Annotated in this window: 52 protein-coding genes (1 of these 52 only partly in view); 9 read left to right on the forward strand and 43 right to left on the reverse strand. The window is 44.3% G+C overall.

Features of this window, described 5'->3' with window-relative positions; all coding sequences use genetic code 11:
* A protein-coding gene (locus tag ACETMN_RS24430) for an amino acid adenylation domain-containing protein (protein WP_411736436.1) crosses the window boundary here: on the reverse strand, positions 1 to 6,098 show its start. It extends 10,681 nt beyond the left edge of the window; 6,098 of the gene's 16,779 nt are visible here — the first part of the coding sequence; it begins with the start codon at positions 6,096 to 6,098; its stop codon lies off the left edge, out of view.
* Positions 6,099 to 6,161: 63 nt separating this feature from the next.
* The gene (locus ACETMN_RS24435) at positions 6,162 to 6,638 is read right to left on the reverse strand and encodes a DUF6790 family protein (RefSeq protein ID WP_026080959.1); all 477 of its coding nucleotides are present in this window, start codon (positions 6,636 to 6,638) and stop codon (positions 6,162 to 6,164) included.
* A gap of 423 nt (positions 6,639 to 7,061) precedes the next feature.
* Here ACETMN_RS24435 and ACETMN_RS24440 point away from each other — a divergent pair, with 423 nt between their 5' ends.
* Together ACETMN_RS24440 and ACETMN_RS24445 are read left to right on the forward strand one after the other, a co-directional pair.
* On the forward strand, positions 7,062 to 7,487 hold the full coding sequence (locus ACETMN_RS24440) for an Rrf2 family transcriptional regulator (RefSeq protein ID WP_091013862.1): 426 nt from the start codon (positions 7,062 to 7,064) through the stop codon (positions 7,485 to 7,487).
* A gap of 110 nt (positions 7,488 to 7,597) precedes the next feature.
* Positions 7,598 to 8,455 (forward strand): SDR family oxidoreductase, encoded by an 858-nt coding sequence (locus tag ACETMN_RS24445; RefSeq protein WP_091013859.1) that lies wholly within the window; start codon positions 7,598 to 7,600, stop codon positions 8,453 to 8,455.
* A gap of 180 nt (positions 8,456 to 8,635) precedes the next feature.
* On the opposite strand, the gene ACETMN_RS24450 is transcribed toward ACETMN_RS24445, so the two are convergent.
* The 33 genes from ACETMN_RS24450 to ACETMN_RS24610 all read right to left on the reverse strand — a co-directional run bounded on the left by ACETMN_RS24450 (position 8,636) and on the right by ACETMN_RS24610 (position 41,217).
* Entirely contained in the window at positions 8,636 to 9,175 is a 540-nt protein-coding gene (locus ACETMN_RS24450; protein WP_091014382.1) for an RNA 2'-phosphotransferase, read from the reverse strand.
* 31 nt (positions 9,176 to 9,206) lie between these two features.
* Positions 9,207 to 9,647 carry an Imm48 family immunity protein gene (gene imm48, locus ACETMN_RS24455; protein WP_411735223.1) on the reverse strand — a complete coding sequence of 147 codons (441 nt, stop codon included), beginning with the start codon at positions 9,645 to 9,647 and terminating at the stop codon, positions 9,207 to 9,209.
* A 180-nt stretch (positions 9,648 to 9,827) separates the two neighbouring features.
* Positions 9,828 to 10,730, reverse strand: coding sequence for a nucleotidyl transferase AbiEii/AbiGii toxin family protein (locus ACETMN_RS24460; protein ID WP_411735224.1), 903 nt, complete (start codon positions 10,728 to 10,730; stop codon positions 9,828 to 9,830).
* Positions 10,731 to 10,766: 36 nt separating this feature from the next.
* Entirely contained in the window at positions 10,767 to 11,348 is a 582-nt protein-coding gene (locus tag ACETMN_RS24465) for a hypothetical protein (protein ID WP_411735225.1), read from the reverse strand.
* Between the two features lie 292 nt (positions 11,349 to 11,640).
* On the reverse strand, positions 11,641 to 12,138 hold the full coding sequence (locus ACETMN_RS24470; RefSeq protein WP_091013849.1) for a hypothetical protein: 498 nt from the start codon (positions 12,136 to 12,138) through the stop codon (positions 11,641 to 11,643).
* A 380-nt stretch (positions 12,139 to 12,518) separates the two neighbouring features.
* Positions 12,519 to 12,890 (reverse strand): immunity protein YezG family protein, encoded by a 372-nt coding sequence (locus ACETMN_RS24475; RefSeq protein WP_091013848.1) that lies wholly within the window; start codon positions 12,888 to 12,890, stop codon positions 12,519 to 12,521.
* 291 nt (positions 12,891 to 13,181) lie between these two features.
* The gene (locus ACETMN_RS24480; RefSeq protein WP_143786470.1) at positions 13,182 to 13,367 is read right to left on the reverse strand and encodes an Imm3 family immunity protein; all 186 of its coding nucleotides are present in this window, start codon (positions 13,365 to 13,367) and stop codon (positions 13,182 to 13,184) included.
* Between the two features lie 351 nt (positions 13,368 to 13,718).
* Positions 13,719 to 13,964 carry an SMI1/KNR4 family protein gene (locus ACETMN_RS24485; RefSeq protein WP_091013845.1) on the reverse strand — a complete coding sequence of 82 codons (246 nt, stop codon included), beginning with the start codon at positions 13,962 to 13,964 and terminating at the stop codon, positions 13,719 to 13,721.
* The gene (locus tag ACETMN_RS24490; RefSeq protein ID WP_091013841.1) at positions 13,961 to 14,356 is read right to left on the reverse strand and encodes an SMI1/KNR4 family protein; all 396 of its coding nucleotides are present in this window, start codon (positions 14,354 to 14,356) and stop codon (positions 13,961 to 13,963) included. Before ACETMN_RS24490 ends, ACETMN_RS24485 begins: the two co-directional genes overlap by 4 nt.
* A gap of 3 nt (positions 14,357 to 14,359) precedes the next feature.
* Positions 14,360 to 14,905, reverse strand: coding sequence for a T6SS immunity protein Tdi1 domain-containing protein (locus tag ACETMN_RS24495; protein ID WP_411735226.1), 546 nt, complete (start codon positions 14,903 to 14,905; stop codon positions 14,360 to 14,362).
* A 135-nt stretch (positions 14,906 to 15,040) separates the two neighbouring features.
* Positions 15,041 to 15,505, reverse strand: a complete 465-nt coding sequence (locus tag ACETMN_RS24500) for an SMI1/KNR4 family protein (protein WP_256975005.1) — start codon at positions 15,503 to 15,505, stop codon at positions 15,041 to 15,043.
* A gap of 19 nt (positions 15,506 to 15,524) precedes the next feature.
* Complete coding sequence (locus ACETMN_RS24505) at positions 15,525 to 15,650, reverse strand: HNH endonuclease (protein WP_411735227.1); 126 nt, start codon at positions 15,648 to 15,650, stop codon at positions 15,525 to 15,527.
* A gap of 452 nt (positions 15,651 to 16,102) precedes the next feature.
* Positions 16,103 to 16,627 (reverse strand): hypothetical protein, encoded by a 525-nt coding sequence (locus tag ACETMN_RS24510; RefSeq protein WP_091013835.1) that lies wholly within the window; start codon positions 16,625 to 16,627, stop codon positions 16,103 to 16,105.
* Positions 16,628 to 16,659: 32 nt separating this feature from the next.
* The gene (locus ACETMN_RS24515; protein ID WP_411735228.1) at positions 16,660 to 18,183 is read right to left on the reverse strand and encodes a hypothetical protein; all 1,524 of its coding nucleotides are present in this window, start codon (positions 18,181 to 18,183) and stop codon (positions 16,660 to 16,662) included.
* A gap of 410 nt (positions 18,184 to 18,593) precedes the next feature.
* Positions 18,594 to 19,544: a suppressor of fused domain protein gene (locus tag ACETMN_RS24520; RefSeq protein WP_091013831.1), complete on the reverse strand. Its 951-nt coding sequence runs from the start codon at positions 19,542 to 19,544 to the stop codon at positions 18,594 to 18,596.
* 453 nt (positions 19,545 to 19,997) lie between these two features.
* A complete protein-coding gene (locus ACETMN_RS24525; RefSeq protein ID WP_179198425.1) occupies positions 19,998 to 20,522 on the reverse strand; it encodes a hypothetical protein in 525 nt (174 codons plus the stop codon).
* Positions 20,506 to 24,252, reverse strand: a complete 3,747-nt coding sequence (locus ACETMN_RS24530; protein ID WP_411735229.1) for a hypothetical protein — start codon at positions 24,250 to 24,252, stop codon at positions 20,506 to 20,508. The genes ACETMN_RS24525 and ACETMN_RS24530 overlap by 17 nt, the downstream gene beginning before the upstream one ends.
* 1 nt (position 24,253) lies before the next feature.
* The gene (locus ACETMN_RS24535; protein ID WP_091013820.1) at positions 24,254 to 24,691 is read right to left on the reverse strand and encodes a DUF4280 domain-containing protein; all 438 of its coding nucleotides are present in this window, start codon (positions 24,689 to 24,691) and stop codon (positions 24,254 to 24,256) included.
* A 16-nt stretch (positions 24,692 to 24,707) separates the two neighbouring features.
* On the reverse strand, positions 24,708 to 25,238 hold the full coding sequence (locus ACETMN_RS24540; protein WP_091013817.1) for a hypothetical protein: 531 nt from the start codon (positions 25,236 to 25,238) through the stop codon (positions 24,708 to 24,710).
* Entirely contained in the window at positions 25,220 to 26,326 is a 1,107-nt protein-coding gene (locus ACETMN_RS24545; RefSeq protein WP_091013815.1) for a pentapeptide repeat-containing protein, read from the reverse strand. Before ACETMN_RS24545 ends, ACETMN_RS24540 begins: the two co-directional genes overlap by 19 nt.
* A gap of 20 nt (positions 26,327 to 26,346) precedes the next feature.
* Positions 26,347 to 27,762: a hypothetical protein gene (locus ACETMN_RS24550; protein WP_411735230.1), complete on the reverse strand. Its 1,416-nt coding sequence runs from the start codon at positions 27,760 to 27,762 to the stop codon at positions 26,347 to 26,349.
* A gap of 15 nt (positions 27,763 to 27,777) precedes the next feature.
* Positions 27,778 to 28,407 carry a hypothetical protein gene (locus ACETMN_RS24555; RefSeq protein WP_411735231.1) on the reverse strand — a complete coding sequence of 210 codons (630 nt, stop codon included), beginning with the start codon at positions 28,405 to 28,407 and terminating at the stop codon, positions 27,778 to 27,780.
* Positions 28,408 to 28,451: 44 nt separating this feature from the next.
* Positions 28,452 to 29,225 carry a DNA and RNA helicase gene (locus ACETMN_RS24560; RefSeq protein WP_411735232.1) on the reverse strand — a complete coding sequence of 258 codons (774 nt, stop codon included), beginning with the start codon at positions 29,223 to 29,225 and terminating at the stop codon, positions 28,452 to 28,454.
* A gap of 31 nt (positions 29,226 to 29,256) precedes the next feature.
* Entirely contained in the window at positions 29,257 to 31,908 is a 2,652-nt protein-coding gene (locus ACETMN_RS24565) for a molecular chaperone (RefSeq protein WP_411735233.1), read from the reverse strand.
* Positions 31,909 to 31,940: 32 nt separating this feature from the next.
* The gene (locus ACETMN_RS24570) at positions 31,941 to 32,630 is read right to left on the reverse strand and encodes an iron-dependent peroxidase (RefSeq protein WP_411735234.1); all 690 of its coding nucleotides are present in this window, start codon (positions 32,628 to 32,630) and stop codon (positions 31,941 to 31,943) included.
* Positions 32,631 to 32,637: 7 nt separating this feature from the next.
* Positions 32,638 to 33,930 (reverse strand): normocyte-binding protein, encoded by a 1,293-nt coding sequence (locus ACETMN_RS24575; RefSeq protein ID WP_411736437.1) that lies wholly within the window; start codon positions 33,928 to 33,930, stop codon positions 32,638 to 32,640.
* Positions 33,930 to 35,849 (reverse strand): serine/threonine protein phosphatase, encoded by a 1,920-nt coding sequence (locus tag ACETMN_RS24580; protein WP_411735235.1) that lies wholly within the window; start codon positions 35,847 to 35,849, stop codon positions 33,930 to 33,932. Before ACETMN_RS24580 ends, ACETMN_RS24575 begins: the two co-directional genes overlap by 1 nt.
* Complete coding sequence (locus ACETMN_RS24585) at positions 35,815 to 36,696, reverse strand: PP2C family protein-serine/threonine phosphatase (protein WP_256974972.1); 882 nt, start codon at positions 36,694 to 36,696, stop codon at positions 35,815 to 35,817. The genes ACETMN_RS24580 and ACETMN_RS24585 overlap by 35 nt, the downstream gene beginning before the upstream one ends.
* Positions 36,681 to 37,214 (reverse strand): FHA domain-containing protein, encoded by a 534-nt coding sequence (locus tag ACETMN_RS24590; protein WP_091013796.1) that lies wholly within the window; start codon positions 37,212 to 37,214, stop codon positions 36,681 to 36,683. Before ACETMN_RS24590 ends, ACETMN_RS24585 begins: the two co-directional genes overlap by 16 nt.
* A gap of 43 nt (positions 37,215 to 37,257) precedes the next feature.
* The gene (locus ACETMN_RS24595) at positions 37,258 to 37,809 is read right to left on the reverse strand and encodes an FHA domain-containing protein (protein ID WP_411735236.1); all 552 of its coding nucleotides are present in this window, start codon (positions 37,807 to 37,809) and stop codon (positions 37,258 to 37,260) included.
* A gap of 42 nt (positions 37,810 to 37,851) precedes the next feature.
* Complete coding sequence (locus ACETMN_RS24600) at positions 37,852 to 38,313, reverse strand: J domain-containing protein (RefSeq protein WP_091013790.1); 462 nt, start codon at positions 38,311 to 38,313, stop codon at positions 37,852 to 37,854.
* 126 nt (positions 38,314 to 38,439) lie between these two features.
* Positions 38,440 to 38,865: a hypothetical protein gene (locus tag ACETMN_RS24605; RefSeq protein WP_056695746.1), complete on the reverse strand. Its 426-nt coding sequence runs from the start codon at positions 38,863 to 38,865 to the stop codon at positions 38,440 to 38,442.
* Between the two features lie 183 nt (positions 38,866 to 39,048).
* Positions 39,049 to 41,217 (reverse strand): transcriptional regulator, encoded by a 2,169-nt coding sequence (locus tag ACETMN_RS24610; RefSeq protein ID WP_091013787.1) that lies wholly within the window; start codon positions 41,215 to 41,217, stop codon positions 39,049 to 39,051.
* Between the two features lie 575 nt (positions 41,218 to 41,792).
* Here ACETMN_RS24610 and ACETMN_RS24615 point away from each other — a divergent pair.
* Entirely contained in the window at positions 41,793 to 43,847 is a 2,055-nt protein-coding gene (locus tag ACETMN_RS24615) for a VWA domain-containing protein (RefSeq protein WP_091013784.1), read from the forward strand.
* 175 nt (positions 43,848 to 44,022) lie between these two features.
* Here the strand turns inward: ACETMN_RS24615 and ACETMN_RS24620 are convergent, their stop codons facing one another.
* The 4 genes from ACETMN_RS24620 to rnhA all read right to left on the reverse strand — a co-directional run bounded on the left by ACETMN_RS24620 (position 44,023) and on the right by rnhA (position 47,017).
* Positions 44,023 to 45,012, reverse strand: a complete 990-nt coding sequence (locus ACETMN_RS24620) for a serine/threonine protein kinase (protein ID WP_091013782.1) — start codon at positions 45,010 to 45,012, stop codon at positions 44,023 to 44,025.
* Between the two features lie 299 nt (positions 45,013 to 45,311).
* The gene (locus ACETMN_RS24625) at positions 45,312 to 45,593 is read right to left on the reverse strand and encodes an alpha/beta fold hydrolase (protein ID WP_411735237.1); all 282 of its coding nucleotides are present in this window, start codon (positions 45,591 to 45,593) and stop codon (positions 45,312 to 45,314) included.
* A gap of 62 nt (positions 45,594 to 45,655) precedes the next feature.
* The gene (locus tag ACETMN_RS24630; RefSeq protein WP_411735238.1) at positions 45,656 to 46,153 is read right to left on the reverse strand and encodes an alpha/beta fold hydrolase; all 498 of its coding nucleotides are present in this window, start codon (positions 46,151 to 46,153) and stop codon (positions 45,656 to 45,658) included.
* 210 nt (positions 46,154 to 46,363) lie between these two features.
* Positions 46,364 to 47,017: a ribonuclease H gene (rnhA, locus tag ACETMN_RS24635; protein WP_091013777.1), complete on the reverse strand. Its 654-nt coding sequence runs from the start codon at positions 47,015 to 47,017 to the stop codon at positions 46,364 to 46,366.
* Positions 47,018 to 47,171: 154 nt separating this feature from the next.
* Here rnhA and ACETMN_RS24640 point away from each other — a divergent pair, with 154 nt between their 5' ends.
* Positions 47,172 to 47,804, forward strand: coding sequence for a DUF421 domain-containing protein (locus ACETMN_RS24640; RefSeq protein ID WP_179198423.1), 633 nt, complete (start codon positions 47,172 to 47,174; stop codon positions 47,802 to 47,804).
* Between the two features lie 142 nt (positions 47,805 to 47,946).
* On the opposite strand, the gene ACETMN_RS24645 is transcribed toward ACETMN_RS24640, so the two are convergent.
* A complete protein-coding gene (locus tag ACETMN_RS24645) occupies positions 47,947 to 48,714 on the reverse strand; it encodes an ABC transporter ATP-binding protein (RefSeq protein WP_091013771.1) in 768 nt (255 codons plus the stop codon).
* A gap of 2 nt (positions 48,715 to 48,716) precedes the next feature.
* Complete coding sequence (locus ACETMN_RS24650; protein ID WP_218780896.1) at positions 48,717 to 49,793, reverse strand: FecCD family ABC transporter permease; 1,077 nt, start codon at positions 49,791 to 49,793, stop codon at positions 48,717 to 48,719.
* Positions 49,794 to 49,959: 166 nt separating this feature from the next.
* On the opposite strand from ACETMN_RS24650, the gene ACETMN_RS24655 reads away from it, so the two are divergent.
* From ACETMN_RS24655 to ACETMN_RS24670, 4 genes are all read left to right on the forward strand, one after another.
* A complete protein-coding gene (locus ACETMN_RS24655) occupies positions 49,960 to 51,024 on the forward strand; it encodes an ABC transporter substrate-binding protein (protein ID WP_091013765.1) in 1,065 nt (354 codons plus the stop codon).
* 116 nt (positions 51,025 to 51,140) lie between these two features.
* Complete coding sequence (locus ACETMN_RS24660) at positions 51,141 to 51,563, forward strand: MarR family transcriptional regulator (RefSeq protein ID WP_091014373.1); 423 nt, start codon at positions 51,141 to 51,143, stop codon at positions 51,561 to 51,563.
* Between the two features lie 56 nt (positions 51,564 to 51,619).
* Positions 51,620 to 52,483 carry an alpha/beta fold hydrolase gene (locus ACETMN_RS24665; RefSeq protein WP_091013762.1) on the forward strand — a complete coding sequence of 288 codons (864 nt, stop codon included), beginning with the start codon at positions 51,620 to 51,622 and terminating at the stop codon, positions 52,481 to 52,483.
* 125 nt (positions 52,484 to 52,608) lie between these two features.
* On the forward strand, positions 52,609 to 53,814 hold the full coding sequence (locus ACETMN_RS24670) for an MFS transporter (RefSeq protein ID WP_091013760.1): 1,206 nt from the start codon (positions 52,609 to 52,611) through the stop codon (positions 53,812 to 53,814).
* 112 nt (positions 53,815 to 53,926) lie between these two features.
* Here ACETMN_RS24670 and ACETMN_RS24675 read toward each other — a convergent pair whose 3' ends face one another.
* Positions 53,927 to 54,379 (reverse strand): Lrp/AsnC family transcriptional regulator, encoded by a 453-nt coding sequence (locus ACETMN_RS24675; protein ID WP_091013757.1) that lies wholly within the window; start codon positions 54,377 to 54,379, stop codon positions 53,927 to 53,929.
* A 170-nt stretch (positions 54,380 to 54,549) separates the two neighbouring features.
* Here ACETMN_RS24675 and ACETMN_RS24680 point away from each other — a divergent pair, with 170 nt between their 5' ends.
* Positions 54,550 to 55,734 (forward strand): serine hydrolase domain-containing protein, encoded by a 1,185-nt coding sequence (locus tag ACETMN_RS24680; RefSeq protein WP_091013754.1) that lies wholly within the window; start codon positions 54,550 to 54,552, stop codon positions 55,732 to 55,734.
* 56 nt (positions 55,735 to 55,790) lie between these two features.
* On the opposite strand, the gene ACETMN_RS24685 is transcribed toward ACETMN_RS24680, so the two are convergent.
* Positions 55,791 to 57,152 (reverse strand): amino acid permease, encoded by a 1,362-nt coding sequence (locus ACETMN_RS24685; RefSeq protein ID WP_091013752.1) that lies wholly within the window; start codon positions 57,150 to 57,152, stop codon positions 55,791 to 55,793.
* Positions 57,153 to 57,671: the final 519 nt, after the last annotated feature.

A 57,671-nucleotide genomic window follows, 5' to 3' on the forward strand; every position in this document is an offset into this window, starting at 1 on the left:
TCAGGCCGAATTCCTAAATGAGACCGGATCCATGCAGACAAGCTGACTGCTTTGAGAGAATCTCCTCCAACCGCAAAGAAATTAACCTCTTCATCTAGATCATCGATGCCAAAAATCGTTCGATATGCATCCAGGACAATCTGTTTCAGTTGGTCTGAACCACCAGTATAAACTGTCCCTTTTATTAGAGTAGAGCCACTTCCCTTACCCTGCTCTGCATGCTGCCTATCATCCCCGGTACCCATTCCTTCCGCTGCTGATGAGCCAGAAAGAGAAACACTGACAGGATAGGATTGTTTGTTGAAAACATAAGTAGGCAGAGAGCATTTGCGTCGTACCGTCTGCCCTTTGAGCACCTTCCAGTCCGGTTCAATGCCTTCGCACCATAACTCCGCAAGTCTGCGGTTCACATAGATACTGTCCTGCTCTGTTTCCCTTACGTGACGCAGCATATTCAGTACCGTCTGGGAATCTCTTGATTGACTGTGCTGTCTGGCAAAGGAACTTAGCGTTCGTCCTGCACCGACTTCAATTAATACAGCCCGCTCATCCTTCAACACTTCAGCCAGGTTTGATTCAAACAACACCGGCTGTAAAATATGACGGGACCAATAGTCAGGTTGTGTGATTTCATCTCCAAGCGCCCATGTTCCACTGGTGTTGGACAGTAATGGGATCTGTGGCGTATGAAGTGAATGCTCTGCTAGATAACGTCTAAATTCCTCGGCAGCCTGATTCATCATTGGCGTATGGAATGCATGGGAAGTCTTCACACGAATGCACTTCCAGCCCAGTCCTTCAGCCTTGGCTTCCATCCGTGAAATGGCTTCAGCTGTCCCACCAATCACACTGGAACCTGTAGTATTCACCAGGGCAAGCCACATGTCTTCCTCCAGTTGTGACTTCACCTGCTGTGCATCCGCCATAATGGCAAGCATGACCCCGGGTTGTTGTTGCTGCATCAGACGTCCGCGAAGCCGAACTAACTTGACAGCATCTCCGAGTTCGAACACACCCGCTACCGCAGCGGCAGCCAATTCACCAATGCTGTGTCCGATCATGCCATCTGGCTTGATGCCCAGATCCAGCAGCGACTTGGCCAGCGCATAACTGGTCATGAACAGTGCGAATTGGCTGTACTCCGTCTGGTTTATTCGCTCAGGCTGCTGATCCCCGTATACAACGGACAGCATATCTTCTCGTTCTTCCGCAGGCAGAAGGTCCAATATTTCCTGAATATAACTTCTGAAGATTGGAGCCAGGCCTGCTTGCTCTGTAGATCTGTATAGTTCTGCACCCATTCCCTGATACTGACTGCCCTGTCCGGGGAACATAAAGTATACGGGACGGGTGTCTTGAGCTGAATGGTATACGCGTGCTTTCCCCAGCTGCTGTATCAGCTTGTCCGGATTATCCTTCGATGTCTTATCCAGAATGAGTGCCTTACGATACGCAAAAACAGATCTACCTGACTGCAAGGTCCACGCTGCGTTCGACACAGATTGATCCGGATGTTGAGTCAGATGTTCCATAATCCGTTCAGCGGTGCGGTTCAGTGAGTACTCTGTTTTGGCGGAAAAAAGCAATATATTTACGTCATCATCCGGACTGCACTTCTCCATCTCGGGAGCCTCCTCCAATACCATGTGAGCATTCGTGCCCCCCACACCAAATGAATTGATTCCTGCGCGCATGACTCCAACATTGCCCTGTTTCCAGTCCACACCTTGTGCAATAACTTTAAAAGGCGTATTCAAAAAATCAATCTTGGGATTAGGCTGCTCATAATTCGCTGTTCCAGGGATATAACCTTGTCCAAGACTGAGCGCTACCTTGATTAAACCAACCACACCTGCGGCTGTATCCATATGTCCCACATTGCCCTTGACCGAACCCAGATAACAAAATTGCTTTTGGTCGGAAGCAAAGGCCCGAGTTAACGAGTTTACTTCAATTGGATCACCAAGCAACGTTCCCGTACCATGTGCTTCGATATAACTCACCGTTTCCGGGTCTACTCCGGCTACCTTATAAGCATCCTGAATGACTTCAGCCTGTCCGTTTACGCTTGGAGCAAGGAAACTGAGTTTCTCTTGTCCGTCATTGTTAATTGCTGAGCCTTTGATGACCCCGTAGATATGATCTCCGTCCCGCAGAGCATCGGTTACCCGCTTCAGCACCACAATTCCCATACCATTGGAGAAGACGGTTCCACTGGCTGCCGCATCAAATGGACGACAGTGTCCATCTGTGGAGAACATCATGCCATCCTCAAATATGTAACCCCCTTCATTGGGCAACTCCACGGTGACCCCACCAGCCACGGCCACATCACATTCTCCAACGATCAAAGATTGACATGCCAGATGAGGTGTAACCAATGAAGTAGAACATCCCGTCAGAGCGGTATAGGCCGGCCCTTTTAAGTTAAGCTTATAAGCCATTCGGGTAGCGAGAAAATGATTGGTGCTGAGGGTAAATGCTTCGTATTTACTGCTATAGTTAGCATCGTTAAAAAGCACTTGACGGTACCATTCGAAGTCATCGGACCCGCCAAGGAACACACCCACCTTACCCGACTCATCCGGTCTGCAGCCTGCATCCTCCAGCGCTTCCCATATTCCCTGATACAGAAGTCTGAATTGGGGAGACAACATTTTGGCTTCACCGGGAGTATAGTCAAAGAACCCTGCGTCAAACTCATCGATGCCGTTGGCACGTCCTTTTGCCTTGACGTAACGAGGTGAACGCAGCAGCGCTTCCTCCACACCAAGCTCCCTCAATTCATCATCACTATAAAAGTGAATGCTTTCCCGCCGTTCAACCAGGTTACTCCAGAACTCCCTTATATCCTCAGCGCCCGGCACATTCACCGCCATGCCCACAATTGCAATGTCCTCACGCATAATGCCGTCTTTTCTTTGAAACAATTGTTCCCTTTCAGTCGGTACCCGAACTGCCTCATCCTTCGGACCCAGCGCGGCAAATTGACGCAATGTCGGGCATTCAAAAAAACGAGGAACAGGGAACTCCACATCGGTATAATGTTTTAGTTTATTGTGAGCCTGAATGACAGAAAATGAATTTCCGCCCAATTCAAAGAAATGGTCATCGCGCCCTACTCTCTCAACACCGAGCACTTCGGCCCACACTTCGGCTATAACCTTCTCAAGTTCGGAAGACGGGGCGGTATAGAACGTACTGGAAGTGTGAGCATGCGTAATATCTGCCATGAGTGCCTTCCGGTCAATCTTCCCACTGCTATTCAATGGAAATTCGGATTTATGTACAAAAACGGATGGTATCATGTATGCCGGTAACGAACGAGACAGGTGCTCTCTCAATCCGACAGAAGGCAGCTCCTGCTCTGACAGATAGTAGGCATACAGCAAGCCGGACCTACCTTCAAATGATTTCATGACTACCACGGTCTGGATGACACCCGGATAGGATGACAGCGTATTCTCAATTTCGCCTGTCTCCAGTCTGGCTCCCTGAATTTTAACTTGGAAATCAATGCGTCCCAGATATTCGATCGTACCGCTTGGGAGTGAACGTACCAGATCCCCTGTGCGGTACATGTACCTGAAATGCGCTGCGTCCTGTCCTTCTTGAAAGAAAGGATTAGGGACAAATTTTTCTCGGGTCATCTGTTCCAGATTCAGATATCCACGTGCAAGCCCAACACCGCTAAGACAAAGCTCCCCTGGAATACCTAACGGCTGAAGCTCATCATGATTTCCGACGACATACCATCTGGACTCATTGAGCGGGTAGCCAATCGGTACATTGCCCAAGCCTTCGTAATGGCTTAATGGATAATGAGAAACCCATATGGTGCATTCGGTTGGACCATATACATTTTCAAGACTTGCTCTAATGCCTAACCTGTTAAACTTCTCAATGATGTCAGGCGTAACTGCCTCTCCGCCAACAAACATCCATTTCAGCGTTTCCAATGCTGACAGATCGGAGCGGAGCTCCATCGTTTCCAGAAAAAGACGGAATAACGTTGGAACAAAGTTGATGTGGGTCACCTTATGTGATGCCACCGTAGACAAAATACGAGAAGGGTCTTTTTCTGCTCCAGGCTCAAGAATACTTAGTGCGCCTTCACCCATGAACCAGCCGAAAAGTTCCGTGGCCGACACATCAAAGGTATATGCTGTTTTCAGCAAGTAAACATCCTGCGCCTGCATTGGAAAACGACGCTCCAGATCAAGCAGTGTATTGACTACGCTATGATTTTCAACCATGACTCCTTTTGGCTTGCCTGTTGATCCGGATGTGTACATGATATAGGCAAGGCTATGCGGATTCAGCGCCTCTTCGAGGTTTGAGACATCCCCCGTATAAGCCTGATCGCCCTCAACGTAGATGTACTGGACATCCAGAGTCTCGTCATCTTTTTCGGGCTGCATAGCCAGCACTATGGATATGTCTGCATCCGATATAATATAGGCCTTTCTGGACAAAGGATAGGAAGGGTCTACAGGCACAAAAGCACATCCGGCTTTTAATACAGCCAATAGGGCTATGACCATATCCGAGGAACGCGGCATCTGCACGCCAACTGCCGCGTTATCACTTTTTTTACTCGCAACGATCTGCCTAGCCAATTGATTCGCTTTTGCGTTGACCTGCGCATAGGTCTGATGCTGCTTCCCTTCCATAAGAGCTACCCGCTCCGGGAAACGTGCTACTTTATCGTGAAATATATCCATAATATGTTGTGGAGTGTAGGGAAAATAAGAAGTTTGATTGAATCGGTAAAGTAAGTTTTCTTTCTCATCTTGCATCAGGAGGCTGAACTCACTGATTTTTTGATCAGAATTGGTTACTAGTTGATTCAGCAAGTATAGAAATCGTTGGCCCATTCGCTCCATTGAATCTTCACGAAACAAGCTTGGTTTGTATTGCAGCTTCAACTGAGCACCTTGCGGTAAACGGCTCAACACCACCATTAGATCTCCTGGAAACGTAACCTTATCCTGATCCAGAATACGAGTTCCGAGCATATCTTCCTCATAGGAATCATAAACAAAGGAGATATCAAACAACGATGGTGATCCGGGTTGAGCCTGTAACATGCTGTCTCTGACAATGAGGTTATTGGGATATCCGATGTTCCTGTACGTATCCATCCAGGTTGTGGCTACTTGTTGCAGCAGAGGTTTTAGAGTTGATTCGAGGTCAATATGGAATCGCATGGGCAACATATGGACAAAACATCCAATCGCTTCTTCCAAGTCCATACCGGGACGATGAGAATATGGGGAGGCAAAGGTGATATCGTCTGTACCGACATATTTACTCATAAGAATGCCAAAGGCACCCATAAAGAACATAAAAACGGTTACTTCATTATCTTTGGACATCTGTGTAATATCAGCCATTAACGTTTCCGAAATATCAAATCGCAGTTCATGACCAATTCCTTCTTGTAAAGAACCTGCTGGAAAGTCGTGCTTTAGAGAAAGAGGTTCCGCTCCCTTCATTTTGTTTAACCAGTATTCCCGCTCTTTGGAGTACTTGTTTTCGTGCAGTTTCTTGTTCTCTGCCTCAACATAAGAGATGAATCCTTCATCCAGCTTGACATCCACAGGCTGATCTTCAAGAAGACACCTATATGACTGAATAAGTTTGTTTTTCATCAGTTCAAGCGACATGCCATCACATATTAAATGATGAATACATAAGGTCAGAATATATCGGCTTTTATCCATCTGAACAATCATTATACGGAACAGAGGACCTTTCTCCAGATCAAAAGGTGTCCCGATGCATTCATCCACCAGTGCTTCTAACTGTTGTTCATTTGGATTCTCCTGATTCTCGCTACTTAGGTCCCACAAGGTAAGTGAATAATCCATATCTTCAAGAACGGATAACACGGGTACATCATTTTGAATCTCAATCCGAGTACGCAGCACCACTTGCTCATACATAAGCAATTCGATGGCCCGGCGAAATATCTCCATTTGAAGATGATCAAATTGAATTGAAGCTGAGATGTTATACGAAGTGGGATCATTCACCTGACAATCAAAATAGATTCCCTTTTGTGTTTCGGAAAGTTCAACGGTTTTTTGTACCATCACGACCACACCTCATCGTTTAATTGAGATTCAAGCTGTGTAAGGCAAAAAATCAATTACAGCTTAGTGCATTACCCAGATTCCGCCAGCCAATACGGAGAGAACCGTGATAAACGTTTGATACACCACATCCATAATGAGATTCCCGATACTGTCTCCATCTGCCTTGCGATTTTTAATCATGACATAAGTATGTGACCAAAGACCACTTAACCCGTATATGTACATCGTTACCAATACACCAACCCAAAAGTTCCCCTGGAACCATATGGCCATAATCCCCATAACTCCAAGCCCTACCTGGGAAAAACCGTATTTAACCTGAAACGGTCCACCAGGCCATCCTAACATTTTGGCTGTCTGATCCGCTCTGGCAATGTTGACAACATAACCAATCACTCCAACCAATCCAAAGGTAACCACAAACTGATGAAGCAGCAATACTCTGCTAATCTCGCTCATTTCCCCGGGAAAACCTAACACATATAAGTGTACTCCCCCTGAAATTAGACCTAACAACCATAGAACCAAAAACCACATGCCTGTCCCACTCCCACCGTTTGTTATTTGGAATCATTTGTAACTAAATGTACAATCTTGTAGATACACACATTATATAATCGCTTTTACATTTGTCAATTCATACATAATTTTCTATTTTGTCGAAGCTTTTGTCATTTTTCTTCCACTGTACGCAAACAAGAAAACCATATAGTTCCATTTAACTTGAAAATAATAGGAATTTAGCCCTATTATTACATTAAAAGGTTTGAAACCTGCTTCTTTTTTAACGCTTCAAAAGAACCACAACTCATTTATTTGACATAGGTGATAATTCAATTATCATCTGTTTGATCATCTACGATTACAGGATAACAGCAACTATCAATTAACATATAATATAAAAGAATTGACAACCAATCACTTTGTAACTATTATAGTTACAACGGTGGTGATTATCCCATGAGACAAATCAGCAGTCGCTTTTCCATTGCGGTTCATACCCTGTCCCTGATCGCTGTTATGCCCAATGAATGCACCGGAGATATGATAGCGCAGAGTGTGAATACCAATCCCGTGATTATTCGGCGGATTATGTCCAAGCTGAAACAGGCTGGTCTAATTGACGTCAGACCCGGTGTGGGCGGTGCTTCCTTGTTGAAAGATCCGGCCGACATTACCCTTCTCGATGTATATCGAGCGCTAGAGGTCGTGGAGGATGGGGAATTGTTTAACTTTCACAAACATCCGAATCCGAAATGTCCGGTCGGCAACATGATTGAACACACCTTGCGTGCCGAACTCATTGAGGCTCAGACAGCCATGGAACAGCGCTTGAATCGTGTAACCATACAGCAGATGATGGATCAGATTCATGTCTCTGAATAAAAAAGCTCATAATGAGCTTTTTTTAACCCTTTCGTTGTAATCACACCTGTTATAACATTTTTGATTACAACCATATGCAAACAAAACACATATCCTAGGAGGAAAAGAAGATGAAAATTTTGGTCACTGGCGCAACAGGTCAATTGGGTTCACTGGTTGTAGAGGCATTGTTAAAAACGGATTCTGCCAAGGATGTGGCAGTAAGTGTACGTAATCCAGAGAAAGCGGAAGCACTCCGCACTCAAGGCGTTGACGTGCGTCACGGTGATTTCGATCAACCGGAGACGTTGGAGAAAGCTTTTGCCGGTGTAGACCGTCTGTTGCTCATCTCCACCGATGGTGACAATGAAACGCGAATTCGCCAACATCAGACTGCCGTGGACGCTGCCAAGAAAGCAGGCGTGGGTTTCATCGCTTATACAAGCGTTGTGAATGCAGAGAAAAATACCCTTTCTCTGGCGGAAGTCCACCGCGCTACAGAAAAAGCTATTCGTGAATCCGGCATTCCGTATTCTTTCCTGCGCAACAACTGGTACCTGGAAAATGAAGCAGGCAGTGTACAAGCAGCTACGCAAGGTGCACCTTGGGTTCATGCCACCAACAACAGCCAAGTAGGCTGGGCTACCCGCAGTGACTACGCCCATGCTGCAGCAGCTGTACTCGCAGGAGAAGGACATGAGAATACCGTGTATGAATTGTCTGGCAAACTACGCACGCAAGCTGAACTGGCTGCCATTGTTGGTGAAGTTCTTGGGCAGGAAATCAACGTGCAAAACGTGGACGATGCCGCTTACGCTGACATCATGAAAGGTGCAGGTCTACCAGACTTTGTCGTATCCATGCTTGTTGATATGCAAAGTGCTATCCGTGAAGGTGCATTGGCTGTAGAGAGTGATACATTAGAGAAATTGCTTGGCCGTCCGGCTCAGCCTCTTAGCGAAGGTATTAAAGCGATTGTAGGCAAGTAAGTTTTGGATATGAGAAAGGGACGCACCAACCAATGTTGGATGTGTCCCTTTTTGGTGTAGCTAACGATCAATACAACGATATCCCCGTTGAACGGATGACTGTACACTCACCCGTTGATTGCGACTGCTGCAATTCGAGATAGATATTTATGCTTTTCACAACAGTTCCTCACTCATTGGTTACTGTTCAAGAATATAACGTGCGGGAATGTGATCGGCCAGCCAGATATTTTCGTTTCCATGATAAAAGAGGATTCCATCTGTGGCCGCTTGAGCAGCATTGATTTTCAAAATGACAGGCAGATCATCCCGTCTTCGTCCCACCTGATTGGCCGTATCGATATCTGCGGACAGATGTACATATTGCCTTTGCCGCGGCTGTAAGCCATGTTCCATAATAGAATGCACTGCGCGTGCCGGCGTCCCATGGTACAGGGTTTCCGGTGGCTTAGCAGGTATCTTCGATATCTTATGAGGTGTCGAATGTCCATACAATGCCCGGATGCGGCCAGAACGGATTTCATGTCTCTTTTTCTCCGAGGCTTGAATCATCTGCTCCAGATCGGCTTGTGTGACTTCCTTCCACTGCGGACTTTCATGTAAAGCCACCAGCAATTGCGAGATTTCCACCCAACCCTCTTCGTCCAGTTCCAGCTCATACTCCCATGGTGCATGTCGCAGAGCGTATGAGAGTTCCTTGCTTAATTTCATCAGATCCAATGCAATCATCTCCCACATCTTATAAAACCGTCTAATTTTGCGATTGAACCGCGGTTAAAATCTCCTGAATGTTACGTTCCAATCCTTCGTCGTCTTCCTGATTGAATTGGCGGTGTCCATCAATCCCACGTTGGATAATCGTATTCATCACCGGATGAACCTCACGATCGGAAGCCACCCGGATCAGATCATCGGCAAAATCAACAGCCTGCTGCTCACTATAATTAAACGGTTTGATCAGCATCCGAATGCTCAAGGCATGGGCCTGTGGCTCTGCCAGCTGATCCCGATGAGTTATGCCATATACCGCGCCAAAACCAAAAGCAGCCATGACCTGACGCTCCAGTTCACTCGTTTGTTCCAAAGGGGTGCCAATCAGCTCACACATTTTGTCCACCATCTGCTCCAGTTCGTTTGCCGCAGCACCGAGAATTACATCATTAATATCATCAGCGTTGATAAATTCAGTCATATTGGTTTTCTCCATTTCTGCACCGTATTTGATCCATTCTCTCAGACTCTATGAGAACATTGTATCGGAGTTGGGGTGTTCGTTTCAAATTCCTCTGGAGATAAAAGGCGAAGCGTATGCTTCCGAAGTAGCCTTCTTTCAGAAAGCTATTAGCTCCTCTTCTTCAGTACATGAAAATCTCTATTTATGGTTAGTGCAGTTTGGTAAATGTTCATATGCGTCACTGTTAATCCCGGCATGATTCATCGTTTGGCGTAGCTCCGAAACAAACTCCATAAAATAGACTTCAGGACTGCGGCTTCCGGCATAATACTGCAGATCATAATCGTAATTAAACCTCGAATACACATCATGCAGATCGTCAACCAACACCTTTTTCATATCCTCTCTCGTAATAGCCGGGTCCATATTGCACTCATTGACTAGGGTCTGTAGTGTCTCCTGGAGAGCTTGCTGATCGTATGACGGGTTAGACAACAGATGCTGCAAATCATACAAGTCTTTAAACCTGGGCCTCACTATCGTTTGATGCAGCTTCCATGCAATTTGGATGGAGAGTGGTACAGTGTAAGGAACGACAAAAGCTTCACCAACCATGGGTTGGTAGGATAGAGCAACAGACTTCTCATTCAAGTCGAGGTTAAAGGATATATCCAGATGCAGCTCATCCTCATCTCCATACTCATTTTCGCTCCTTGGTTCACTATCAATATAAAAGGCAAGCTCCGTGTTCACCGTGGGAAAATCATCCGCCATCGCGTAGTCTATTCTGCGCCAAAAGGTATTCTCCCGAAAGCTTCGGAATACGATACCGTCATTCAGATCCATCTCAGTTACCCGAATCACCCAATCTGTAAAAATTTCATTGGCTTCATCCTCGGTCTCAATCCGACCTACATACAAAAAGTCAATATCATCAACATACCGAATACTTGGATTCTCCAAATACTGTCTGGTTAATAAGCTACCTTTTAATATAAATGGGCCATCTACTAGAGTGGCACGTTTCAATAAGGCTTCTAACACCACAATGAATCTCTCATCCTCATTTAAGAGGTGCATTTTTATGTTTTTTCCAGACAACCGTTCTCCTCCTCATTCATCGTACTCAACATCCGGCTAGATCCATCCACGATCCAATTCTTCCCGGCTATCGTAGATGCACAGTTCATATTGCTGTTTAAATAGTTCCATCTTGTTCATATGCAGAATGGCATGAATCTCTTCAACTCTACGATAAAAGTGTTCTGCACTTTCATATTCTCGGACCGTTACGAATCTAATTTTCCCATTCGCATTCAACGAGTTCCTTGAGATATGTCCGCCTGATCCGGCGCACAACTGCTTCAACCTGCCCACATCATCAACATACACTTTACCGTGCCATTCAAAATAAGGCTTGGACTGCATCACCATCGGCTGATCAAAATACGTCTCTTCCTTTGCCGGAATTTCCACCTTCGTCCGAACAACCGTGAATCCGTTATCCCGAAACTTCGCGGCAACCTCTTCAATAACGTTCTTCACTTCTTCATAATCCGCGCTATGTACAATGCCTGTGATCATCGGTTGATTAATATATTCACCTTGGTCCAAGACGATCAATACGGGCTTCACATGCTGTTCATTACAGATGTTGATAAAGGTCTCTGTCTCGTTCTGCTTCAGATCACGCATGGTTACATGATATTCAAATTCCATCAGGTCACTTCCTTACTGATTTTTGTCATCTCCATTGGCTAGGTACACCATCATTTACTAACTTACTACCTATGACTAGAGGGAGCTTACTCATAGCATATCAAAAAATCTGGGCCACTATTTGTGTTAAAGAAGAATGCTCTTCCGACTTCTCATGAAACCAAATAAAAGCTCATTCCTACTCATAATTCAAGTAAGAAAGATCTTCTGAGAAGCTTATCCTTTTGTTCATGTATTGTTCGATCTTGTATTAATATTGTAAGTTGTTTAATAGGCCGAATAAATCCATAAATTAATCAATATGCCCATTGTCAAGTGCTTCCAAGGTTTCATCACTTATATCAAGTGGTTCCCTTTTTACTCGATTTGCAAGCGAAAGAAAATGAGTAGCACCAGCTACATTCAAATAACCTGCCCTTATAAAAAAATGGCCACCTCTTTCATATAGCTTTACTGCTGGCTCAAGCAAATCTTTATTATCAATAGCAATTTGATTTCCTTCATCAATGAGTGCGTTTAACTCTAAATAACTGGTAGCAATTTCTCTAACATAACTATTGTCAATCTCCTTTAGTATCTGTAATTCATCAACACTTACTTGTGACTTAGTTATTGAACTTGAAATGATAATAAAAGGATACCTACATGGACCAGAATAATATTGAAAAAATATTGATGCTCTTCTTAAGTATTCTTTACTCAAATGAACATGTGATCTTGCTTGCTTGTTTCCAATACAACTCCAATCTATTGCAGCAATACGCTTAATTGCCTGATTAAAATTTCCCATCAATTATTTCGCTCCATCTTCTGTATTTTTATTGCCCAAGAACTTTTTTTAAATAATATTCATATGCTGCAGGGAGTTCAGATGAAGGTTGATCAGAGACTACATCATGTACACCAAGAGGATCGTTTAAATACCATTTTCACTTTATTCGAATTTAAATTTATTCCCCTCAATTGTTATTTGATTTCCTTACTCAATATTTACCTTCATATTAAAATTTGTGATTCATCTTTTTTTATACTTCCGATTGATTTAGGGTGTTACATCTACGACCAAATTTAATAAAAAGGCAAGAAAACAAAAAACAGCTCAATTATGCTGTTAAATAACTAAATTGGACCTATAACGTATAACACAATTACTTTAGCTTTTTTCTACAGCTATTTATTTTGACTATTTAAATAATTCTCTACAAACTGTTTATTCTTTTCTTTTTCAGGAAGCAAACCTAGATACTTATACTCAAAAATCATTTGTCTTTGAGTTGGGGTTACTGTTGAAGCTATTACATCTTCATAATCATAATGAATTTTCAACTTACCAGGATGCTTTAAAGTTAAGGTTAAATTTGTCCACGCCTCTTGATCATTGTCTATAAAAATTTGTCTTAATTCTTTAAATTTTGTTTGTAATTCTAATAATAAGTTATCATAAGTTTTTTCACTCAGTCTATATTTTTCAGGAATATCATGAGAGTATATGAACTCCTCATTCTCATAAGTGTTGAAATAGAAGTATACCTCTCTTGATATTGCTCCATTATTCCTCTAACCTCCAATTTGATTCTCTATTGTAATTTTCTTTGTCCTACTCCATCTATCGGGTACTCTACTATCAAACTATCATTGATTAAACACATTTACATAAAAATTCAAAATATGGAGATCGTTCTATCACTAATTCTAGTACTTGTTTTCTATTTTCCACTTTGAACAAAACCTTCGTTTACCAAAGATCAAAATTGCTGGGTTTGAATACCCATTTTCCTCCTTCATCCACAGTGCAATCACGAATAAAATGAAACAACAACATTACTGCCAATTCTAATCTAGTATAGTTGTTACAGTCTTCTGTTCAATATTCTCTAATATTACCTTTCTGCGTGTATTAAGATCATTAAATTGTTCAAAAGACAACTTATCCTTTAGTTGATGTAGACTCAAATTTTTCCATTCTTTTAACAAATACTCTTTAGATTTATGAAACCTGCCCAGTACTATTTCGGACATTCGTAAACATACTATGTCGTGGAACGGTGCGTGATCTTTCACGAGGAAATGACAATTTATTTAGAAGTCTTTTCTCACAAAAAGACCCATCCACCTGAATAATTCTGATGGAATAGGCCTTAAAATTTGCAACTTCTAATTTTTGAAATTATTCACGATTGTTCCTACGTCTGAGAAACAAATAAACTATCCAAAAGGTCAGTGAAACTTTTGGCGATCAGTCTGATATGTTCTTCCTCTAGAGGAAGTTTCTTTTCAATATAATTGTCATAATCCATATCAAAATGATATACTCTCCCTTTATTAGCTCCTTCTACTACAATACACACTAAATTATTCCTCGGTGTCTACCTATTGGATAATAATTTTCGATAAAATATTTGCTTCTGTGTACAGACGATACTTTTGTTCTGAATTATTATTTAAATTATGAGACAAAAGAAAAAACATCAAAATAGAAGACTCTATTTCACCTTCTTTTTGGTCATCATTTGTAGTAAATCTCCTTCTAGTACCAGTGTTTCCACCATTCTTTAACATTAAAAATTTCTTATAATCATCAGGGAAAGTCATATTATACTTTTTCTCGACTGTCAAAAACTGTTACATTCTTCTGTAATGGAGTCCTCACCAAATTCTTCATTGTTAAGAAAAACAACTGAAGGTGAATTTTCACTTTTTCGGTAATCAAAGCAAAGCTGATTGCCAAAAGGATCTGTTCCAAATGGAAATATCCCTTTTGGCATGAAATCACTTATAAATTCATAAACTACAACAATATTAGGCTCACTTGTAAAGCTTAGTAAATGGTCAAAAACTCCCTCTCCTCCATCATCATAGGAAAATATATTTGGTACAGGATGCCCACCATTATAGTTTTTAACACATTCTCTATAGTCAACAGGAAATTGTATACCATATTTTTTTTCAACCTTATTAATTATATCTTCACTAATATCTCCAACCGTGCGTTCCCAAATTATCCCCATTTTTTATTTTAATTCCATTGGTCCCATAAAATGATTGATTATATATATATGCTCAATAAATTTAACTTTTTTTAAATTCTTAACTTTCTCTGCTCCACCTAATCCTAAAAGAGGAACATAGCCAAAACATTCATCGTAAGCAGGCTCTCCATATTTTTCAAACGCTTCAAGATAGGGAGACCAGTCAAGAGCTTTATTCAAAAAATATTCATCACTTATGTCCCCAAAAAAGTACTTAAAATTTTTCCCTATAACATTTACTTCATGCTTTCTGAAGTTAAGCGCCATTAAGTATCCATCTTCCCAAATCAATATATCTCCCATTGCTGTTGTAAATAGAGGAATTGCTAATTTTGCTCGACTGTAGGTATCCTGTAATAATTCTAAATACTGATCAGGATTAATAATTTTCAGATATCCATTGGAAAGACTACCCATTCCATATTCCTTCCATACTTCAATTAGTTCAACAGGAATTCTCGATCTGTATTTCTCGATAATGCTTATAGGTATTTCTTTCTCAAAAACGAAATTCGGAATAGATGGCATACTTCTTTATACCTCCTTTAGCTCTTAAAACATTTCCTGTTTGAATCGTTTAGTGTTCTATCTGCTGGTTGTATTGTACGATCTGTTGTAAATATTTGTGTAACATTAACAGGCCTAAGTATATTGTTTTGTTTATTAAGTTAACAATGCCAAAAAATCTTTAAAACTTTCCGCCAAAAAATAACTCACTGGATCGAATTCACCAGAATTCGCGTGATCCCAGACACAAACATTAGGAGAATTTCTAGATTCACGAAAATCTAAGCATAGAAAGTCACCAGAAAATAGAACAGCTACTGGTAACAAGGCAACTCCTATTAAGTCCTCATCATCAATTAATCTCTCATCAAGTTGGGATTTTATAGCATCAATATCAAATATTCCAAATTCATTGCCGGTTGGATCTTCAAGAATGCACAAAAATCTAGTAATTAAGTAATTATGACTATTACAACTAAAAGAACATTTTTCTGGAATGCCTCCGTTGTTTATCTTAACAAATTCTTTATAGTCTGAAGGCAATACTACCCTCCAAAAACCTTCTTCTTTTGACAATACCTGATCAGTTGGTAATGGATAGATAATAGATTCTGCTCTCATTTCCACAAATTTCTCTCCCTTATCTCGGTGCATCTGCCCATATTCCGTTTGATCTACCACCATTATGAGTAGTAATGTTGTGTATACCAAAGGGAACTAATTGCATTTTCCCCGGTACTTCTGTGATGCCATGTATAAGGTCCATTGTTAACCGATTTCATTATGTCTTCCGGTAAATTTTATTCAACCAGTTAAACTGATCTGTGTCACCTTTTTTACACAAATCTTTTTGGAAGGTGCACTTCTACATCAGCCCCTCGAAATCAGCAAAGCCGAAACAAATACCTTCTACTTTCTTCACTTCAATTTTTGGTATAAGATTTAATTCCGCAGCTTTATTTCTATCTGTTTTCTTTGTTTACCTGTTAAATCTGCACCTCCCTGTATACTTTTTCGTAATTTATAAAGATCTATTACAAACAGATCGACCCCATTGACTCTTTGACCAGGATCGATCTGTTTTATTTATGCTTATATCTACTTTGCTTACATTTCTTTTTCCGATCCCACATATATACTGTCTTATCAGCGTATCCCGGACCCACTTCAAAAAATAATAACTTTTGAACTGATTAGCCTTCTAAAACCAATTTACGATTACTTTATTTTCTCATCCCAATTTTTGTCGAGTTTATCCAGACTATTTTCACTAATATCCATTGGTTCAACCGTGCTCATTTCTACAGAAACAATTCGAGAACGTGCAGCCCTTCCATAGGTTAACTCTCCATTATGGTATCTTATCCTCCCGCCTCTACTAAACAACTTTATAATTGGAGTATAGAGTCCTTGGAATTCGATTGCTATCGACTCGTTTTCACCAGATAAATATGCCCATTCCAAATAGCTTTTACAAACTGATTTGACTAACCACTCATTCTTAATTTCGTTTAATTCATCACAGTATTCATATATTTCAATTGGCAACTTTATACCACAAATATCTGCTGCACTAAACACTGCAAGTCTCTTGTTAGGTTCTTGATCTATAAAATCATAAAAATGAGAACCTCTCCTTAAAAACTCATATAATAATATTCCATGTGAAGGTTTGCTAGGTTCTTCATTTTCCCAATTAATGTTTCTTATAATGGTTCTGGCATCTTCAAATATCTGATTCAACTAGGTGTCCTCCTGAAATTAAATTATATTAATTATAAAATAGTCTCATCCGCTTTAAAATCCGGGAAATCTTTCGGTGGAGGAGGTGCAAGATCATGAGCCCCCTCGTTAGGTGGTTTTCCAGTCATACCTTCTATAGGATTCCATGATTCAATTTTACGATACGGTACTCCTTCTTGCATCATCTTACTTTCAGCTAGCTCATGGTCTGCTAGCTGTCTAAACCATACTTTTCCTGCAGGTGTTAATTCACCTTTAAGTGCCTTTTCCCAACCATAAGCGATATGCATATCAGGATGAAAATAACCACTATAATAATATTTACCAGTAATGGTATCTGGTAAATTAACATGCTCAGTTAAAATTAAATGTTTCTTCAAGTCAATCGTTTCCTGCAAACTTAGTCCAGTGTTTTTGGAGAACAGTTCAAGTTCATTCATATCTAGACCTGTCCCTCTTAACCTATCGTATGTCTGTTGAGCGATTTTCTCTTGCTTAATTAGAGGTTCAAATTTTATAGGCTCTCCTCGCGGTTCAATACGCTTAGTTGGGGGTAATACATCACCCGTCCCCTCAGCCTCTGATTCACTTTTTTGTCTGTCTTCCTCTTCCCTTTTACGTTTTTCCTCCTCTTTTTTCTTTTTATCATCTTTTCCTTTTTTCTTCGATGAATCTTGTTTCCACTGATTATGACTGTTGGGAATCTGATTATCTTTCTTGTTAGCGCTAGATGAGCTTGTTCCTTCACCCTCACTCGACTTTTTCCCTGTACCTGTATTTGATCCTGTAGTATCAGGTTCTCCGGATGTTTGGGTCTTCTTACTGGTATTCGGAGTTGGATCCTCTATCTTTCCACTACTTGATGGCCCTGTTTCTTCACCATCGCCAGGCTTCTTCCCTGTACCTGAACTTGAACCCGTACTATCCGTTTCACCCGATGATTTGGGCTTCTTACTAGTACTCGGTGTCTGACCCGTTTTCTTGCCACTGCTTGGTGAGTTTGTGCTTTCACCATCGCCAGACTTCTTCCCTGTACCTGGACTCGATGCAGTAGCATCAGTTTCACCCGATGATTGGGACTTCTTACCGCTGCTCGGGGTCTGATCTGTTTTCTTGCCACTGCTGGAGGAACTTGTTCCTGCCCCATCGCTTGACTTATTCCCAGCGTTCGAACTTGTTTTCCCTCCGGAACCCACTTCCCCGGCATTCCCCGACTCTTTGGGCTTGTTATTTCCCAAGTTGCCCCAAGGCTGAAAGCCGATCTTCTGTTTTTCTTTATAATAATCGCTGACGGCTTTAACAATCACATCTTTTGACTTTTTCACAAATGTCTTTGTTTTGCTTGTAGCCGGTTTATCTGTCGTCGTTGTTCCTTTAGAAGCAGCACTTGGAGAACCCGTTGTTCCTGGATGGTCCGAGGGTTCGGGTACACCTGAAGAACCCTTTTTCGTGCCTACTCTGCCCGTAAATCCATTGAACTCCCCGTCCAATCCTTTCATAGTCATCTCGTGTTGCTCGAATTCACCCATCAGGGTAGATAGTTCTTCTTCGCTCATGGGAGCCATAATTCGCCGGGCAAGATACTTCTTCTGTTCTACCGTCAGATTCTGTTTCTGCCAGTAATTATAGTCACCCATTTCTTCGGCGGTGATGTCTATTCTTCCGATATCTCGAGCAATGCCGTTATGATTGAAAAACAATTCATATTCAATATCATTCTGCTGCACCTTCCCATAATGCACGAGTGCTTCCTTCAACTCTTCGTCAACCTGTAGAAGCTAATTCTTCCAAAAATATAAAAGGAGATAACCAATTTTAGCTCCAGATTAAAAAGTTAATTAAAAAGAAACTACCTCTCCTCAATCCTGATTCTCTATTATCATTTATTCAAAAAAAGGAGTCATTCCACCTAAAAATTGGAATGACTCCTTTAATCAATCATTAGTCTCTTTTTAGCAGCAATCAGTTACATCACAGAACTTCTTCTTGTTGGACTATAATTAACATATCCTTTTTCAAACATTTTATCAGCTACAATATATATATCATCTTCTTTTTTTGCTATCTCCAGTTCCTCAGCCGTTACACCTAGTAATAAACTTATTCTACCGTATCCAGAAGAAACAGGTATAATTTCAGGTAAATCTATTGGTGGAGTAATTATGAAGCCACTTAAGTCTGTATTTGGAAGCCTACCTTCGCGATATTCTATAAATTGGCCAGGATAAATATGATTTTTTGTTTCTTCAATATATTTAGTCCAACTAACCAATTCATCTCTAAAAACACTTTCGTTAGGCTTTGCCGTTATCATCAATTCATACCCATATCCAGAAGTTTTTCCATTTTCAAACTCAATAAGGGATGGGGCATTATTCTCAGGATTAGTTAGCCCCGATGTGATGTATACATCCAGTCCATCAAAAGCATTTTCATATTTAAGGATTAACAAATCACTCTGCTCACTTCTCCACACGATCCTAGGTTCTATGCAATCAAACATCGACCAATATATTATTTCCATTCGATCTGACAATGGGAATTCTAAAGGTGGAATGAAAATTCTTTTTAGAATGGTTTCAACTTGAGGATAAATAAAATGACCCTTATTTATTGTGATTTTCATTTTCGATAAGGGAATTTCAGATGAAGCAAGATTAAATAACTCCTCTTCATCTAATTCTATCCACACATCCGGATTTGCTTCATCACGAGAATATAAAGTATTAATATCCACAATACCTATACTAGATAATCCTAGCAAGTCTACTAATGGAGATTTTTGTTTTCCAGCAAATAATACAAGTTCACATCCACTCGGAAAGCAGAAACCTATTGATTCAAGACATCTACATAAATATTCAAAATATGGGGATCGTTCTAACACCAATTCTAGTACTTGTTTTCTATTTTCCACTTTGAACAAAACCTCCGTTCACCAAGGATCAAACTCATTACTTCTTTAATTCAAATAGATAGATTTCTCTTCTTCTGTTAATTGTTCCACTACATCGTTTAAATCAAATTCTTCCAAATCATTCTTAAGTTCATAATCAGTATAGTCTTTTGCCTTGTTATCACGATTCAATCCACTATGTAATAAAATTCCTTTTTGTTTATACCTTCGATATTCACTTCTGAATATGCAAAATTCAGTTCATCTACAGTAGTGAGTAAATTTAAGAAACGCAAGAAAGCTAAGAAAGAAAAAAACAAGTCAGTTGCGGTAATATACTTGACTCGTTATTTCCTGCTCCTTAATTGGCCGTGCATGGTGCGCATGGATGTTGGAGGTACAAATCAAAAAAACGGTCAATCATGGTAATATCTGACCATAATTGACCCGTTCGAGGTACGATATAGAGATTAACTAAACATCATTATTATTAAGATCAATTCTCTCCAAATTAGAGTCACTTATATCGGTTTCTAGCCTACTGCTATGAAAATCAATCCAATTTTCAAGAACAAAAGCAGCACTACCACAACTCAAAGCCCTGTCGCTATCGAATCTTAGTTTCCCACCTCTTTCAAAAAACTTAATAATAGGTTCATAAATATTTGCTACTTTTAAGACTTCCGATAAGCCTTTTTCAACAACATATGCTGTTTCTAAATAATTTCTACATATTTTATAGTGTATAGGGTTGTTAATGTCAGGCAAACTTTCATCCACAATTCTATCAATTTCTAGCAGCAAATCATTGTTTTCAATATTTAGGACTCTAACTGGACTTCCTATTGGGCTTTGATTAGAAGTATAAGAACTTGTAAAGACAGCAATTCTTCTCAAGTATTCAGCTAACAGAGCTGAATGTGATTCTTTGGGCTTTTCTCCTGTATTCCAGTCTATTTCATTTATTTTTTGCACCGCACTACTAAAAGACAATCTCATATTCATCACCTTTTTTGATTTTATAAAATCTCGAACTTTCCTCCTTATATCCAGGAAATGTTCCAAATTCAGGTTGTGGTACAGCATTATCATGTGCACCAGGAGGCTTTGATTTCCAGGTTTTCGACTCGAAATCCCAAGAACCTGGATGCCTATAGTATTCTTCCCCAGAATCCATTCGGGCTTTTTCATCTAATTCATGTGCTTTTAACTGTTGAAACCATTTTTTCTGATCAGGAGTCAGTTCTCCATCCAGAACTTTGTGATAAGCATATATTACTTCTGGATCAGGTGTTAATCTAGTTTTATAAAAGTATAAACCTTTCTCATCGTAAGCTGGAAGATCATATTTATTAAGAAACAGATGTGATTTTAAATCAATTGCATCCTGTAACTCCAAACCTGTATTCTTAGCAAAATCCTCTATATCTTTCAATCCTCTACTTCTTATTTCTTCAGCTTTCTTTTCAGCAGCAATTTCAATCTTAAATTTAAATTCTTCCTCGGGAGGATCACCATACCTCTTCGTATCTTTTCCCGTCCCCTCAGTCTCTAAATCACTTTTTTGTCTTTCTTCCTCTTCCCTTTTACGTTTTTCCTCCTCTTTTTTCTTTTTATCATCTTTTCCTTTTCCTTTTTTCTTCGATGAATCTTGTTTCCACTGATTATGACTGTTAGGAATCTGATTATCTTTCTTGTTAGCGCTAGATGAGCTTGTTCCTTCACCCTCACTCAACTTTTTCCCTGTACCTGAATTTGATCCTGTAGTATCCGTTTCTCCGGATGTTTGGGTCTTCTTACTGGTATTCGGAGTTGAATCCTCTTTCTTGCCACTGCCTGATGGCCCTGTTTCTTCACCATCGCCAGGCTTCTTCCCTGTACCTGTACTCGAACCCGTACTGTCCGTTTCTCCGCTAGATTTGGACTTCTTACTAGTGCTTGGGGTCAAATCCGGTTTTTTGCCACTGTTGGATGAGCCTGTTCCTTCACTGTCGCCAGACTTCTTCCCTGTACCTGAACTCGATGCAGTAGCATCAGTTTCACCCGATGATTGAGACTTCTTACTGCTGCTCGGAGTCTGATTTGGTTTCTTGCCATTGCTGGAGGAACTTGTTCCTGCCCCGTCGCTTGACTTATTCCCAGCGTTCGAGCTTGTTTTCCCTCCGGAACCCACTTCCCCGGCACTCCCCGACTCTTTGGGCTTTTTGTTTCCCAAGTCGCCCCAAGGCTGAAACCGGATGACCTGGCTCTCTTTATAATAATCGCTGAAGGCTTTAACAATCACATCTTTTGACTTTTTCACAAATGTCTTTGTTTTGCTTGTAGCCGGTTTATCTGTCGTCGTTGTTCCTTTAGAAGCAACACTTGGAGAACCCGTTGTTCCTGGATGGTCCGAGGGTTCGGGTACACCTGAAGAACCCTTTTTTGCGCCTACTCTGCCCGTAAATCCATTGAACTCCCCGTCCAATCCTTTCATAGTCATCTCGTATTGCTCAAACTCTCCCATAAGCGTAGATAATTCTTCTTCGCTCATAGGAGCCATAATTCGCCGGGCAAGATACTTTTTCTGTTCGACTGTCAGATTCTGTTTCTGCCAGTAATTATAGTCACCAAGCTCCTCGGCAGTGATATCTATTCTTCCGATATCTCGAGCAATACCATTATGATAAGGGTTGAAAAACAGTTCATATTCAATGTCATTCTGCTGCACCTTCCCATAATGCACCAGCGCTTCCTTCAACTCTTGGTCAACCTGTTGATGAGCCCAATGCTCCCTCGTATAGCCTGGAATCTGATAATACATCTGGCTAATTTCCTTATCCTGCTGATGCAGTTTCTTCACAAAATCCAGAAAGGAAGTAGCCGTGCTTAACTCTCGTGCTGCTGAGACAACTTTACCGAATAACTGGCGCTTGTACGACTCCTCTTCCTCCAGCATACCTACAAAACCATCTTTCAGACGATTTAATAGTTGTAGGGCCGAAGGCTTAAAGGACCCGGTACTTGGGATACCCGAGATCAAGCCGATTGCTGCAGCGCCAACGGCAACGGCCTGTGCTGCAACAGCTGGTGCACCTCCCAGCATACCCAAGACGGGGATCATCCCCGCCATGGCGACCGCTGCACCAAACAGCGAGGCCTCCTTCATATTAACCACAGAAGGCTGCATAGCAGCTGCTTCGGCTGCAGCTGCTGCTTGAGCTGCCTCATATTGTTCAAGCGGAATAAGGGGCGGCTCCGGCTCTGGCGGCAAATCGGCTACCACGACGGGGGCCTTATGGCTGCCTTCCTGTTGCAGCAGTCCAGCACGGACATCAGCTTGTCCATCGAGAATAAAGCTGCTTCCTCCGCCAAGGAGCCAAATTGCTTCAGGGGCGGTCGCTTTAATCTGACCTGCTTTAAGCGATAGACTGCCACCCTGAATCGAGATGTTACCTGCACTCTGCATCGTTACACCCTGGTCATTCAGTGTGATGACCAATCCAGCTCCAGCCTGTACGGTCACCTCATCCGATGACATACCAATGGATGGTCCGTCAGGGTGGCCCCACATTTTGTGTTGCGTTCCACCGGAAACCGAACGCTTGCTTTCGGGCACTGCATGACGAATATAAGCCTTGGACTCGCGACTACCGGGAATGTACAGTTCCACCGTGTCACCAATCTCTGGCATCAGATAGAGTCCGCTGTGACCTTCGGCGACGTAAGCTGTCGATAAAGGATATGGACAGGAGGATTCTGCTTTAATCGGACCATCTTCGATATAAAGTTCCATCTGTACACGATCACCAATAATGCGGATTACTTCACCGTACAAGGAGAGGCCAATGAGATCCAGAAGATCGGACCGCGGAACCCGAATATGTTCTTCCAACATCATACGATATGTAGTCATGAGCAACCCGGATTCCAATCGGGATTCCGCTTGAGTTACCGTTAATTCTTTCCCGTCAGGCAGTTCGACTTTATCACCCAAAGCATAGGTTTCATAACACTCCATCGTATAGATGAGCGCCCCCTGTGTACCTTTGGGATCCTGCACCATATACCGATGCTGTTCATCCCCATGCCAATTCAGATGGCCCATTTCTTTCTTGACATGATATGGACGATCCAGAGGCCATTTCCACAACTTGCCCATGGGCAACCCGAAGAACAATTTCGGTGAAGCTGCGGTCACCTCAGGCACCAGTACGGTACCAAACCGGGAAGCCAAACGTCTCAGAAACATCCAGTCGGTTTCTCTATATTGTAAAACAAGTTCTCCCAATTGGGTATTCTCTGTGACATTATCAATTACATCCGAGTAGGTATACGCCTTCATCACGTATTTAACTAATTCGCCATAGGACATCGCCCTGTTCTGGAATGCTCGCTCGGATATTTCAATGTCCATCTGATATGTATTCGATATGGCCTCTAGCTCGAACCTGTATATGCCACCAACCAAATGTACAGTTAATGAAGTCATCACGCCATGAAACAGACGCCTTACAGATTTCCCCATTTGATCTAGCTGTCTTAGTACAATCGCTTCTCCTTCAGCCTGGACATGAAGGATGCCTGGTCCATCTTCCTCCGGTATAACGCCACTAATATATAACTTTGCATGCTCATTAATCTGTCGGGTAATTCGGATTTCTTCCAGCCATTGCACTTTATACGGCCAATATAAACGGAGTTGTTCGTATCCGATGCGTTCCTGTACCTTTTTCTTGGATTCGCTCATCTCAAAAATCCAGCTGCTGTCCGTCATCCTCGATGACGATATTTCCACCATACAGACACTTATGCGTACAGTGACCAAGTAGAGCAGCTTTCCCTTCCACCTTGGCATCTCCTTTTCCATGTAGCCAAGGCATAGTCAATACAGGTACACACGGTGCTTTCTTCACCCCATAGATATCCACCATCATACTATTGGATACAGCCGGATTCTCCATATTGGAGCAATTTCCAAATGATCCAATATGGACTCCAGGTACATAATCTTCAATCGTCAACTGAGCCTTGCCTTTGATGTAAACGCCATGACTAAATGGGATCTTCAATCGGGTACGCTGTGTACCACAACTGCAATGCAGAATCGCTCCGGCAACCACATAACTCTTGGAATCTCCTGTAGCAGGTTGAAGACTGATCTCACTCTCTTGATTACCTTGTGCCATTTCGCCTCTCTCCTCTCTATATTGTCTGTTCCTGCTCCAGACGGACCAGCTGAATCCCGGAAAAATCCCGACGCAGCAGACTCTCTGCCAAAGCTAGATTAACGATGATGACAGATTCACGAGGTTCCTTTAATTGAAACAAAGGAAGTTCAGCCTTACCTCGATCCAGCACAATCTGTTTCAGACTTCCATCCAGATGACGTTCCGTTTGGGGAGAGAGCACATCCATTACCGTTGGATAAATAGCCCAATAGGTCTCCTGGGACATACGTGCTTTGTCCGTCAACACTGCTGCCCTGCGAATTAAGCCGGGATGGTACAACGTAAATACTTCCAGCATTCGATCCGATACCAGAGGTACAGGACGCTCCAAATAGTCGGTGTAATCTACATTAGGTCTGCTTTTGATTGAAAGGTTAATTGCGGTGTGATTACTACTCCCCTCCTGAAAAGAAGCATTCCACTCTCGACGCTGTATCTCACCAACCGCTTCTGTCTCTACACGATTTGTCCATCTGGTATCCTGCATCAGCCTAAAGTATCGCATGGCGATTCCTCCTTCACCGACTCCTCAAATATCGCATCTTCCAGATCTGCCCCATCCCATAACACGTTGGTTAGGTTTGCTCTACGAAATATAGCTCCACGGAGTCGCGCTCCCCTGAAATCTGCTCCGGTTAAGTTCGCATTCTCGAAGTTGATACCTGAGTACCCAGGACCCTGTATTCGACCATCAGGATGCCCTTCTTCCCCAGAAATGCCCCTGAAGATAGCCCTCTCCAGTAAACATCCATTGAAGTCAGCACCGTATAGTAGACTGTCAGCAAAATTGGTATCTCTCATATCACAGTTATGCCAACGTGTGCCTACCAAGACACAACGTTCAAAATCTGTTGATTTTAATCTGATGTCATTAAACCTGCTATACCGGAAGTCTAGATCACTGCATATCATCTCTTCCATGTCCAGATCGTGATAGTCCGCATACATCCCACCCAAACCATCACCCTCTTCAAGCTCCCTGCCGATGTCTTCCAGGTTCCGTTCTCGTTGGTCAAGGCGATACACACATTCACTGGTATCCAAATACTCCCCTACACGAACCTCAAATTCGGGCTCCACCTGCATATCCAATATCAGTTGGGAATCAAGGAGCTGATGGAAACATTGACGAATAAAATAAATAACATAGCGGTGAACCAAAGTTACCTCTTGAAGTCGTATTCGATCCAGTTCAACCATCGAGATCATCCCCTGATAATCAGGAAGTGTCTTCTTCAAACGATCAAGCATCCGTTCCAAACAATCAAAGGCCCACTTGGCATCATATATTGCCTGTATAGGGTCTCGGTCGAGAAGCCATGACATATCCCTGGCTTCGGCAAGATAATGCATCGCTCCCGTAGAGACTTCTGTCCGCAACAAAGAATATTGGATGTAAGCAACGTTCCCTTTGGCACCAATCTGTTGACTGTGCCTTACTTTACTAGTTAATTCCTCGAAATATCTTAGGAACTCCGTAGTCAACATTGGGGATTGGCTATTTACTGTATATTGAAGGTCAGCCATCAGCCTGATTCGTTCAGGCTCCACTTGATTCGTATAAAAGTGCAGTAGTGATTCCTTCCGGCTCACTGACTTTCCTCCTTCCAACGTTAATTAGATTTCACTTCTGTCCCGCTCATTTGAGCTTGACCATCAAGCCTTATTTTCCCTCCTCCTCCTTCAAGAAGAAGTTCTGATCCTGCAGATAATGTAATTTTCTTTCCTGCTTTTAACGAAATGCTCCCTCCTGCTGACATACTTACTTGCTGACTACCTGCAATATGAATACCTTCATTTCCACTAAGTCGAATATAGACCTCTCCTTCTTTGCCGCTAATGATTACCGCGTCTGGGGTAAGACGTATCTCTTTCCCATGAGGAGTGCGAAAAATTTTATGATCCGGATTGTTCAGCTTGTTGGTGGATGTCGACTTGTTATCCAGTCGTGGAGCACCTGTGGCGTAAGCATCTTCTTCATACATCGTTGGGAAATATACAGCTATCGGGTCACCAATTTCGGGCATGACATACCAGCCGGTCTCTCCCTCTGCAATATACGGAGATTGATACAACAGCCACAGTGCATCTTCCGTCCCTTGTTTATCATCACAATCAAGATGCACCTGAACCTGTCCACCATGTACACCGATAACACGCCCCATTAATGAGCTTCCAGCAATCAGCGGATTGTAGTACGTCTTCTGCCGCAATCCTTTGTGAAGACTCAGCACATATTTATGCTTTAGAATACCTCCGGCGAGTTCAGTATAGGCTTCCGTAAGATACAGACTTCTGCCTCGGAATGAGATATGGTGTCCCAGTTCCATAACTTGATCTGTCTCCACTTCGTATACAATGAAGTCACTTTCATTCACATTTACAGTCTCGTTCTCCGTGAAGTACATGAATGGAGTCATGTTTTTGTGAACGGTATAACGTGTATTATCCAGTTCGATCGAGTTACCATGCTCATATACGCCGAAATAAAATTTGGGGCTGTCGAATTGAGCCGCAGGCATCAGACTCGTATGAAATCGAGAAGCCAGCCTTCTGAGAAATGCCCAGTCTGTTTCCTGATATTGCACGGCAACCTTGCCAATCTTGGCTCCCCCGGTCCCCTCATCGATCACGTCCAGTCCCGGATAATCCTGATCCAGCTCCTTTAACAATTCAGGGAGCGTCATCTGGATGTTTTGAAACGTACGCGTTCGCTTCTTGACATCCATCAGGTACGTATGTGAGATCGCTTCAATCTGGAGCGTATATACGCCCCTCACAACCTGCACTTCTACAGATAAAGGAATACCTTTGAATAGCGGACTTTTGTTCCCCTCCTCGTCCTTTTGCCACACTTCAATCGGGGTATTCTTATCCGTAACATCCACATAACGATCTTTCCATTCCTCGGATACCATACCTTTGAAAACAAGGCGGGTGTGCTCATTCATCTTTTTGCGGATTGTCAATTCTTGCAGATGTACTAGTTCATAAGGTTCAATAATCAGGTTTTCATACGTCAGGCTCATGGACTCAGCTCCTCTCTAATTCATCTCGACAATGAGTGTATCCAGAAGTGTACCACCGGGTTCCACCCAATTTTTCCTCTCATCGTCCGTACAGTTAAAGCCATAAACAAGAACTTTCTGATTTATAATGGTGAACACCATATGGTTATAAATTTGATCATTCAACCCCTGAACAGCGAATTGGCAGTAACCCGTGGAAAGACCAGCATCCGTCACTCGAACACCGTGTTTTTTCCATTCTCGTACAGGTTGAGTTGCACGAATCACGTCAGCCATCGATTCCGTAAAGGAACTCAGCTCTTCCAGAGCAAGACGATGATCCAATGTCTTGAACGTAAAGTTGATCGTTCCCGAATCATTGGTATAGATCCATTCAGGACGATGGGACGACGGATATTTTAACTGAGCTTCTCTTTCTGTCACCAAACGAAATGTGCGGGGAAGAGATACCGTAACCTTTCCCTCGTATAGCTCCGTTCTTCTCAGATGTATCGTTTCCTGTTCAAGGTGTATCATGGTTATTGGCTCGAATGGTTTAACTTCTCTTGATTCAGGAGAGGCTTCAACATCTCTGGTCTCTGTTCCCTGATGAGGTTCACCGTTCAATGTTTTGCCATATAACATCGGGATGATTTTGCGATCCATATGTTCCATAAACGAATTCCATCCTCCCATTTCTCTTGAAAATTTCAATCCACAATCATACGATGTGGTCCACCCACTGGCATACCCGAACGTCCCGTTCCCCGACCTGCATTCGCCAATATGCGATCCAGATATCGATGAATCTGCGCATTATCGTATTCTCTGTACTCCAGTCCCAATCGACTGGCAATGTGATGCAAAATGACGCTACGTGCAACTGTCCCTTCATTAAGACACATCATGGCGAAGACCAGATCCTGGAGATCAGAGGTCCCCGTTCGAAGCAACCTCTCGGCATAATCCTTCATGACAACAGGGGATAAGGTGCTCGCCCCCTCGGCTGCATAAGGAACATGAATGACATGCAGCGTATTGAACTCCGTTGCCAAGTCGGCAAAGGTCTGATAGTCCCGCCGCAGCCGTGCCCCTTCCTTCAGCTTGAATCGAGCCAGCTCCAACTCTCTCGATGTGCACGCTGTCTCTTCATCCAGGAGCAGTTCCGAATGGCTTATCGTCATGTCACTCACGGTCTCCTCCCCGGTAAACCGAAGCTTCAGCACATTGACCCGTCCCGTAGCTTGGTATGCCAGTTCCATAGGCTCTGTCAGCATATAAAGCCTTCCTTTATGCAACACCATCCCAGGAGCAACAACCAGCTTGTCCGGGAACACTTCTACCTCTGCACCTGCAACAATGCCATCTGCATAACCGCGATAGTACAGTTCGATGTAGTCTCTGGGGAAATCGCGTAGTCCCTCCAACATGGATGTTTTCAGAATTCTTCCCTTGTTAAAATGCGGATACGAATATGTGAACATGAGCGTTGTTCCCCCTTTCTGCTCGTGATCCTCACTTCATTCCGTCAAAGAAGTCCAGTTCCGACAAGTCTGTTTCAAATGGAAGCAACTTCTGCGATCCCAGATATAGCCGTTCATTTCTACGAGCTACAGGCAACACATGGAAGCCCCAATGACGATCATCCGGAAAGACAAAAAACTTCGTCTCTCCATTCACAATGGAATCCGTATCATCTTGCGGAATTTTATCTCCATATCGATCTCGAATGTCTTCGTAGAGCACCTCTTTATAGAAATCCGGACGGTTGGCATAGACGAATTTTTGTCTCAGCTGGCCATCGCTTCCGCTAAGGTATAACTCCACTTCTGCCGTCTCGAATGGACGGGAAATGCTACCCGGAATGCCATCACTCCGATCCAGACTGCTGATCAGCATTTTTTCACGTCCATTATGCGTGTAGGCACTTACGGTATACGGAATTACAGCGGCATCATGCGTGATGTCGGCTTGAACGCTTCCTGTTTTGCGGGCACTCAGATAACGAATCGCCCCTCGAAGGCAGGCAAGTTTAAGATCAGGCACACGTCCTTCCGCGGGTTTTTGCCGAAACTCAATGCTTCTGCCTGGAACGAACTCTTTCAGTGCTTCCCGAAATACATCAATGCGGCAGGACTGACCTGTCAACTTGATAATCGAGTACTGGTTCATCCGTCCCTGACGATAGAAATCATCCAAAAACTTACGGACCACCTCATAGATATCAGCCTTAATCAGCTGGGTAATTTCCTTGATATTGAACACCACATCGGGGAACTCATATTCATCCTTCAACTCCCCATTCCGTTCTACCGAGAGGAACCAACGCTCCATGGTGGTGATCTGTAAATCACTGTCCCCGTCGCCCTCCATCTCCGAGTGAAATCGGTTACGCAAGATACCGGTTTTGCGGAAAAATTGCTGCTTCATCTCTTCTGAGATTTCCCACAGGAAGTAGAAGTTGCCTCTTACCCGCAAATACTCATCCCGTGAACGATTCTCTCGACGCGCAAACGCAGTCGGGATGATGTGTTCTGCCTCCTCATAGCGTTGCTCCAGCTTCTGATAAACGGACTTCACACCCTCTTCGTCCACCTGACGGAACACATCCGCACCAGGTGCCTCGATTAGACTATCAATATCCGTCACTTGATGGCGTCCGCTATAGTAGTCGGCGAATACAATTTTCATGAATTGCATAATACGATAGGTGATGTTGTGACCTCCGAAGTTCGTATCCCCATTTTCGTAGGTGGTATGGATATCGAGCTTGTACGCCATATGTCCATCCTCAATCGTAAAGGCACAGGAAGACAAATCCGTCGTTCCACCGCCACAATCAATCACGAGCGCATGATACGTCTGCCCTTCCATGAAAGCACCACGTTCCATGCCGTCAGCAAGGGTGTTATAGAGCACAGCCATTCCCTCATCCAGCGCATACGTCTGCTCAATCCGATAATCCGGAAGCATCTCTCCGAACATCTGCAAAAACTGTGTTTTCATCTTCACGGGACTGGTAAAATGCACATGGCGAAACTTGCACTTGAACTGATGCTCTGCCGTTCGGATGATGTAATTCATGTACGCACGCAGCAGATCCATACGAGACACCATGGCCGCATTGCCATGAACATCGACGATTTCTTCCATTTTGTTGTAATTGTTCACCCAGCGCTTCATGCTGCGGAAGACACTCGCCCGGCTGCTGTACCCTCCCCGACGCATGCTTCGCAGCGCTTCATAGCCGAACTCGTAACGAATGTTCGCTGGATCCGAGCACTCCGCCACACCGATTGCCGTAGGCAGGACCTCGATCCAGTCCGTATCTTTGTATGTAGGGTCGGGAAAAGCAACATAGTTAATGGCATCCATACGGACTCGTCCATTCAGCACATCCTGGCTACTTGGCGCCTGAATATAACCGTTATGCAAATAGGCGCCTGCCGTCGTATTGGAGGTGCCAAAATCAATGGCAAGCACTGCTTCTGTCGGTTCAAGCTCCCGGATGTCCAGATCTGCCAGTGGGATTTGGGTATATTGAATATGAACCGGTGGAAGCGGTCTGCTGGAATAATAGGTCTGATATAGGTACTCCGAGTCGCGTTTACGGAAAAAGAGGAGACTGTACTGTCTGTTGCCCGATTTCTTCCAGGTCGACCCACTTCCTGCCGTCAAATAAAAGGTTCCCGATATGGAGTCGTCCTTGACCAGGTTGAAGATGCCACACAGCTCCATGCTCTCATTGACTAAAAGTACGTTGGATTCGGTTAGTCCACCCGGTGCCGTAACCACATATCGATCCAGCTTGTCCACGTTCAATCCTTCGTATAGAATCAGTCGCGCAGGCACACTAATGCCTCCATCACTGCTCATGGGCGCCGTCATATGACGAGAGATAGCCTTTTGTATCCGCTCGAATCCGCCATCAACAGACTGATCGATCCACAATATATCGTCCGCTCCCAGAAATTTTAAAATAATCCGAATCAGTTCTTCCCGCTCCGTCCGAGGGCCCAATCCCTCGATTAACCGTTCCTTGTAACAAATGTTCCGTAATTGGAACGTGGTCATGTCCATCAATTCTTCGCGCGTATAACGCATAGTTCCTCTGGAACGTTCCCTGCTCGTGGCATCAGGATACAATCGGTATGAATAGCCGTTCATCTATACTTCCTCCTTACAACTGCTGGTGCTGCTTAATATAGGGCAATCCCGTCCTGTATCATCGTATAGTCCACATCCAGAATGCCAAAATGATGCCCCCAGTATATTTCCGTGTCAAAACGAACTGGCAGAAAGAGTTCAAGAATCAGTTCAAGCTTCTCCTTCGCTTCCGTACGTTCTAACTGACCAATATACAAAAGCAATTCATCCTTTTCCTCACAATTAGCATAAAGGGTTGAACGCGGGAACATTCGAACAAGGGTATCCCTCAGCAGATGAACTGCCTCACCCGTATCATACAAACGGAGCATATTGCAGGCGATCACTTCCTGCTCCTCCTGCCCGAACAGCTCCAGTCGCCGCCGAACCCGATCCCCGTATACACCCGAATGCATATCCTTCAGAATGAAGCGAATATAATACTCCCTCTTGTTCATACCCTGCATCAAATCCATATCCGCCAGAAAATGAATAACCAGATCAAAGAGTGCTTCCCGCAACTCCACCTGCTCTTCATTATTGATATCAAAGAGGTCCCGGAAAATATCAAAAAAGCGATAATACGGATTGACTTCAACCGTGCCTTCCACGCCTGAAGCATTCAGGTTCCTCTGGCTAAGTTCCATATAAGGCGAATATACACGTGCTGGCACAAAGGTTACGTCGCGCAGATCGGTTCCATTACGCTTGGCCCGAATAATCAGATCCCAGATGTAATTCATGCTGTACTCACACCCATTCCCCTTCGCAGCAGTATTCGGGGAAAGCCAGCTGGATTTCGGATACCAGAAAGCTCAGCAGATCATCCAGAAAAATGGCCTGTCCCGGCTGCTTCCCGTGTCTGCTGAACCTTAAGATCATTCGATGTTTATCTGTCTCAACACGGACATGATCGCTAACAAATGCATTTAGTGGATACGTAATGCCCAAAGCGGGACCTGGCGCCACCACTTGCACATCTTCCAGTTCCAACCCCTCTGCTGCCTGAAAAGCATGAACCATGCGGGCAATCTCCCCTTTAGATCGTACAGAACGTCCTTCCTGACGCGCATATTTACCGGCAAACCCTTCCCGCTTGTTATTGGAAAACAGCGGATAGTCCATCCTGCCAATGCGGGTTGCGACGGGCCCCGCTATTTTCAGCACCGTCCATGAATCGGATTTTTCCAGTGGTGATACGATGGTGATATCTTCTTCCGATCTTTTGATATAGCGAATATGCGATTCGTCTCCATCGACCAGATATCCGTGTTCCGTTCCGGTTTTGCGGAGTGGCAACACATGTTCATAATTGATTCGGTCCGAAGCAGGAACAGGGAATCCACCCGTTTTCATATCCAGCTTCTGGATGTTCCACAGTGGAATCATGTTGGATCTTTTATAAGACTCGAACTCCTCCAGATGGATGGAAAGTTCCTTGACAGTATGTTGTTTGTCCCATGCCTCTCCATCGTCCGAACCCACAAGAACACAATCAATGAATTTGTACACATAGGGTGCATTGATCGATTTCCATGGCAGACTGTTCTTACGAAAGACCCGGTACAATTCTTCAAATTTGGAGATATACGCTGCACTTGATTTCAACCGAACCGTTATGGCATGCCTGCCTCCACTGGTTACTATCTCCCCGCGAAATGTCCGATTACTGTTCAGTAGAGATTGGAGTTCCTGTTGCCCACATTCCATGTAGAACGTGAATAATTTCATCTCTTCCTGACGCGCCAGTGCCTCTGAAGCCTCACTCAAATAGACGGACTGTGATTCAGCATCCTCAGGAATGATCGGGTACAGAAATTCATGAATGGGATCCAGATCTTCCCGCGCACATAATGTGACATATACATCATGACGTTCCTCCTGCGGCAACACCTCATCAAAAACCCGTTGCTCAATCTGTTTGTTCAGCGTCTCCTGATACTCCACAAGATTAAGAAAAACGCCTGTCATTAGATCTTTGAGCATGCGGCGTTGTTCAAGATCCTCCATCTTGTTAAGACGGTCACGAATCATGTCTTTCATCATGAATCTCCTCCTTCCGATGATTCCTGTTCGTTCACGTCACCCTCCGTGGTTCCGGTGCTTCCGTCAGCCTTGGAGGCAGAATTACTGCCAGCATTACTTGTCGTTTTTCCAGAAGAAGCACCTGAGCCAGAAGCATCCGCATTGCCATTTCCAGCCGAGAAGCCATTAGCAGTGGAAGAACCGTTCCCCACTGTATTGCCTGTATTCACACTTCCTGTACTCCCGGTCAGATCCGAGGTTATGTCCGATGTATTTGGTGTATCTAATCCTGCCGTATCCTGCGTAAGATCAGCCGCCGGTACCGGTGGGTTCAATTTCTCATCCAGCTTGTTTATTTTCCGCTCCATGGCCAGCACACGTTCCAGCATATCGATCTCCTGATAAATTCCCTGTGCCGAAGCATAGGCATCCATGGCACCACTATAGTCTCCGGCTTCATTGAAGCGGTCACCCTTCTGTTCCAGCGTATCTGCCTGAAGCTGTCGGGATTGCCGCTTGATATCTGCACGTTTGGTCTCGGCCGTCTCCAGTTGTGTAGCAATTTCCTTCAGAGCATCCTTGTAAGCTGTCTCCGTAGCGGCTGTTCTGGCCCGTTTATACAAAATGATTGCTCCGCTGTAATCTCCGTTCTGAAGTTTCAGATCGCCCTCGGTGATCCAGTCTTGCACTTGCTGGAAGGTCGTCATCTGCTCCAGGCGCTCCTGAATAACTTCCCGGTTGAACATGCTATAGGATTCAGACAATTCTAATGCTTTGGTGTAACTCGCGGTTGCTTTGGTAATGTCGCCTTCTTTCAGGTGAGCTTCCCCATCAACCAGCGTCTGAGCAGCAGCCATCTTCGCAGTCAACAGCTTTTTATGTATAGGGTCCTTGATTTTGATGGAATTATTGCGTGCCAGGCTGTAGTCCGAGACCGCCTTGGCATACTCTTGTTCCTTGACGTACTGGTCTGCGGTCTGTTCATATTGCAGCATATCTACGGCCATTTCAGCTTTTTTGGCTGCACTTTTCACCGCATAGAATATGCCGGCTCCACCAAAAATCAGGAGCATAACCAGCATGATGGCAATCCGCTTAATCCATTTCTTACGGTTCTTGGGCTCTTCATGAAAAATCTTGTTCACATATATGGCTGCCGCACTATAATTCTCGATACGGGCACGCTGCTTGCTAAGCATCACTTCTTCAAGCATATCCGCCAGCGTCTGCGGGTCATTGGCACCTTCAACCGCATCGATCATCTCGGCATCCTGAACCCCTTCCCATAATCCAGGGGTGCAGAGCACAAGTACATCGCCATCGGCCAGCTTGATCTTATCCGATACATACGGCCTGATCATGCCAGGTTTGCCCGCGTATTCGTTCAGATTGCCGCGTTCATCATGCTGATCCACACGATCCTCTGCAATCTGGCCTTCGGCTGCCAGCTGGGCAGCAACACTATGATCCTTGCTTTTTAATGCAAGCCGATTTCCACGGAAATGATACAAGCGGCTATGTCCGGCAGATGCCCACACCATGCGTGTATAATCGGTCACAACAATGACAAATCCCGCTTTGAGCCTGACTCGGCGGCTTTCATACTGAAGCCACTCATGTGCAATCTTGATATACTCTGTTAATCTGCGTTTGGACATGGTTGGCTTTTCCAAAAAGGATTCCAGAATGGTCTGCACTGTGATCTGTGCGCTATTCACTTCCGTATCCGTATCCAGGCCATCTGCAATGACATAACAGGCCCAATCTTCCAGCTCAACGCAGCCGTAGAAATCCCGATTTCTCAGGAAAGATCCCGCTTCCGAGACAAAAGCCGTCTTGAATTCACTGTTCTCCTTCCTCATCCGTCTCCCCATTTCCCTTCCCTGTGAGTTGCCTGATCCGTTACCATCCTTGCTCCAAAATGATAATCGTGGCATTATCCTGATGCACAAGCTGTTTTGCTTCAATCAAATCAATGATGGTCTGGGCCGCATCAAATGGCGACATGTCTTTCGCAAGTATAGTTTCCATTTCCATCTCAGTAAGAGAGTTGTATACCCCGTCACTGCATAACACAATCTTGTCCGCCGGCTGCAGTGCAAACGGCTCGTCCGCGATTTCCATTTGTTTAAAATGGTCGTACCCCAAATAGTTGACCAGCCTTTTGCGCTGCGGATTATCCAACGCCTCCTGCTCCGATATTTCTCCAGACATATACTGTTCTTCGAGTTGAGTTTCCAGCGTATGTTTATGATTGATAGCAAGCAGCTCTCCTTTACGAAATACGGCCAAAATGCTGTCCCCTACTGCGCCCCAATACAGCTCCCTGCCCTTGATCATGGCTGATACCAGCGTCGTTCCTCCAGGAACGCCAAGTAAATTGCGAAGAATCGCCTGATTTGCCGCATGAGAAGATGCATCCCAAAACTCCTCTGGATCAGGAAACCGCTCCAATTCTTCGAACTCACGGATAAATGTCTCTACAGCAGTTGTACTGGCTACTTTCCCACCAGATAAGCCGCTAATTCCATCGGCAAGTACCGCAAGTACACCATAAGGCTCCACGGCACAGGCAAAATAATCATCCTGCTCACTGCGAGCACCAATGGTCTGTCCATTCCCGATCTGAACACCCACTAGCCTATCGTCACGTTGCCTTACCGGAATGCGGCTTCGGACGAATAACAACAACCAGATCGACAAACAGCCTGCTGCCAGAACCCAATAAGGCGTTAGCTCCTTGTCGTTCCACAAGATCATGAAGGTATTCACTGTTGTTCCCATTCAAAATGCACACCACATAATGGGATGAAAATGAATTTACTCCGTCCCAATTGAATGACGTCGTACGCAGCCAGTTCCACCGGAGAATAGACCGCTTCATTGTTGTGATAAGCAAGGCCAGAAGCATCGCCGGGCAGCAGATAGAAATTCCGTTTTTTGGGATCATATACAATCACCGCATGATTACGCCTTGAAATCGTGTTATCCCCAAGGATTCGAACATGCATCTCTTCCGAACGTCCAATAAAGTTCTTTTCAGCCATAATCCGATAATCCTGGCCCATCTGTGGACCTTCGATACACACCATCCATCCCGTTACCGGTTCAATTCCTGTCGTTTCTCCCAGGTATGGCATCGTTCTGTCATCCTCTGCCGTGCGAGGCGCGCGTGGGATTGCTCCCCCTGCTTCACTATTGCCGGAAGGCGGTGACTCGACGGCCAGATTGCAATATGGACAGGTGTTTCCGTGCCGTCTCGTGCTGAACATATGTCCGTTTCCACATCTTGTCAGACTCATTTCTTTTCATTCCCCCGTAAGCTTGTATAATGGTACGCCAACGTTATTTCACCAAAATGCGGGTATTGGCAATATAAATTAAGTCCCCTGCCTCAATCAGGCTGGGTTCTTCGATTTCCAATTTGGATGATCTGCTTTGATTTCCCTTACGTACGCCCACGCCGCTGGCGGAGTCAATATCCTCGATAAACCATTGGCCCGAAGCTTTGTTCAGCACAGCATGTTGCGGACTGATGAGGGAAGCATATGGAGTATCGGACAGATCAATGTCCGCCTCACTGTTCTTCGAACTTTTTCCGATCAATACACTTGTCTCACCCTGAATGTACCATTCCTTCACACTTGTACCGTCATCGTCCAACAGTACGAGTTTCACAACACGTGAGGACAACTTCTTCTTTTCCCTCTTGGTGGCAGGGAAGTATTTAAAAAACAGGTATGCTCCCCCGGAGAAGACCACAATAATTCCAGTTATCCACTGGGCACTCATGTCCCGGTTAATGATGAATATGTAATACAGCACGGCTAACGAAATCATGGCGACGCATGCGTCAACCCCTATCGTCATTACCGACCTTCCTCGTTTCACTTCCATAACCTCCGCCTGAACCGGCACGATCCATTACAGGCCACCGGCTTACTTTTTTCGAACTCCGAAATATCGGTCAAACATGGCGGACATATCCATTCCTTTGTTGGGATCGGCTTTGCCACTGTTTGAGCTTTCCTTGCCTTTGGGGCGATAGCCAAAAAATTGTTCAAACTGTTCCTGCATTCGTGATGGATCCGACCATACCTTCTCGGTATTCATAGGTCCATTTTGGGCTTGTCCACTCTTTTCTCGTGCAGTACTGGATGTTGCTCCATTTGGCCCTCCCGGGTTCCCTGTAGATCGAGGTTGTTGATTGTATGCTGCCCTTAACTCGGGATTTCCGAGTGTACTGTAGGCCTCATGGACTTGCTTGAAACGCGCCTCTGCCTGCGGATCTCCCCCATTAACATCCGGGTGAAATTTCTTCGCCAATTGACGATAAGCCTTCTTGATCTGCTCCGGAGAAGCTTCACGTTCCACACCAAGCACGGCATAATAATCTTTCATGATATTCGTTCCTGCCTCCCTGCCGTATTCGGGCGTAAATAAAGATTAAGGGGCACCAAGGCCCCTTAACATGACAGAATTATCCTGGGCCAGCCATAACTGACCCGGAACATCAGCTGCTCCCTTTTATACCGGGAAGCCGCCTTCGATTTTAGTGAATTCCGTTTTGTCTTTTTTCTGTTTGATGAACAGGCTGAATTCACCCACGCCTTCGGTATCTCCGAAACGCTCTGTGTAATCCACAACGAACGCATTAGGCATGTAAATTTTGCGTACCACTTGATCCGCTGCAACCACTTCCAGGGTTACTTTACGGTAGCAATCTGCTTTTTCAGCTGGAACGAGGGACCATAGAGCAAGTTTCATCGTGTCATCTGCATTGTCACCGTCTGTTGCTGTAATAATTTTGCCACTGATGCGAAGTGTTGCACCTACATCTGTGGATCTAGCATTGGAATCATCCGGTGTATCTGTGTCATACACTACTGTGCGGATATTATCCATTCCCAATTCGATTGTTTCTGCGCCTTCTACTTTCAATACAAAACCCATTAATAAAAACCTCCTTAAGATTAGAAAACAATGTGCCCGACATGCTCTCCATCTGGGGAGAGGTGCCGAAATATATGTATAAGGTCAGCCATAAAGGCTGCCTCTAACACCAAAATAAATGTCTACAATTCATTGTTTAAAGAATTATATTTAAAATCCAAAACTTGTAACTACTCAAGTCTCTTACACTTTCATCGCGCTGGTGCCTTTGGTAATCATGACCTCAAGGTTCTTCACGTTGCCGTTGAATACCAGGTCAATGTGGCACATATTGCTCTTCTCATCGATGATAAAGCTCATGTCGTCGCCTTCCTGAATGATCGAATTGATCGACCCTCGGGTTCCCAGCCACCGGCTCTTCTGACTGCTCGGATTGTTGCTGAAGAATTTGACGATATTTTCATGTTTGAAATCACCCGTCTGGAAACGGAGCAAGCGCTCAATGTAAGTACTGACGAGTGTTTTATACAAGGAATCAAAGCCATCTTCGGACATCGCCATGCTTCTCGCTTTGTATACCGTGATCCGCTTGATATCACTATCCTGGATTTGGGCATTTTCCGATGAGAAAATAAATCCAAAGTTTTTCCGGTTAATCGAATCCTTGATGGTGTTCGTGAATCCGGAGATTTCTTTGGTCATCGTAGTCACTACACGCAGACTGTTATCGCCTGCCTCAATATCAAAACGCACACCTGGATAATCCCGGTTCACGGTTTTAAATGCGCCTCGTAGATACTCGGGGCACTGATATGCAGCCACAATTCCGGCAGATACATAAGACGCACCGACATACACACCTTCAATCCACAGCTTCAGAATGTCTTCTTTCTCCTTGGAAAGTTCCACACCATTCTCTGTCTGAAGCATACGACTGTCGATAACGACACCGGATTTCTCTTTCGGAATAATGGTGAAATTCGGAGCACTTGGAATGGCGAATTCGCTGTAGTCCTTGCGAGTTAATACCGCGCATTTATCAATGTATTTATCGATGCCTGCAGTAGCCATGCTGCTGAATGTAGTCTCTTCTCCAGATTCAAAGCTGAAGAACACTTGTACTTTGTAGTCTTTAACGACTTGCAAGAGCATGGATAGAGATTCCATACTGTTTCCGTCTTGTTTAACCACTTTCTCGTTACCACGGAAACGGGCTCGACTGACCTGAACTTGTCCCGTATTCTCCAGTTCAACGGAAGGAACAATCCCGAACCAAATGGTGTCGGTAAAATCATTCTTCGCATTGACTGTGTTGAGATAGGTCTCCAGCCGCGGAATGTTACTGCTCTTAACCAGCATATCCAGCTTGGCATTGGCAATCAGCATGGAAGGCAGCATGCCTTTGTTTTTGGTCGCATATTGATCAAAGAACATTTTGACACCCAAAATTTTCTCTACCAGCGGTTTTACGGTTTTCACGAAGTCATCCTTGGCGTTCTTGTAAAATTCCAGGTATGTATTGTAATTCTGTACTTCAACTGCCGTATCAACATCCGTCTGAACCGCAGGCAGTGGGCAGAATGTACGAACGACCAGATCCTGTACATACGGTGAAGGTGCCTCGGAGAGTGAATCATAATCTTCGGCAAACACCTGAGTCAAATCTGTGCTTGTTGACTCATCCAGGAGCATCAACTCGTTGTTATCACTCTTTGGAGCTTCGATAATTTTCAATTCTCCGCTCTCACCAATCGTGAGTTGTCCTACCTGAATCGCTTCAGAAGAAGTTTCTTCTTGAGCGCGGCCCAGCAACAAGCGGGTTTTGATATCTTCGATGGCCAGTGGCAGCATCGCCATGACATTGTTATAGTTCCGGCTGGCATCTTCAAACATGACATTAAGTTTATCCCCGATATCCAATTTCTTCGGGTCCCCGTCATCCAGCTTCTCATGCTGGCCGTACATGTAATGAATTTCTTTCCGTACCTGCCGAATGTCATCCATAACCTTTTTCGGCGAGATCATATCGAGCAAATTTTCAAACTTGAAATCTACATTCGTAATCCCCTGGCTGCGTTTGGTATCGATCAGAGTAAACAGCATTCTCAGGAAGTCATTGCTATGATCAATTTTGATCTCAGAGATGGCTTCATCCGGAATCCCTTCCGGTTTTTTGAGCGTATACATGACTTTCTGGTTCACCGCATTGAAAAAGGAATACACACTGGGAGAAAACTTGTCCAAAAACTCATCGAAGCTTCGTACAAGCAGGTGTTCATTGATCTCCTTGATCTTGTCATCATTCAAACTGTCGATCCCTTTTACGTCACCGACAATCGTAATCAAATCCATTTTCTCCGGATTGATCTCTTCAAAAAGCATCGTTCGGTTCGTTTGATTAATAATATCCATTCAGGCAACATCCCCCTAATGATGGTTCATTCGGGCGAATGCTTCCCCCCCTCCATCAATTTTTGACACTCCGCACGCACTATCAGTCTTTGGTCATGATCTAAGAGAATCATCTTCTCAGACGATTACAAGTCCAATAGAACGAGCTGTCAACATATGACTGGAACTTATGTACCAGATTATGCCGTTTGCTTTGGAGATTTATGGAATTCATCTTAATCATCAGCGATATGTTTTGTCAATATTCCCCTATATAGGTCTAAAAGCTCATTTATGTGACTTCGATATACCTATAGAACTAATTTCCGATTTTCGCTTAACTTCCCTTCGAATCATGCCGATGATAAAGAATATCCTATAATCTGGATGATGTTCAATGTTTTAAAACTAGTGGAGTTTTCCCCCTAATCAAGAGGAAAGCACCTTAACGTCTGCGGTGTTGCAATATTATTCACTTATTAAAACTACGCATAACGGGGTTTTATCGAGTATAAACAAATTTTTTAACAAAATTCAGTTTGATATCCAAAAAACAATTGTAGTGTTCAAAACAGAAAGGAGATTCAAAGCATCGTATGATATTAATAAAATTCAAAAAAACAATTTTCTCTCTCTTGTTCATCAGCTTTTTAATTCCAGCATGGGACATGGGGACCATATACGCTGAATCATCCGTCAAGACCCAGACGTATGAAGGACTCGATGCCATGTTTATCCTGGATGTTAGCTACTCTATGAATGAGACCGACAAAGATCGCATCGCCGAAGAAGTTATACATATGTTTATGGATATGAGTAGTGGACCTAAGACCCGATTGGGGTTTGTAGCTTATAATGACAAGATCACTTCATCCGTACCACTGATGGATATTTCATCCTCTGGAGCTCGCAATAATCTTCGTAGCCGTGTGGATGGCTTAAAACGTTCAGGATATACAGATCTCGGACTTGGCTTACGCCGAGGCGCTAGTCTGCTTGAACAATCCAAGACGGACAAACGTAAACCATTTATGATTTTGCTCTCTGACGGAGAAACGGATTTACGAGGATCGACGAGCAGAACACCTGCCGACTCATCCAAAGATGTGGACAAGGTTATTGAGATGGCACAACAAGCTGGTTATCCCATCTATACTGTGGGACTAAACCGCGACGGTACGGTTAACCCCGCAGAATTGGAGCGCATCGCTAAAGAAACGGGTGGTTCTTCCTTTATCACCGGGAGTGCGGACGATCTGCCTGAAATCTTCAATCGTATTTTTGCAGATCAGATTCAATCCGTTCTTGTATCTGTAGCCGCTGTGACTGCAACCGGAGCAATGCAGGAGGTAATCGTGGATATTCCTAACTCCAGCATGGGGGATGCCAACATCATCATGCTCTCTGATCATGCTGTCTCAGAAGCTCAGCTCTATTATCAGTCGAGCAATGTCAGCTTCATTCGATCTGATAAGTATGCTCTGATGAAGATCATTCGTCCGGTCAAAGGACAGTTCAAACTGAAATTCAAAGGCCGTAGCGGTGATCTGGTGAAGATTAACCTATTAGGGAACTACAACGTCTCTGCGGTCGCAAATATGGCAGCGGAGCAGCCAGTCAAGGGGAAGAGCATCACATTTGAGGCATCACTCTACGATCAGGCTGTGGACCCTAAACCCATTCAGGACTTGGATGTGTACAAGGGACTGGAAGCGGAACTCATTGTAACTCCATCTGATGGAAAAACAGAACGCATCCCTCTGACCAATACAGGCAGCGGATTTACAGGAAAATACACTTTTCCCAAGTCAGATTTGTACACATGGGGACTACGGATCGACGGTCCAGACTTTTATCGGGAAATTACTCCGGTTGAAGTAGACATTACGAATCAAGCACCCGTAGCCAACGGCGAATCCATGGTGTTATCCAAAGACGACAGCAATACAGATGTCGACCTGAACAACTACTTTAAGGATGCCAATAATGATCCATTAACGTATGTCCTTGCTGAAGGTGGAAATGAACGCAAGCTCGGGGAGGCCGTCATTGAAGGTAACCTGTTGCGATGGTCTTCTCTTCACACTGGAAGTTCAACGATCAAGGTGACAGCAACGGATTCTGAGGGAGCAAGTATAACGACAGACATTTCGTTGCAAATTCATTCTTTACGTGAAAAGGTACTGCTATATACAGGCCTGGGCCTGCTTCTTGCTGGTGGTATTTTCGCACTGTATTGGTTCGTATTGAAGCCAAAACCCGTCTTCCGCGGAAGACTGGAAGGATACTTTCTAGCTACAGCGAACGGCGAGGATATACCGGTGACCAATTGGCCTCTCACTTCATTGGAACGCCGAAAAGTAAGACTCAGTGAACTGTTTGATCGCATGGACATTGGGGTCAAGGTACCAGAGGCGGGACGAATCTGGCTGGAGGCGGGTAAAAAAGAAACGTTATTGGTACGGCACGATACGAATTGTACGGTTGTCCGAGGCCGCACACCAGTGAAGCGCAGACACACGGAAGCTATCGAGTACAATGAAAAGATGTATATTACGTTTGAGGATGGAGTTACGGAGATCGAAATTCGTTACAAAGCCATCAAACCAAGTACCAATATCTATGTAGGACAAAAGAAAGATGCACAGTAACCTAAGGTTTACTAAATAGAATTGAAGCACGCTGATGCATGTTCTCTCTGAAAGTATAAAACAGGCCAGTTCTTACCCTTGAAGGGGACGAACTGGCCTGTTTATGTTGTTCCAATATTCAACTGCTATGCTCTCATTGAAGTGCATCCACTTTATGAACATAGGTCACGCCTGCTTAAGCCATCTCATGTTGCTTTTTCGGCTCCACTTCATAGACCTGTGTATGTTCATTCTCGGCTAAAGACCATTCCACTGTACCTGGCTTGCGCACTTTCCATACCCAGGCTTGAACTCGCAGCGAGCTTCTGACCCAAACTAAAGAAGCACAGCGTTTCTCAGAACGAACCGTCAACCCCCAATGAATAACACGAGCGAGCCAAGGATTCACATACTCATTATGTGAGCGAACAGATGGCAATTCATCCTGGAACAACCGCTGTTTCACGTCCATAGGGGGTTGCCCGCATGTCCAATAATGGAGCAGAGCAGCCAAACTATAGATGTCCGACATCGGTCCCTGACTGGATTTCTCTGAATAGAACTCCAGCGGAGAATAACCTGTCGATGTAAATATCACCTGTTTCTCTCCGGATTGCATAGGCCAACGGGTAGCTGAGCCAAAGTCCAGAAGTTTGGGTGTACCATCTTCCATAACCATAATGTTGGAAGGTTTCACATCCCTGTGAAGAATGCCTTGCTTATGTATGTAATCCAATGTATCCACCAGTGGAAGCAGCGTCTCCGTTATGAAGGCAGCATCAAGAGCATGATTATGTTCATTCAGATACTCGGTCAATGTGATTCCCGTGCAGTATTCCATAACGAGATACCCCGTATCATTCGCTTCAAAATGATCCAAATACGAAACAATATGAGGATGATCCAGTTTCGATAACAATTCACCTTCGAGCAGAAATGCTGCCAGTAACTCCTGATATTGTCCACCATATCCTCGCGAAGAACAGAACACTCTCCGTTTGTCTACCTGACGTTCAGCCAGTCTCTGTGGGAAGAATTCCTTAATGGCTACCTTGGCACCCGTGTTACGATCTCGCCCTGCATATACAATAGCCAACTCACTGCTGGCTAATACCTGTCTTACCTGATATGTATCATTTATAATTACATTGCGCTGCAATGCCATTTTGCAATTGTCTTTTCTCATAACAGACCTCTTTTCAACCTTGTCGATCGGAAGACTTTCCGCGTAAATGCATCATTTGGTTCAACCAGTCAGCAATTCATCGCCAACTATACATATAAACCAAATGATGCAATTTGAAACACCTTAACGCGAAATATTTAAATATTAATGAGTTCAAGCCTTCTACGATCTACTGCTAATCCCTATCCACACTATTCTATAGAAGAAAAGCATTCTCTTATATAGAGTATCGACAGATGGATGTAATTACTTTATTAAACTGGAGAAAAACATTTTTAATCCTTCATTTGCAGCTTTTATTAATAATTATTCTGTAAAAAACGTCCTATTTCCTCGTTCATCTGAACCAATACGTCCTGTGAAGGAAAATGCCCTGTATCATACTTGATGGCTTGAACATTTTGAATAATCTTTTGAGCCCGTTCAATACACTTATCCGCAGGGAAAAAGACATCCTTCTCCCCTACCAATAACAAGGTTGGTGACGTATAATTCACCAGTTCTTCTCGCTCCGTTAGCTTGGGCAAATCCTGATCTATGCTGACGTATTTAAAAAGTTTGCCGATAATGTTTTTATCCATTTCTTTCATGCAGTTGCACGACATGTTGTCCGTAATTTTTTGCAAAGAAGATGGTGAAGACGTCATCCGATACTTGACGAGCGGCAGCGTGATATCCTGAGCTGTTTTAATTTTGGAATTGACCGCAAGTTTTTTTTTTCCGGAATATAGGTAGCCAGTCTGAGAATGATGCCTCCTCCAAATGATGGGCCGATAAACGCACTCTTTTCAATCTCATAGTGATCTAACAGATCGGATACCCATAATGCCAAACTATCAAACCGTGTGGAGATACTCGCTTCCTCACTATAACCAGGATGACCAATCGTATCAGGAGCAATAATCCGGTATTCTTTAAATAAAGAAGAGAACCATGATAATGTCATCGGATTCACACAATTACCGCCCTGGAGAATAAATAACGGCTTGCCATCTAGAGGACCTGTCAGTAAAACATGCGTCTTGCCAAAACGCGTCTCTACATACTCCCGAGTAAATTTCTCACCCAACTCGTTCAAATAAATCTCATACTCTTCAAGTATGCTGCTCTTGCCTTCTTCACTTCTATAAATGGAACTCATGTCTGCCTCCTGCAATATATACTCAAATACCCCATTCTATTGAATGGACTTGCTAATCAATGGACCAAAAAGATAAAGAGGGCCCGCAGATGACAGGCTCCTCCATATGTTTAACTAATCATATTCAGATGATTATAGAGCGGAAACTGGAAATTGTAAATAACGATTCTAATAGACCAGAAATAAAGGGCTCATCTTATAGAGAAATACTTATTTCCGGCCGTAATCTGCCTTGATTTCGCCCCACTGTTTGGTCTGCCATTTGAGCACTTTATTCCTGTACGTATTCGTCTGGAGCCACTGCTCCGCACGGTCAATCATCAACCAGATCTCTTCCGTGGAGTTGTCTCTTGGCAAAGTCGTGGCTACTTTCTTCTGCTTTAGCCATTTCATGGCATTGACCGAGTCCGTATACACCGTTTTGCTGCTGCCTTCTTTTTTCAGATGTGCGAGGGCATGTACAATGGCCAAAAATTCGCCCAGATTGTTCGTACCTTTGGAGATCGGTCCAACGGAGAAAATAATCTCACCGGTGCGGGTGTCTACCCCTTTGTATTCTACAGGTCCGGGGTTACCACGTGTGCCCACATCAACAGAGATGCTGTCGTAATCCACTTCCTCTGACGTTTCCATGCCAGCACTTCTTCCGCTACCAGCCGACTTTGTCTTCGACGCTCCGCCTGCACTTGAACCCCAGTTCCCTTTCCATCCAGCACGATACGCTTCTTCTGCGGCTGCTTTGGACTCATAGGATTTATATTTTGCTCCAGTATAATGATCCGTCTGCGCTTTGCAATCTGCCCATGTGTTATACACACCAGGCTTCTTGCCTTCCCAGACAACATAGTATTTCTGTTTTGCCACTGTGACCCGCTCCTTTGTTCACTTCATCAATACCCTATTGTATACGATCCGGTGGGCGGAATGAAAGCTATCGATTTAGCCATCTGCATAATTCCTCCAACTCCAGAACAGCCTAAGAAGCAAAGCGCATACTGGAATAGAAAGGAATATACGTATGGACTGGATATGGAAATCTGTTTTACTTGTACTTATCGGCATGATTCTCCTGCGAATTGCAGGACGTAAGTCGATCTCACAGATGAGTGTTGCCACAACGGTCATCATGATCTCCATCGGAACAACGATTGTACAGCCCATCGCGAATCATGAGCTTGGCAAAGCGATTGGATCAGCATCGGTATTCATTTTGACGTTACTTGTGGTGGAACAACTGCAATTGAAATTTAATATTTTTGAACGGTTAATGAGTGGCAGTTCCAAAATTGTGGTAGAGGACGGGAAGGTCATTATACCCAATCTGAAACGTATGCGTTATACGATGGATCAGCTTGAGATGCATATGCGGCAGAACGGAATTACAAGTGTAGATGATCTGGAGACGGCAACCGTGGAACCCAATGGTCAACTTGGTTATGTCCTGAAACGACATGCTCGTCCCGTGACGATTGGAGATCTGGAAGAGATCCTACGAAGTTATGCGATTACAGGTAGTAATCCAGCAACGGGAGAACACCCCCAACAAGACAACAGCAGCAAGCCTTCAACGCATAGCGATAACTCCACAGATATTTTCCAAGAAGTTAGCAAAGGTGCTCATGCTCATCCCGTTGATCCTAAGCTTCAATAGTTGATCCCGACCCCCACCTCAAACAAAAGACCGGCCCTGTGAGCACTTAACAACATTGCTCCATCAGGTACGGTCTATGTTCACTTCAATTGATTATTTCGAAAGATTGCTCCACGTCATCCAAACGAAGATATAGTCCCAATCACCGTGTACTCAGGTAAGCAATACCCAGGCCACCCGTAACCGGATTCTTATAGATTTCACAGTCTACATCGAACACCTCACCAATCATCTCGCGAGTCAGAATATCAGCGGGTTTGCCATGGATCACAATCTGGCCCTTTTTCACCACATAGAGATAATCGCAATATTCTGCGGCGAGTTCAAGATCATGCAACGCTGCCAATATGCCAATCCCGAGTCCACGGACAATATTTAGAATCTGAAGTTGGTATTTGATGTCCAGATGGTTCGTCGGCTCGTCCAGGATCAGGAATTGAGGTTGCTGTGCCAGAACACGCGCCAATACGACACGCTGTTTCTCTCCACCAGACAGAGACACGTAATTGCGGTCTGCATGTCCAGTCAGATGTACTTTTTCCAAAGCCTGCTCTACGATTTCGTGATCCCGTTCATTATCCGTCTCCAGCATTTTTTTGTGCGGGGTACGCCCCATCATGACCATCTCGCGCACCGTAAAATCAAAACTCAATTCATTAAACTGGCCAACAACGCCCATATGTCTGGATACAACCTTTGGGCTGGATTTGAGAATATCGGTATGGTCCAGAAAAACCTTGCCTTGCTGAGGTTTGATCACTTTATAGATGCTCTTGAGTAGCGTTGACTTCCCACAACCATTCGGTCCGATCAGTCCAACGAACTGTTTGCCGTCCACCTGTAAAGATATGTCCTTGATGATGTCCGTGTTCAGCACAGAGATGGATACATTTTCTACGTTCAGCTTCATGTTTAATTTCCTCCAAAACCGTAGCCTTTTTTGACCAGCATATACATAAACATGGGTGCACCAATCATGGCTGTAATAATACCGATTGGCAGCTCCACGCTGGATATCAGGGATCTTGCGATCACATCCGTCCAAATCAGGAAAATGGCTCCAAACAGCACGGATACAGGCATCACTTTACGATGGTCGGAACCCACCAGACCTCTGACGATATGCGGAATAATGAGTCCCACGAAACCAATCATGCCACAGCTCGCCACCATGACGCCTGTCACCAAAGCCGTTAACAGCATGTACACCCTGCGGTACACACTCAGATTAATGCCCAGTGTGACAGCTGCTTCATCCCCCAATAACATCGTATTGAGAACTCTGGACTGTAAAAGGAAGAATAGAATCGCCACCAGCACGACGATACCTACGAGTGGAAGCTTGTTCCATCCAGAAGACGCCAGACTGCCCATGGTCCAGAATGTCACCGTTTTGATGCCTTCAGCATTGTTGGCAAAATAAATAATAAAGTTCGAAAATGCGCTGCACAGCGCGTTAATCACCATTCCGGCAAGCACCAGCTTGACCGACGTCATTTTCCCCCGAATCCCTGCCAAAGTCAGGACCAGTAAGGATGCACCCATCGCTCCGGCAAAGGCCCAGAAAGCCACCCCGGTCTGACCAAGCCACCCAATTGCACCGAATCCAATGAGAATCGCAAAGGTTGCTCCAAGTGAAGCACCTGAGGATATACCCAGTATGTATGGATCAGCCAGTGGATTCTGCACAGCAGCCTGCATAACAGCACCGCACAAGGCCAAGCCTGCACCGATAAACATCGCCATCAGCACACGCGGGAAACGAATCTGCCAGATGATATCGGTAAAGGAACCTGCCTCAATGGGTGTTGTTCCCCACTGGAATCCCGTTAATTTGTACAAAAGAATACGATATGATTCCGCCAGCGGAATACGAACCTGTCCAATGGAAACCGCGATTCCTACAGAAATAAGCGTAATCATGATTAAAGCTGCAATCAGTAAAGCAAACCCGGATTTACTATGAATCAGAGACTCCCTTTTCCCCATACGCTGCGTCTGAACCTGAACCGTCTGTGCCATCTCTTCCCCCATCAATTCATGTAAAATGTAGAACATATTCAATTTAGCTATTTACAAAGCATTTTCTCGGATTATAATTGAGAATGATTATCTTTGTCAATTTAAAACACATCGAAAAGGGGTTCACCATTTCATGAAATTCACATCCAGAACCATTGGTTTCGCTGCTCTGAGTCTCCTGTTACTGCTGCTTGCAGCCTGTTCGAATGCTTCAACTTCTTCCCCTGCCGAAGGAACAACTTCAACAACTACCGCGACAGAAAACTCAACTCCTGCTGAGAATACAAATAAAACGACGTACCCGCTCACTATTGAGAATTTCACAATCTCGGGTGAGGGCGGCGAATGGAAACCGAAAGTGCAAGTATTCGATAAAGCGCCTGAACGTGTGGTTGCGAATACCCAATCTGCGGCAGAGATGCTCATCAAGTTGGGTCTGACCGATAAAATGGTCGGTGTTGCTGCTCTATATGGTTCCGTTACACCGGATGTGGCTGATGATTTCGCCAAAATTCCGGTATTGTCCAAGGATTACGTAGGTAAAGAGCTGGTTGTAGGTGCAAGCCCGGATCTGGTACTCGGACGGGGTGACCTGTTCGCTGATGCAGACTGGGGTGTGGGTACCGTCGATGGATTGAATGAGATGAATATTCGCACATTCTTGCAAACGACGAATCACAAAGGCACACTCGATAGCCTGTATAGCGATATCGCACAACTTGGGCAGATCTTCGACGTTCAAGAAAATGCCACAACATTCACAGAAAGTCTGAAGACTCGTGTTGAAGCCATTAAGGCAAGTGTAGCCGATCAGCCTGAGCATTCTTTTGCCTACATCGTACCTGCTACGGAAGACACTATTACGGTAAGCAGCATGCAGACCGATACGTATCAGCTTGATGCACTGGGACTGTTGAAGCTGAAAAATACGTTTGATGGTGTGCAAGGTGAGGTAAGTGTTGAACAACTGATCACAGCGAACCCGGACTATCTGCTCTTGTCTGCGTACGCCGGTTCACCGGATATCGACAAGCTGATTCAAAATCTGTATGCCAACCCTGCCCTGCAAAGTATGAACGCAATCAAGAACAAACAGATCTATGTCACAGATTTCAGCCAGTTCTGGGGTTATGGATATCAAATTCTGGATGGTATTGAGAAAATGGGACAGGAAATGAAAGCTAATCCAATCAAGTAATAACTGGAGCAAAGGAGCAGGAGAAGAAATTCTCACTGCTCTTTTACTATACTGCGCATGTAATAGATTATGGATCAAAGCTTGACATTAGTTTGATAACAAACTATATTACACTTATGAAAACAAGAGACGCTATTTCACTCATATCCAAAATTAAAGAGAAGGTCAACCGCTTCATCCTGGCCGAGATGGCTGAGCAAGGAATTCAGGATCTCGCCACGTCCCATGGAGATATTATCTATGCCCTGTATAACAATCACAGGATGACCATGGCTGAAATCGCCAAAAAAATTGGCAAGGATAAATCCACGGTGACTGCACTTGTGGACAAATTGGTGCGGACAGGATACGTCGTCAAAGAGCGTGATGCAGCAGATTCACGCGTTGTTCATGTCGCTTTGACTGCAAAAGGCGAAGAATTAAAGCCGGTCTTTGAAGAGATATCGCAGCGCATGCTGGACGCGTTCTATGCGGACGTTACGGAAGCGGAGAAAAAGGAACTGCTTCGAATTTTAATGAAAATTCATGGTAACTTCTAATTTTTTTTGGAGAAATAGTTTGATATCAAACCAATATCTTGGAGGAGGTTTTTAGTATGACAGATTACACAAAATTATTACCGATTCATGAGGTCAAGAAGATCGGAGAACATGATTTGCACTTGGAGATTTTCGAAGGAACCCTGTCTCATGATGCCGAAACAGTGACCAAGAAGCCCCCACTGCTGTTTCTTCACGGTGCCTATACAGGCAGCTGGATGTGGAGCAAATACATCCCCCACTTTGTCCAGCAGGGTTGGACCTGTTATGTCATGAACTTGAGAAGTCATTACATGAGTCGGGTCATGGACATGACAAAGATTACGTTTGACGATTATTTGGAAGATATTCGTGAAGTGTTAGCCGGGATCAACGAACCTCCCGTTCTTATTGGCTTCAGCATGGGTGGGATTCTCAGTCAAAAGATTGCCGAAACCGTTACTCTCGCAGGCCTGGTTGTAATTGATGCCAGTATAAGCAAAGAGGTCCACGACGCCGTGCCTTATCCTGAAACAGATCGAGCCACCGTATCGGACATCATCATGCCTGCACCTGTCCGTGATGAACTGACCAGTATAGATGAGACGGCAGAAGACATTGCTTTTCAGCGAAAATATCTGCAAACGGAATCTGCGAAGGCATTTGCTACCTTTTCAGCCCTGTGTGGAGCCGATGGAATATCCATTAATGGCGACCTGATCCATTGTCCCAGCTTGGTGATCAAGGCTGTTTCCTGTGAAGACGAAGATCAGAGAGGCCAATTAACTGCCAAGCAACTGGGCGCTGCATATGCCGGACTTTGGGATACAACCCATACGGGTTTACTGGTAGGCCAACGGTACTTGGAACCTGTCAAACTCATTCTTGAATGGTTGAACAGACAGCACCCTTTTGAATTAACGGAAAAACTCACAAAATAAAATAAATACCATGTTAAGACCTCCTTCTTACCTTTAATCCTGTATGCAAAAGTTTGTTTTTTTTAGATAAGCTTATATGCATAGTTCTGGATAGGATTAAACAATAAGAAAAGAGGTTTTAGTTCATGGCCATTAACACATCCCTCCCCAAGCAAAGGGAGCTGCCTTCCATATCTTCAGAACGCCTTCCGTGGGCGGGACTACTTGCTTTAGCCATGGCTGGCTTCATTTGCATCCTCACTGAAAGCCTGCCTGCGGGACTGCTGCCGCAAATTGCAAAAGACTTGGGGGTCACCGAATCCCTCACTGGACAGTTGGTGACTCTTTATGCCATTGGATCACTTGTTGCTGCCATTCCCTTGACTGCTGCTACACGTGGATGGAGACGCCGACCTCTTCTGCTGGTATGCATCGGTGGCTTTCTTGTCTTTAACACCGTTACCGCAATATCCTCAGATTATATCCTGACACTTGCTGCTCGTTTCATGGCCGGTGTCTCTGCCGGTGTGTTATGGGGAATGACAGCAGGTTATGCTCGTCGGATGGTCCCGGATTCGTTAAAAGGCAAGGCCATGGCCGTGGCTATGGTCGGCACACCGGTGGCGTTAGCCCTGGGTGTCCCAATTGGCAGTTTTCTCAGTTCTTATATCGGCTGGCGCCTCATCTTCGGGATTGTATCTCTTCTGACCGCAGCTTTAATCGTATGGGTTCTCTGGAAAATGCCGGATTTTGCAGGAGAACCGGCTGGGGAACGTCTTCCACTGCATAAGGTGTTTTTAATTCCCGGAGTTAGGCCCATTCTGTTTGTTGTTCTGGCCTGGATGCTGGCCCATAATATCCTTTACACCTATATTTCTCCCTACCTTGCCCAGACCGTATTTGCTAACAGAGTAGACTTGATTTTGCTCATTTTCGGTATCACTTCCATTGTGGGAATTTGGTTAACCGGAATGCTCATTGACCGATTTTTGCGTAGATTAGTGATTATCAGTCTGGCAGCATTCGCTCTCGCGTCTGTCGTGATGGGAATCGGTACTCATCAACCTGTGATGATTATCTTTGGCATCATGATCTGGGGAATTACGTTTGGCGGGGCCGCGACACTGTTACAGACTGCCATCGCTCAAGCCGGAGGCAAAAGCACAGATGTCGCCCAATCGATGCTGGTTACAGCATGGAATCTGGCGATTGGCGGAGGAGGCATCATCGGGGGCATCCTTCTTGAAGTGTTTGGAGCAGGATACCTTTCTGGGGCGCTGTTTATCTTGCTCATTCCTGCGTTGCTTGTAGCTATGCGTGCTTATAAATATGGATTCCCCAAAGCAAATTAACAGGAAGGCATTTTGCATGAGACACCATGAGTGACACAAAGGACAAAAGAGGAGTTCACTTGATGTGAACTCCTCTTTTGCATTTCATTTTTAAGTTATATAGACTGCGGTCTTATTCTGCCTGTGCCAGCAAATTCGGTCCTTGCATCAGATTTTTATGTGCAATCGGAGAAGACATCGTAATCAAGGTCATGTAAGTCCCGTAGGGGTCACACTTGTTCTGGAACTCTTCAAGTCCCTGGATCGTGTCTGTGAGGATTTTCAGCAAGTAGTTATACTCCCCGCTAATCCGATAACATTCCACGACTTCAGGTGACGCACGGCAGAAATCCAGGAAGGGATAACAATCCCGTGTACGAAAAAGAACATATGCTGTGCTCTGCTTGCCCAATTTGGATGGGGAGATCACCGTACGATATTCCTCGATAATCCCCTTTTCTTCCATTCGTTTGACTCGTTCAGTCACAGCTGGTTGAGATAAACCTACTAATTTGCCTAGTTCGGTCATGGATAATCTCGCCTGATTCTCCAAGTGATACAGAATATGCTGATCTATTTCGTCCATGTGATCCGCTCCTTTAAATACATAAGATATATTCAGAAATTACCTTAAGTATATTCGCCAATTCATTATAATGCCTTTAACAAACTATGTAATACAAGATCAATCATTTATATAATAAACACAGTTAACACGAGAAATCAAATACATCAGTTGGTGAGAGGAAGATAAACATGGGAAAAGAAGACATGACGACATTGCATAATTATTTGGATGAAGCCATGGACCGCGCGATAAGCGAAAAAAGAATCGTAGGAACGGTTGTACAGGTTGCATTAGGAGGGGAACTGATATACAGCCGGGCAGCTGGTTTCGCAGACAGGGAGCAAAAACGTACCATGGCAGAAAACGCTCTGTTTCGACTGGCTTCCGTAACTAAACCCATTGTGTCCACAGCAGCTCTGGCTTTGGTCTCACAAGGAAAGCTGAATCTGCATGATCCGGTGACTCGCTGGCTACCTGCATTCCGGCCCAAGCTTGCCAATGGTCAGGACACCCAAATAACAATTCAACAATTGATGACACACACCGCTGGCTTGACCTATCGGTTTTTCCAAGAAGAGCAAGGAACCTATGAACGTGCAGGTATCTCGGATGGAATGGATTTATCTGAATTAAGTCTGGAGGAGAATCTCCAAAGGCTTGCTTCTGTTCCTCTTATATATGAGCCAGGAGACATGTGGAGGTATTCCATCGCGACAGATGTACTCGGAGCCGTTATTGAAAAGGTAACCGGAATGTCATTAAGAGAAGCTGTTCAACTGCTGGTTACTCGTCCACTTCACATGACGGACACTGACTTTGTTGCAGTCGATTCGGATCGATTGACCGCTGCATACGCTGATGGATCTGAAGAACCGCGTCTTCTCCATAATCAATTGGAGCAGGTTCCTTTTATTGAAGGGACTGCCGGTTTCCGGCTTGCCCCCAATCGTGCGAATCAACCTTCGGCTTATCCATCAGGCGGAGCCGGTATGGTTGGAAGTACCGGAGATTTTCTTACTTTACTTGAAGCATTGCGACAAGGGGGACAGCCTATCCTTGCAGAAGCCGTTGCGGCTGAGATGTCTACCAATCAAATCGGTGATCTCGTGATGCCATACTGGCCAGGCAGAGGGTTTGGCCTTGGTTTTACCGTACTTAAAGATCCTGCGGCAGCGGGTACACCGGAATCAGCGGGTACGTGGCGAATGGGTGGAACTTACGGCCATTCCTGGTTTGTTGATCCAAAAGAAGAACTTAGTGTTGCAGCGTTCACCAACACTGCACTTGAAGGGATGTCGGGCCAGTATACCACCGATATTTGTGATGCCATCTACGCAGGCATTCGTGAAAGCAAAGGGGCTGCAAGAATTTAAATACGAATAACCGCCCAATATCATTGGGCGGCTTTATTTGGCGACAATGGTAACACCTACTGTCTGTTACTACTCAAATTTTTCTTTTTAAAAAGGTAAATCCCCGCAACAAGAATAAACCACACCGGCGTGACAAACAGTGCCACACGCGTATCCTCGGCCAATGCCAGTACCACCAGTACAAATGCCAAAAACGCTAGGATCAAGTAGTTCGAGAACGGATAAAGTGGCAGTTTGAAGCGGCTGCGACTCGCCAGTTCCGGCTGAGTACGACGATATCGGAGATGACAGATCACCATGATGCCCCAGACAAAGATAAAACACACGGTTGACACGCTCGTGATCAGCGTAAACACGCCCTCTGGCATGATATAGTTCAGCACAATCGCGATCAGAATAACAATCGTGGAGAAAAACAGCGCATTGGAAGGGACTTTCCTCTTGTTCAGTCTTGCAAATGATTCAGGTGCGTTGTGATCCTTTGCCATGGAGAACACCATACGGCTTGTACTGAAAATGGCACTATTACACGCTGACGCTGCGGACGTCAGTACCACGAAGTTCACAATGCCTGCAGCAGCCGCAATACCCACAGCGGCAAACACTTGTACAAACGGACTTTCAGTCGGCACAATGGCGTTCCACGGGTAGATACTCATAATAATCAGCAGTGCACCAACATAGAAGAGCAGTACCCGGATCGGGATCTGGTTAATTGCTCTCGGAATAACCTTCTCCGGGTTCTCCGTTTCCCCTGCTGTGAGTCCCACCAGTTCCATGCCTACAAAGGCGAACACTACCATCTGGAACGATATGATGAACCCATGCAGTCCATTCGGGAACCATCCCCCATGACTCCACAGATTGGTGAAGCTCGCTGGACCCTGATCCGTTGTAAAACCTTTGAATATCATATATAAACCAACAACAATGAGTGCAAGAATAGCCACGACTTTAATCAGGGCAAACCAGAATTCCATCTCCCCAAACAACTTGACCGTTGCCAAGTTCATGATTAGCAAAATGACTAACGCAATTAATCCCGGCATCCACTGAGGTACATTCGGAAACCAGAACTGCGTATACAATCCAACTGCCGTAATATCAGCCATGGCAATGGAGATCCAGCAGAACCAGTAGGTCCAGCCTGTAATAAATGCCGCCATATTTCCCAGGTAATCACGCACAAAATCGACAAAGGAATGATACTGCAAGTTGCTTAACAGCAGCTCCCCCAATGCACGCATGATCAGGAACAACACAACACCCGTAATAATGTAGGCCAGCAAGATGGATGGCCCTGTTAGCTGGATCGTTTTGCCTGCTCCGAGAAACAGACCTGTACCGATCGCACCTCCGATCGCCATCAACTGCACGTGCCTGTTCTTTAATCCCCTTGTTAACGTTTCTTGCTGCATGATCAACCACCACTCTCTTTCTGCACATGCTCTCTACGATGAAAAATAATATTAATCATCATATAATAATCTGCCCAGAATACATATCCCTCTTTATATATTTTTTTGCACAGCAAAAAGGATGTCCCATAAGTCATGGATATGACGGGTGACATCCTCTTTGCTGTGTTATTTTGCTCTAATCAACCTGACACACGCTATTCGCTTCCATTTGCCTAGATCTGAGATCTAACGAATCACAGAGACGCTAATTCGTCGATTTACTGGAATTTTTAGGTTCGGAACCCCTCTTATGACGAAATAGCGTTACTGAGGTTCGTTAAATCTTGCAACCGTTAATGATCTACCATTTAAGGTGCGGTAGGTTCGTTAGCAATTGTGCGAGGCGGAATCCCTTTTGAGACAGTTCCTGATTATGTACATGTTTACCATACATACCTAAGGAAATATATTAAAATATAAACCAAGCATAGAACGGAAACGAATAAAAAGGCAATCGCTAATGGTCGATCGTTTTTC

This window comes from Paenibacillus sp. M2 (assembly GCF_046713495.1).
In the GTDB taxonomy this organism is placed as follows: Bacteria; Bacillota; Bacilli; order Paenibacillales; family Paenibacillaceae; genus Paenibacillus; species Paenibacillus amylolyticus_B.

Coding starts and splice junctions, on each gene's coding strand:
- ACETMN_RS24435 (WP_026080959.1), bottom strand. CDS start 6,638: ATGTGGTTTTTGGTTCTATGGTTGTTAGGTCTAATTTCAGGGGGAGTA.
- ACETMN_RS24440 (WP_091013862.1), top strand. CDS start 7,062: ATGAGACAAATCAGCAGTCGCTTTTCCATTGCGGTTCATACCCTGTCC.
- ACETMN_RS24445 (WP_091013859.1), top strand. CDS start 7,598: ATGAAAATTTTGGTCACTGGCGCAACAGGTCAATTGGGTTCACTGGTT.
- imm48 (WP_411735223.1), bottom strand. CDS start 9,647: ATGACTGAATTTATCAACGCTGATGATATTAATGATGTAATTCTCGGT.
- ACETMN_RS24465 (WP_411735225.1), bottom strand. CDS start 11,348: ATGGAATTTGAATATCATGTAACCATGCGTGATCTGAAGCAGAACGAG.
- ACETMN_RS24470 (WP_091013849.1), bottom strand. CDS start 12,138: ATGGGAAATTTTAATCAGGCAATTAAGCGTATTGCTGCAATAGATTGG.
- ACETMN_RS24480 (WP_143786470.1), bottom strand. CDS start 13,367: ATGTCCGAAATAGTACTGGGCAGGTTTCATAAATCTAAAGAGTATTTG.
- ACETMN_RS24490 (WP_091013841.1), bottom strand. CDS start 14,356: ATGGGGATAATTTGGGAACGCACGGTTGGAGATATTAGTGAAGATATA.
- ACETMN_RS24495 (WP_411735226.1), bottom strand. CDS start 14,905: ATGCCATCTATTCCGAATTTCGTTTTTGAGAAAGAAATACCTATAAGC.
- ACETMN_RS24500 (WP_256975005.1), bottom strand. CDS start 15,505: ATGAGAGCAGAATCTATTATCTATCCATTACCAACTGATCAGGTATTG.
- ACETMN_RS24505 (WP_411735227.1), bottom strand. CDS start 15,650: ATGGACCTTATACATGGCATCACAGAAGTACCGGGGAAAATGCAATTA.
- ACETMN_RS24515 (WP_411735228.1), bottom strand. CDS start 18,183: ATGAGCGAAGAAGAACTATCTACCCTGATGGGTGAATTCGAGCAACAC.
- ACETMN_RS24525 (WP_179198425.1), bottom strand. CDS start 20,522: ATGAGATTGTCTTTTAGTAGTGCGGTGCAAAAAATAAATGAAATAGAC.
- ACETMN_RS24530 (WP_411735229.1), bottom strand. CDS start 24,252: ATGAGCGAATCCAAGAAAAAGGTACAGGAACGCATCGGATACGAACAA.
- ACETMN_RS24535 (WP_091013820.1), bottom strand. CDS start 24,691: ATGGCACAAGGTAATCAAGAGAGTGAGATCAGTCTTCAACCTGCTACA.
- ACETMN_RS24540 (WP_091013817.1), bottom strand. CDS start 25,238: ATGCGATACTTTAGGCTGATGCAGGATACCAGATGGACAAATCGTGTA.
- ACETMN_RS24550 (WP_411735230.1), bottom strand. CDS start 27,762: ATGAGCCTGACGTATGAAAACCTGATTATTGAACCTTATGAACTAGTA.
- ACETMN_RS24555 (WP_411735231.1), bottom strand. CDS start 28,407: ATGGATCGCAAAATCATCCCGATGTTATATGGCAAAACATTGAACGGT.
- ACETMN_RS24560 (WP_411735232.1), bottom strand. CDS start 29,225: ATGTTCACATATTCGTATCCGCATTTTAACAAGGGAAGAATTCTGAAA.
- ACETMN_RS24565 (WP_411735233.1), bottom strand. CDS start 31,908: ATGAACGGCTATTCATACCGATTGTATCCTGATGCCACGAGCAGGGAA.
- ACETMN_RS24570 (WP_411735234.1), bottom strand. CDS start 32,630: ATGAATTACATCTGGGATCTGATTATTCGGGCCAAGCGTAATGGAACC.
- ACETMN_RS24575 (WP_411736437.1), bottom strand. CDS start 33,930: ATGAAAGACATGATTCGTGACCGTCTTAACAAGATGGAGGATCTTGAA.
- ACETMN_RS24580 (WP_411735235.1), bottom strand. CDS start 35,849: ATGCCACGATTATCATTTTGGAGCAAGGATGGTAACGGATCAGGCAAC.
- ACETMN_RS24585 (WP_256974972.1), bottom strand. CDS start 36,696: ATGGGAACAACAGTGAATACCTTCATGATCTTGTGGAACGACAAGGAG.
- ACETMN_RS24590 (WP_091013796.1), bottom strand. CDS start 37,214: ATGAGTCTGACAAGATGTGGAAACGGACATATGTTCAGCACGAGACGG.
- ACETMN_RS24595 (WP_411735236.1), bottom strand. CDS start 37,809: ATGGAAGTGAAACGAGGAAGGTCGGTAATGACGATAGGGGTTGACGCA.
- ACETMN_RS24600 (WP_091013790.1), bottom strand. CDS start 38,313: ATGAAAGATTATTATGCCGTGCTTGGTGTGGAACGTGAAGCTTCTCCG.
- ACETMN_RS24605 (WP_056695746.1), bottom strand. CDS start 38,865: ATGGGTTTTGTATTGAAAGTAGAAGGCGCAGAAACAATCGAATTGGGA.
- ACETMN_RS24610 (WP_091013787.1), bottom strand. CDS start 41,217: ATGGATATTATTAATCAAACGAACCGAACGATGCTTTTTGAAGAGATC.
- ACETMN_RS24615 (WP_091013784.1), top strand. CDS start 41,793: ATGATATTAATAAAATTCAAAAAAACAATTTTCTCTCTCTTGTTCATC.
- ACETMN_RS24620 (WP_091013782.1), bottom strand. CDS start 45,012: ATGAGAAAAGACAATTGCAAAATGGCATTGCAGCGCAATGTAATTATA.
- ACETMN_RS24625 (WP_411735237.1), bottom strand. CDS start 45,593: ATGGATAAAAACATTATCGGCAAACTTTTTAAATACGTCAGCATAGAT.
- ACETMN_RS24630 (WP_411735238.1), bottom strand. CDS start 46,153: ATGAGTTCCATTTATAGAAGTGAAGAAGGCAAGAGCAGCATACTTGAA.
- ACETMN_RS24640 (WP_179198423.1), top strand. CDS start 47,172: ATGGACTGGATATGGAAATCTGTTTTACTTGTACTTATCGGCATGATT.
- ACETMN_RS24645 (WP_091013771.1), bottom strand. CDS start 48,714: ATGAAGCTGAACGTAGAAAATGTATCCATCTCTGTGCTGAACACGGAC.
- ACETMN_RS24650 (WP_218780896.1), bottom strand. CDS start 49,793: ATGGGGAAAAGGGAGTCTCTGATTCATAGTAAATCCGGGTTTGCTTTA.
- ACETMN_RS24655 (WP_091013765.1), top strand. CDS start 49,960: ATGAAATTCACATCCAGAACCATTGGTTTCGCTGCTCTGAGTCTCCTG.
- ACETMN_RS24660 (WP_091014373.1), top strand. CDS start 51,141: ATGAAAACAAGAGACGCTATTTCACTCATATCCAAAATTAAAGAGAAG.
- ACETMN_RS24665 (WP_091013762.1), top strand. CDS start 51,620: ATGACAGATTACACAAAATTATTACCGATTCATGAGGTCAAGAAGATC.
- ACETMN_RS24670 (WP_091013760.1), top strand. CDS start 52,609: ATGGCCATTAACACATCCCTCCCCAAGCAAAGGGAGCTGCCTTCCATA.
- ACETMN_RS24675 (WP_091013757.1), bottom strand. CDS start 54,379: ATGGACGAAATAGATCAGCATATTCTGTATCACTTGGAGAATCAGGCG.
- ACETMN_RS24680 (WP_091013754.1), top strand. CDS start 54,550: ATGGGAAAAGAAGACATGACGACATTGCATAATTATTTGGATGAAGCC.
- ACETMN_RS24685 (WP_091013752.1), bottom strand. CDS start 57,152: ATGCAGCAAGAAACGTTAACAAGGGGATTAAAGAACAGGCACGTGCAG.